Here is a 57,671-nt window from a genome sequence, read left to right on the forward strand (position 1 = left end):
TTCCACAAAGGATTTCATAGACCAGTCGCCTTTCAGGCCGCAGATTGCAAACAAAAAATTACTGATCATTTTTTTGCCGAAAGGCGTGTGCTCTACTTCCGGATGGAACTGCACCCCATAGAATTTTTTCTCCGCATTGCCCACCGCGGCCGCGGGGCAATCACCGGTGACCGCCAGCACTTCAAAGCCTGCCGGTGGCTCCGACACAAAATCATTGTGGCTCATCCAGCAGATGTTCTGATCAATCAGATTGCGGAACAAGGGTGAATCAGTGTCCAGTTCAACAGCCGTCTTCCCAAACTCCCTGGTATTAGCTGAAGAGACCTTCCCGCCCAATGCCTGGCACATAAACTGATGGCCATAGCAAAGGCCCAGTACCGGAATCCCCAATTCAAAAATACCTGCGTCAGCTTTGGGCGCGTTCTCCACATATACGCTGGCAGGACCCCCTGACAGAATTATAGCCGCCGGGTTCATTTCTTTAATCTTTTCCAGCGGACAATTGTAGGGAACAATCTCACAGTACACGCTGCACTCCCGCACGCGCCGGGCAATCAGCTGGGCATATTGGGCGCCGAAGTCGATGACCAGCACCAGTTCATGGTTTTCTTTCATATTAAGTTTCCTCCCCATCCAAAACAATACAGAACAAATCAACATAAAAAATATATCATATCTCAGTCGATTTTACAAAATATTTTCCAAACAGATTTGACTTTTAATATGGTATCCGATAATATTATTATACCAGAGTATATTTAATTGTATTTTAAGCTTCGTTGTTATGTTTTTATTATTGAGGGGCAATTAATGATGAGAAGTACCGCAGAAAACCAGATTAAAATCATTTCCCGGAAAATCATGCATACGGTTTTTGTTGAAAACCGCCTGGACTATGTTTTTTCCCTGCTGGCCCCGGACGTTTATTATCTGGGTTCCGGGAAAAACATGCAGGCGGAAGGAAAGAAAAAGTTTGAGTTCTTTCTTAGCAAAGCGTACGCCAATCCTTTTTCCTGTACCATATTACAGGAAAAATACCTGACCAAGCGCATAGGCTGGGATCATTGGCTGTGTGAAGTAATCGTTGACATGGTCGTGGGGTCCTCAGGAGCAGAACCCTTCCCGGAATGCAGGCATGAAACTTTCCTGTTCCGCCGCTGCAAAGACGCAAAACAAGGTGAATGGGAGCTGGTGCACATACATACCTCTGTCGCCAACAACAGAGTTTCTCCGGAAGAAATGCTGGCAATCCAACAGGCAAACCGGACCCGCCGGAACACGCATCTGTATGACGGCCTGACTGAACGGGAGAAAAAACTGGTGCAGATGCTCCGCAGCGGAATGCAGATAAGAGATATCGCTGCCGGGTTCGGACTGGCAGAAATAACCATAAAGAAAGCTCTGGCCAAGCTGTATCACAGATATAACGTGAAAAACCGCTCACGCCTGTGCGCTTACTTTGACGCACAGGAAAACAATTTCTGATAAAAAAGTCTTAATCAAATTCCTGATAACGTTAATACGGCTCACAAAAAAACAGACTGCAAAATTCTTGCAGTCTGTTTTTTATGGTTTTTTTGAGTTTTAATGCCTGAATCAGTTATGCTTCATCCACAAAGAAAAGCTTTCATTAAAAATGCCTTTTCCCCAACGGCATATTACATCATGCCGGGCATTCCTCCGGGAGGCATGGGGGGCATAGCCGGTTTCGGTTCCGGTTTATCCGCAACCAGGGTCTCGGTGGTCAGTACCATGGACGCGATGGAAGCCGCGTTCTGCAGCGCGCTGCGGGTAACCTTGGTAGGATCCACAATACCGGCTTCGATCATGTCAACATATTTTTCATTCAGCGCGTCAAAGCCAACACCTTTCTTGGAATGACGGATTTTGTCAACGATAACGGCGCCTTCCAGGCCGGCGTTGTGGGCAATCTGGCGAACCGGTTCTTCAATAGCACGACGGACGATCATCACGCCGGTCTTTTCATCGCCGACTGCTTTCACTTTGTCCAGCACAGTCTGCGCTTCCAGCAATGCGGTTCCGCCGCCGGGTACGATACCTTCCGCAACGGCTGCGCGAGTCGCGTTCAGGGCGTCTTCAATACGCAGTTTCTTTTCTTTCAGTTCAACTTCGGTAGCCGCGCCGACTTTGATTACAGCAACACCGCCGGCCAGTTTTGCCAGGCGTTCCTGCAGTTTTTCCTTATCAAACTGGGACGTGGTTTCCGGAATCTGGGCTTTAATCTGTTCTACACGGGCTTTGATTTCCGCTTTCTTGCCGCCGCCGTCCACGATGGTGGTCAGTTCTTTGCTTACGCGAACCTGGCCTGCGCTGCCCAGGTCTTCCATGGAAGCGCTGTCCAGTTTACGGCCCATTTCTTCACTGATAACGGTAGCGCCGGTGAGGATAGCAATATCCTGCAGCATAGCTTTGCGGCGGTCCCCAAAGCCGGGAGCCTTAACAGCCACAGCCTTGAAAGTGCCACGCAGTTTGTTTACAACTAACGTTGCCAGTGCTTCGCCTTCCACGTCTTCTGCAATGATCAGCAGTTCGCGGCCGGCCTGTACTACTTTTTCCAATACGGGCATGATGTCCTGGATCACATTGATCTTGCGGTCGGTAATGAATACCAGCGGATTGGTCATAACGGCTTCCATCTTCTCCGCGTCGGTAGCCATGTAAGGAGAAATGTAACCGCGGTCGAACTGCATGCCTTCCACCGTTTCCAGATGGGTGTCCATGGTCTTGGATTCTTCCACGGTGATAACGCCGTCGTCACCAACTTTTTCCATGGCATCGGCAATCAGTCCGCCGATTTCTTCATCTCCTGCGGAGATGGAAGCCACCTGAGCTTTGGCCGCTTTGGTCACAACCTTCTTGGAGGATTTCTTCAGCGCTTCTACGACTGCGTCAACAGCAGTTTTAATACCTTTTTTCAGAATCATGGGGTTCGCACCGGCCACTACGTTCTTCATGCCTTCCCGAATCATAGCCTGAGCCAGAAGGGTTGCGGTGGTGGTACCGTCGCCGGCCACGTCGTTGGTCTTGGTGGCAACTTCTTTTACCAGCTGAGCGCCCATGTTTTCAAAGGGGTCTTCCAGTTCAATATCACGGGCGATGGTCACGCCGTCATTGATGATGGAGGGAGAACCGAATTTCTTTTCCAATACCACATTGCGGCCTTTCGGTCCCAGAGTAACTTTTACTGCATCTGCTAATGCGTCGACGCCGCGTTCCAGGCTGCGGCGGGCTTCTTCGTTAAACAGAATCTGTTTTGCCATATTGATTATCTCCTTTGTTAATTGATTTCATTTACATCTGTCTCGCGAACCGTTCAATAAAAATTCCGGCCAAAAGTCATTTTTTCTTTTTGGTGTCCGGTTCCACAACAGCCAGAATATCCCGTTCTGCCAGGATCAGCAGCTCCTCGCCTTCATACTTCACTGTGGTTCCGCAATACTTTGCGAACACGATGGAGTCGCCGACTTTTAAATCAATAGGAACCCGTTTGCCGTCAACAATGGCACCGTTACCTACTGCCAGAACCGTACCCTGCATGGGTTTTTCCTTGGAAGCAGTATCCGGAATAAAAATACCGCTTTTGGTCTTTTCTTCCACTGCGTCTGCCTTAACAACTACATTTGCGCCTAACGGTCTTAACATTACTATGTCCCCTTTCTTATTGCGGGACCGCCGAATTCGTTATTACGGGGCCCCAAATCTCTGTGAGAGTTTTAAAACAACATAATTTTGCATCTGTTAGCACTCAAAAATCCGGAGTGCCAACTTCCAAATATCATTATAGTCATATAAATAAAAATTGCAATAGTCAAAATGACAAATTTCACTGATTTTACATTTTTTTCATAGTTTTTTGGAAAATCATGCCTTTTTTTCAAAAAATCACCATGAAAATGAAAAAATCACAGGTAATTTTCCCATTTTTACCTGTGATTTTGCAAAAATCGCATTTTTTCATTTTTGTATTTTGACTTTTTGACTTTATTTTATTCCCCGCTGCTTTTATACCCCAGTTTCAGCGCCGGCACCGCATTCAGGTCCCAGGGACTGATTACGCCGGCCTGATACATATAATACCCCCGGCAGGCAATCATCACCGCGTTGTCGGTACACAGAATTTTAGTAGGATGTACCAGGCGTGCTCCTGCCTTTTTAGCAGCTGCCGCCAGCTTATTCTGCAGGGTTTTATTGGCTGAGACCCCGCCGGCCAGCACGATTTCTTTCAAACCCGTAGCCTTAACGGCCAGCACACTTTTCTGCACCAGCACATCCGTCACCGCTTCCTGGAACGAGGCGGCCACATCGGCCCGGTTCACCGGGCGCCGGGCCTGCTCTTCATTGTGCAGGTAGTTAATGACGGAGGATTTCATGCCGCTAAAACTGAACTGGAAAGGATCGTCCAGCATGGCACGGGGAAAATCAATAGCTTTGGGATTTCCTTCCAACGCCAGCTTTTCGATTTCCGGACCACCTGGATAGGGCAATCCCATAACCCGCGCGATTTTATCAAAGGCTTCTCCCGCCGCGTCGTCCCGGGTCTGCCCCAGCATTTCAAAACTGTTGTAGCCCGTCACCTTCAGCAGGGCCGTGTGCCCGCCGGATACCACCAGCGCCAGGAACGGCGGCTCCAGATTTTTGTCATTGATAAAGTTGGCAAACACATGACCTTCCAGATGGTTGACCCCCAGCAGCGGCTTGCCCGTAGCCCAGGCCAGGGCCTTTGCAGCAGACAGCCCCACCAGCAGCGCGCCTACCAGACCGGGACCGTACGTAACAGCCACCCCGTCAATCCGGTTCAGCGTCACCTTAGCATCTTCCAGGGCCGCGTCAATGACCGGCATGATGTGTTCAATATGTTTGCGGGACGCAATCTCCGGCACCACACCTCCATATTTCCGATGAATGGAAATCTGGGAGGAAATAATGTTACTCAGCACGTCCCGTCCGTTTTTAACTACAGAAGCAGCCGTTTCGTCACAGCTGCTTTCAATTCCCAGAATGTAAATATCTTTTTGTTCCATAATAATCCTTTTACCGGTACAGCCACATGATGACCGCGCCCTCATGGGTATCCTCATAATAATCCGGCCGCACGCCTTTGGATACGAAACCGCAGCGTTCATACACAGTTTGTGCCGCTATATTACTTTCCCGCACTTCCAGCGTCACCGCTTCCGCCCCCGACTCCCAGGCTTTATTGATCAGTTCCTTTGTCAGTAAAAGACCCAGACCCTGATTACGCAATGTCTTTTTTACTGCCACCCGCATGACCTGGGCTTCTCCTGCCACATTCCAGATACCGGCATACCCTGCAATTTGGTTGTCCAGTTCCGCTACGATCCAGACCGCAATCCTGTTCTGCAATTCCCTCTGCCAGGTATCCCGGCTCCAGGGATCGAAGAACGCTTCCCCATCCAGTTCCATCACAGCCGGCAGGTCCTTCTCTTCACATAACCGGAATACAGGCCATAACTTTTTTCCTATATTACTACTACTCTTGCTGACCATTTTGAAAATCACATTATCCCTGCGGATGCCTTTTCTCCCACAGCTCTTCCGCTTCCGATTTCCGGATGTAGTACGGTCGCAGCGTAAATACGTCTTCCCCCGTCAGCGGTTCCGTGTCTTCCGCTGCCAGTGCCACAGACGACGCTTTTGGCAGCCGTACCTGCTCCGGCGCAACAGAAATGCCATCAGGCAATTCCTTTTTCATCAGTTTTTCACATTCCCCCATGAGCAGCACCGGTTTGCCACAGGCCTGCAGCTGCTGCAGCAAGGTTTCCCTGTCCGCCATTTCCACCGGCCTTACTTTCCGTAGTTCCCCATCGGTCCACTCATAGAAAGCAGCATAAAAATTCCCCTTCTGGGCATCCAGCACCGGTACCAGCACAACGCCCTCCACCGGAATATTATAGGCCATAGCCTCCAGTGTATTGACTCCGCAGATCCCGCACTGCCAGGCATAGGCCATCGCTTCCGCCGCCGCCAATCCGATGCGAAGCCCCGTAAAGGAACCCGGCCCGATACTGACAGCTATCCGGTCTGTATTTTCTTTTTTTATCCCTGTACGGGCAAACATCTGGTCCAGCTGGGGCATCAGCCCTTCCGAATGGGTCAGGCCGACGGAAATATCATATTCCGCCAGCACATGTCCGTCCTGCACCAGTCCCACCGTACATACACGCGTCGCCGTATCAAGCGCCAGCGTTAACATACCGCAACACTTCCTTGCTTATGGCTTCGTACCGGAGACCGATGGGGAGCAGCTCCACGATGCGACCCTCCGGCACGATTGTCAGATTCACCTGTAAATATTCCGGGGGCAGTTCCGACTGGAACAAATCACCCCATTCAATCAACGAGACCCCTTCGCCGCCAACATACTCATAGAAACCGATATCAGCCAGTTCTTCCGGGGAATCCAGCCGGTACAGGTCAAAGTGGCGCACTTCCATAGTCTTTCCATTATAAATGTTCATCAGGGCAAAGGTAGGACTCACCACATCCTCTTCCTCCACGCCCACTGCCTGACATACCCCTTTGCTCATCAGGGTCTTGCCGGCACCCAGGTCACCGCTGAGACAATATACATCCCCGTCAGCCGCCAGCGCTCCCAGGAGCCTGCCAAAATTTTCTGTCGCGTTTTCATCAGCCAGAAAGAAACGGCTTGTACGTTTCCCTGACTCCTTCTGCCAGATTATGCCGGTCAGATCCGGCCGGGTTTCGGGAACAGGCCCTGCATTGTCAGAAGCCGCTTCAGCCTGATGCTTTTTATTACGCGAGTGAGTATCCATAAATCTTTTTTCTCCTTACTTTTTCTCGTCCTTCTTCTTTTCCGGTTTTTTCAGTACGTCCGGATTTCTCGTCAACGGATCCAGCAGATCCATATGACCGCTGATGGTATCTATTTCTTTGCCATCTACCAGAAATTTAACTTTTTTGATTTCCGGAAATTCAGTCAGGGTACAGACAACAGTGTTTACCATCATTCGCTCATTATAGGAGCCCTGCCCCCTGGAGGCAAAGTTCTGGTTGAAATCCACCGTAGCCGTATCTCCGCTGACCTTGACACTGTGCACATCCGTTCCCGGAGGGAACAGGTTCATCAGCTGTTTGGAAACCGGATCCGTATGGATCAAGGCCTCCAGCGCCGCTTCTTCCCGGGTTTTCTTTCCGGGCGCGTAACGCACCTTCTCCGGGATCAGAATCTCCTCTCCGTTTTTCTGAACACGGTACACCACATATTCTTTGGTCAGGGGATTCGGATCTTTCACAACGGTAGTAATGGGATCCTTCTGCCCCGTAACATCTTTAACCTCACCTTTATTCCCGGTCAGTTTCTCCGTCGGTTCACATCCCGTCACTGTCAACAACAGGACTAGCATCAGCAACAAGCTTATTTTTTTCAACATTGTTACGCGCCTCCTGTCCTCAACCGCCAAAATACTCTTTTAAACCGTCAAACACAGCTTTGGCAATGGTCTTTTGGAACCATGCGCTGCTGATCAGCTGTTCTTCCCTGTAATTGCTGAGAAAGCCAACTTCCAGCAGAACCGCTGGCATATAAGATCGTTTTACAACATAGAAGTTTGCCTGCTGGGTTCCTAAATTCCGGAGTTTGGAAGCCGCCGCCATCTTCTTCTGGATAGCGTTGCCAAGCTTGTAATCATAACCGGATTTGGGGAAATAATAAGTAGCAATTCCGCCAATGCTGCGGTTATTGTTAGCATTGTGGTGAATGCTGACAAAAGCGTCTGCCCGATTGCGGGTACTCACATCCACCCTGGCCTGCAGTTCGTTTTTTGCCGAAGCATAGGGGCCGTAAACATCTTTGTCCGAGGTCCGGGTCATGGACACCAGGGCGCCGGCCGATGTGAGATAGGATTTCAGGTAATTGGCAATCAGCAGGGAGGATGTTTTTTCCTTGTTGCCTTTAGGGCCAATAGCTCCGGGGTCTGAACCGCCGTGGCCCGGGTCGATTGTGATACGCTTCCCTTTCAGTCCGCCGGTGGTAGCAAAGTTGACGCGGTTGCCTACCGGAGTGGAAGGTCCCTGGGAGGGGCGGATCACCGGACGGCGCACGGAAGTTGCCCCATATTTCATGGAAGCGTTTTTCACCTTATTAGTTGAAACATCCACCACGATACGGGGTGGCCTGCCGGTTGAACCATCCTTTTTCAGGATAAAGCTCTTTACATCCGGGCGCTCTACTTTTTTTGTCATGGGAACCCGGACAACGACACCAGCCTGGTCCCGATCCACGCTGAAGCTTTTTGCAAGATCGCTTTTAATCGTCCCTCTCCGGATCACCTTGGGACCCAGTCCGCCGCTGACTTTGATCTGCAGTTCTCTGTCGTTGGCAATATCAACAGTATAGCGTGCGTTTTCCGACAGGTCCACTACCATACGGAGTACATTAAATTTATCAACGCCCCAGTTCACATCGGTAACCATAGCTGCCGCAGAAGCAGTACAGGTTACCAAAAGGCAGACAGCCCAAACCAGAAACGCAAAAAATCGTCTACGCAAACCGGTACCTCCTTGCGTTAATTACCAAAGTTAAATTAAAAGCTGTATCTGTCATTACTATAACGATTTATTTTAGCATGCGGCAAAAGGAATTGCAAATAACTTCCTGTGCCAAAACTGTGTATTTTAAAAATCCGCTGAGACTTTATCCGTATTTTTACTGTCGCCTGCAACACATGAAAAATACTCTTTAAATCTGTTTCCTTGCTTCCGGCAGCATCATCAGCAGCTCTGACGCAGCCATTCCTATACGGTCTTTTGCCGCCAGTTCCCCTGCCAGCCCGTGGATATACACGCCCGCCACCGCCGCATCTGCTACGGGAAGCCCCTGACCAATCAGCGCGGCTATCAAGCCTGTCAGCACATCCCCGCTGCCGCCGGTGGCCATGGCCGGCGTACCGGTGTTATTCAGATATACAGTTCCGTCCGGCAACGCGATGACCGTAGGCATGCCTTTCAGCACAATGACCGCCTGCCACTTTTCCGCATAGAGACGGGCCACTTCCACCCTGTTTTTCTCTATTTCCGCAATGCGTACGCCTGTAATGCGGGACATTTCCCCGGGATGGGGCGTCAGCACTTTTTCCGCCAGCATATGGGAAAGCAGTTCCGTATGATCTTTCAGAGCCGTTATGGCATCCGCGTCAATGACACAGGGAACCGCTGTTGTGACCAGGATTTCCCGGATCAGGTTACCGGTTTCCTCCGACACGCCAAAACCCGGTCCGATAGCCAGCACATCAGCCTTATCCAATGATTCGGACACAATTTCCAGGGCTTCTTCTGTCACCAGCCGGTTATCTGACACCGGCAAACCTTTTACCATAACTTCAGTCAGCTTGATGGCCAGTATTTCCCTTGCATCCTCCGGTGTCAGCAATGTGACCAGGCCGGCCCCGCCTTTGACTGCCGCAAAGCTGCTCAGAGCGGCAGCTCCAATGTAACCATAAGAACCGGCAACCACCGCCACCCGTCCCACACTGCCCTTATGGGCATTTTTGGGACGGTCCGGCAACAACGCTTTAACTATTTCCCCCGTAATCAGGGTACGGTTTCCGTCTGTTTCTTTCAACAGACATGCTGGCATGCCGATATCTGCCACCTGGATCGTTCCTGCATGCTCTGCCCCGGGATATAAATACAGACCCAGCTTCGGCAACGCCATGGTTACCGTTGTGTCGGCCCGCACAGAGCTGACATCTGCCTCGCCCGTGTCCGCATTGACGCCGGTGGGAATATCCACTGCCAATACACCGCAGGCAGGGTTCGTTTCTTTTACCCTGTTAATGCAGCCGCACAAACGGATGAACAGGGAGCGCATCTTACCGGAAAAGCCGGTGCCCAGCAGGGCGTCGATGAGCAGGTCGGCCTGCATCGCCAGGTTTTCAATTTCCGCAAAGCGCGGACCGTCCTCTGCATCCGTAACCTCCAGCACCGTGGCACCACAGGCAATATAATACTGCAGTTCATCCGCGGCGCTTCCGGAAAGGTCCTCCGCCACACAGGCCAGAACCAGCGTCACTTCTGCCCCCCGGTTGTGGAGCCAGCGTCCGGCGCCGCTGCCGTCGCCGCCGTTGTTTCCCTTGCCGGCAAAGATAACGATTTTTTTATGACAGCAGGTGCCCAGCACTTTCTCTGCCGCATCTGCTACGGCGCGGCCTGCATTTTCCATCAGCACAAGACCGGGAATCCCGATTTCTTCTTCCGCAGCCCGATCCAGCGCCCGCATTTCTTCCGCCAGTAAAATCTGCATGGGGAGGCCTCCTTCTGTCAATGTTGATCACCCGGGCTCCATATCAATTCATATTATTCCAACAATACCACTGCCATTGCCGTTGTAGCGGTATGACTTAATGTAAGGTGTATCTTTTTCACGCCAAGTTTCTCTACGTAGGATGCGTAATAGCCTGTCACTTTCAGTTCCGGTTTGCCCAGTTCATCGTTGGCGACAGAGATTTCTGTAAGCTGTCCTCCGCCACGGAGCCCTGTGCCGATAGCTTTCAGAAACGCTTCTTTGGCAGCGAACCGGGCTGCATAACTCTGGGCTTTATCACCGTGTGAGCCTGTACACCAGGCCATCTCTTCCGGTGTAAAAACTCTTTCTTTGAAGCCTTTACGCGCTATGGCTTTTTCAATTCGTTCTACATCTGCCAGATCGCAGCCAATGCCATGCATTTGTATCTCCGTTTCTATCAGGAAAAGACTTAGCAAACACGGAACGATTGCTTTTGTCTTTCCTGACCGCATATGATTACTCTTTTACTTTTTCAACTATTTCTTCTGCCGTAGCTTCAATTGTTTCCGCAACGTCTTCCACTTTGGATTTTGCTTCTTCCGCCATTTCTCCGGCTTTGTCCGCAGCAGCCTGAACATTTTCTGCAGCCTCTTTTGCCGTGGCTTCTGCTTTTGCAGCCGCTGCCTGTGCTGCCAGTTCCGCTTCTTTGGCTTTGGCTTCCGCCTGCTCCGCCGCTACTTTTTCCGCTTCGGCCTCTGCGGCCATACCCTGGGCATCAAATTTCTGACCGGAGCCGTAATTGTACACAGCGATTTCTTCCGCGTCATACTGTTTGCCCAGTGCAATGGCGATGGCTTCTGTCTGTGATTTATCCTTCACATACACGTTCATGAAGAACGGCTCGTCAGAAATTACATAATCCGCCGCGTCACTGTAAACATACAGCTTGCCTCCGTCTTCACTGTAAGTCTTCACCTGCTTTTCAATGGGGTAATTCTTTTTATTGTCATAAAGACCGGTGACACCGTCTGCCAGGTGCACCATCTCAATACGTTTTTCCTTTCCGAAGGTGTAAATCTTCTTGCCCGCCGGTTCTCCGTCCTTTGTTGTGGGAACTACGCCTGCAGCCTGTCTGGCAAACTCTTCCGCTTTCTTTTTGGCGGAATCAAATACATCTTCAGCCGTCAGATTGTTTTCTTTTAAATATTTCTTTCCTAATTTATAGGCCACATAGCAAACCACTCCTGCAGCCAGAATTTTTTTCATCTTTCCCATAATAAAAAACCTCCTCATATTCAATAATACCCAATTGCGTATATGAATTCATTTTATTTTATCATAAAGAAGAAACGCAATAAACCTTTAAGGCCAACATTTTAAAAATATTTTATAAAATGAACATAAAAAAGACACATTGTGCCGTAATTTTCTGCTACAAGATTGTTACGGCATGAATTCACCGGAGCACAAAACAAAAAACTGCGCGAAATAAAACGGTTGGATTTCATTTCGCAGCAGTTTTCATACCAGATTAAAACCAGTTATATAGTTGGAGCAACGCTTACTTCACGTCTATTTCCCCGTTGTTCACATAAATTTCCACACTGTCCCCGGCTTTGATTTCCCCGTTAACGATTTTCTTGGACAGTACGTTTTCCACGCTATGGACAATCAGACGTTTCAGCGGACGGGCGCCGAACTGGGGATCGAAACCTTCTTTGGCTAACAAAGCCGCGGCTTCGTCAGTGCAGGTCAGCTTGATTTCAAGCTGCTTGTTCACCCTGTCGCCCAGTTCTTTCAGGATCAGTTTCACAATGTCCTTAATCTGGTCGGGTTGCAGGGCTTTGAAGGTGACGATGTCGTCCACGCGGTTCAGGAATTCCGGACGGAACCGGGTCAGCAGCAACTGCCGCACCGCTTCGCTGTCCATGGTTTCTTTTGCTTCCATGATCCGCTGGCTGCCGATGTTGCTGGTCATGATAATCAGCGTGTTCTTGAAGTCCACGCTGCGGCCCTGTCCGTCGGTGAGACGACCGTCGTCCAGCACCTGCAGCAGTGCATTGAACACATCGGGGTGCGCCTTTTCAATTTCATCAAAGAGGATGACAGAGTACGGATGACGACGCACCGCTTCGGTCAGCTGGCCACCCTCATCATAACCTACATAGCCGGGAGGGGCGCCGATCAGGCGGGACACCGTGTGTTTCTCCATGTATTCGCTCATATCGATGCGGATCATGTTCTTCACATCGTCAAACAAAACTTCTGCCAGCGTTTTCGCCAGCTCGGTCTTGCCCACGCCGGTGGGTCCCAGGAAAATGAAGGAACCGATAGGACGATTGGGGTCCTTGATGCCCGCACGGGCCCGGATCACCGCATCCGCCACAGCCTTCACCGCTTCGTCCTGACCGATAACATGCTCATGGAGGGTTTCTTCCAGATGTACCAGCTTCTCCCGCTCCCCGGTACCCAGCCGCTGTACGGGAATGCCGGTCCAGGTGCTCACAACCCTGGCGATGTCGTCTTCGTCCACTTCTTCTTTCAGAAGAGCATTTTCCCCAACCGTCTGATTCTCCAGTTCCTGCAGTTGCTTCTGCAGTTCCGGCAGGCGGCCGTATTTCAGTTCCGCCAGCTTGTTCAGATCATAGTCCCGTTCCGCCTTTTCCATTTCCTGCTTCACGGCGCCGATTTCCTTCTTCACTTCCCGCACCTTGACAATGCCGGCCTTTTCATCATCCCAGCGTTTGATCAGGGCCGCGTTTTCTTCCCGCAGTTTGGCCAGCTGTTCCTGCAGTTTGGCCAGACGGTCTGCGGAAGCGGGGTCTTCCTCTTTTTTCAGGGCCTGCTCCTCGATTTCCAGCTGTAAAATCTTACGTTTGCTTTCATCAATCTCCGTCGGGGACGAATCGATTTCCGTCCGGAGCCGGGCTGCTGCCTCATCCACCAGGTCAATAGCCTTATCCGGCAGGAAGCGGTCGTTGATGTACCGGTGGCTCATCACGGCCGCGGCTACCAGGGACGCATCCTTAATCCGCACTCCGTGATGGTTTTCATAGCTTTCTTTCAAGCCGCGCAGAATGGAAATGGTATCCTCCACGCTGGGCTCGTTGACCATGACAGGCTGGAAGCGGCGCTCCAGGGCGCTGTCCTTTTCAATATATTTGTGATATTCATTCAGCGTCGTAGCCCCGATACACCGCAGCTCGCCCCGGGCCAGCATGGGTTTCAGGATATTGCCGGCATCCATGGAACCTTCCGCTGCGCCGGCGCCTACCACAGTGTGCAGCTCGTCAATAAACATGACAATCTGACCGGCGCTGTCTGCTACGGCCTTCAACACTTTCTTCAGGCGCTCTTCAAATTCACCCCGGTACTTGGCCCCGGCCACCAAAGCAGCCAAGTCCAAAGCATACAAGGTTTTGTTCTTCAGACTTTCCGGCACGTCCCCGGCCACGATACGGCGGGCCAGCCCTTCTACAATAGCGGTCTTGCCCACACCCGGTTCCCCGATGAGCACCGGATTGTTCTTCTTCCGGCGGCTCAGGATCTCAATGGTGCGGCGGATCTCATCGTCACGGCCGATGACCGGATCCAGTTTGCCCTGCCGCGCCCTTGCCGTCAAATCCTGGCCGAACTTTTCCAAAGTCTTTTTGCTTTCGTCATTGGCGGTGCTGTTCAGGTAGTGTTCATACAGCTTTTCAATCTTGTTGCTGTCGATGCCGTACTTCTTAAACAGCGCTGTAACCTCGCTGCTTCCATCGCTGGCCAACGCAGATACCAGGTGGCCTACCGTCACATTGCCCTGCCCCGCTTTGCGGAGCACGATGCCGTTGACCCTGGCAAAATCCGAGCTCATGAGCAGCTGCCGGTCCTGTCCTTTTACGGACGGAATACGGCTGACAATTGCACGGGCCTCGCCGGCAAATGTATTTTCATCTACTTTAAATGTCTGCAGCAAAAACTTAAAGAAGTCATCGCTGCACAGTGCCAGCAAGAGATGCGCGCTGGTCACTTCCTGGTTGTAATTCATCAAAGCCTGCTGCTGTGCCGCTTCAATGATGGCTTTTACTTCATCGCTATAGTTTTCGTTCATTGTGATCACTCCTGTCTGTCAATAGTTATATGTAGAATTGTTTTCTAACCTGATTTAATATGTTTTGCCAAAAACTTTTGCTTTAACACAGTTTTTACTTTACAAAATCGGAGAAAAGCTATATGTTAATGATAGGTATGCGGTGATACCGCCTTAAAAGCGCGTTGTATATGCAGGCTGTATCAACCGTGCAACAAACATATATTTTATATTACTCAAATTTCACTGTGAGGGAAAAACATGAGAACTAATGTCATCGCCTACCGTCTCTTCGACGTGGCAGACGAGATCAACCTTGACCAGGTTCAGGCTATCTGGCACAGCCGTAATAAAATGTCATCCCGCCTGCGTCTGGACCGCATTTCCACCAAGTCCATCACCTTCCATGACCCCCCTGTACTCGTAGAGTTAGGTTATCATGAAATGATCATCGGCGGTGTTGAGTACCTGGTAGAAGTTAAAGCCCGCATCCAGGATCTGGGTGTTATCTGCATTCTCTTTAACATCCCGCCGGAAGAAGATATTTCCTATAAAGAGTATCTGAATCTGGTTCTTGCGGTAGAAGAATTACCCGATGAAGATTTCCGCAAATTTGTTGACGCCACCATGGAGACCATCGGTCCGGCCTGCACCAATCAGAACATTTCCGGTTTCGATGAAGACTTTGTGGTGTATTATTTTCAGGATCCCATTCCCCCGGACTGGGATATTGTGCCTTTCCTGTTGAAAGACCCGACTCCTGTCAATGAAGAGACACGTGAAACCGCACTGGCCAACCGTTTTTCCTATGCAGACGATATAGCCTGGCTTGCCTGGGACAGCGCCGTGGTATACGATCCTTCCGGCAGTATGGATATCCCTGATCTGCTGGAATTCGCCAATGCCCAGTATCTGGAACTGCGGTATTATGACAACCTCCTGAACCACGCCATCGACAAGGCCTATGATGTCATTGAAGATAAAGCTAATCTCAAAAACATTGATATGCTGAGCAACAACCGGGATGAACTGCTGGAAACCATGGCCGATGTGAGCAGTCTCACCAGCAATATCACCAACGCTTTGCAGGTAACGGAAGATATTTTCTATGCCAGAGTCTACACCCGTTACATGAAGCTGCTGAAGGCATCTGTGTGGCAGGAAAATATCGAGTTGAAGATGCAGGTACTGCAACGCTGCTACAACATGCTGAACGAAACCGTAACCAGCCATCATATGGAGCAGATGCGCAAGTACAACATCACGTTGCTCGCCATCATTGCCGTCATTTTGCTGGGAATTGCAATCTTTAAGTAATAGCTGTATTTTGTTAGCAGTCTCATTACAGGAGTGCTAACGCATTGCCAAAATAAAAGGCATGGACAAGAACTCCCAATACCGGGGCTCTTTTCATTTGCCTATCATCATTATAATACGCAAGGTCAAAAAGTCAAATAGTATTTTGCGTTTTTGATCACTTTTTTCAATTATTTCACAAATACTACATGCGTACAAGGATTCATTGAACCTTGTACGCATATATCTTTAGCCACTTACATTTTAACTGTTTTAAGCCACTTCGCAAACGCTTTGTTCACGATTTTGCGGGCCATTAACTGCTCTGCGGCCAAATCGCCTAAGAGGTAACCGCCCTGCCGTGCTGCCAGCACCGTATTTGCCTTCAGCAGTTCTGCCGGAACGGACTGACCCAGGCTGTTGACAGCAAAGAGTTCCTCTATGGCTTCCCCCAGCTTCTCCAGTTTCTTTCTGCTTTCTTTGCTCAGGTCAGAAAGTTTGCTGATTTCATTGGCTGCCGCCAGATAATGAAATTCCTTGCCCAAACGGGTTACGGTTACATAGCCGGGCTCTTTCAGCGGAATCTTTCTGCCCTTTTTCTCCAGTTCATGATTACCAACTGCCATAGCGACGACCTTTTCTGCTTCTGTTTCTCTTTCCCGGTTCATTGCGTCTTCAATTTTTTCCAGAATGTCTTTCACACGCACCTGCAACAACTGCCCTGCCTGCAGATATTCTTCCGCCTTCCAGCCGGCGCTTTCCATAGCTGACCACAGGGAAAAGACAATGCCTGAATAGGTTCCCCGTTCCACCTGCAACAGAATCTCATCGCCAATGTCTTCCACGCGGTTTTCCAGAAGGCGCGTAACCTTATCGGCGCCGAGACGTCCGTCAGCCAGCTTGAACAAAGATTTCCATTGCCGCAGCAGAGCCTTGGTATCCCGAAGCCGGTACAAAGGACGCAACGCCCCCTGCAGGTTGGCCAGCATCCCTGCGCTGCCGTCCATCACCGGCTGCAGCCAGTATAAAGCTTCCTGCATCCGTTCAAAATAAGGCAGGAAGATACGGTCTGCTTCGGTCTGAAGCTTACCACAGTCCGCAAACACGTTCTGTTCTTCCATGACAGCCGTTCCATACTGGTAAAACTGTTGTTTATATTCTTCGCAATAATCCTTATCCCAGTCAATATTCTTCAACGGAGAGGTTCCCTCCGGCTCCAGCTTATCCAAAAGAGCCAGCCCCCTTGCATATTTGCTCCGGGACTCTGTAAACACCGGTACTTCCGCAGCAATCTTTGCAGTATAGGCCAAAAGGTCAGCCAGAGAACCTTCCTTTAGCTCCAGCTCAACTTCGTCAATGGTTTCCTTCTTTCCTCCGGCCGAGATGAAACCCTGGTCGATGGCCATCTCTGCCAGGGTTTCCCTGGTTATCTGCAGAAGACGGATTTCCCGTTTCACCCGCACAGTAAACAGTTTTTCAATCTGAGCTGTTCCCAGAAGAGCGTCAAAATCTACCTGCAGGCCGCTGTCATTAAACACAGAGAGGTCCGGTTTGGCATTTTTCACAGCCACGTTGTATTCCTGGCGGGCGGAAAGGCCCCCTGCCTCAGACCGGCCCAGTTTGACGGTCGCTTCATATTTCTTTCCGTTCTGCCGCACGCGGTACGCAATGCCCGCCTGTTGCAACAACAGGTCACGGGTATCAAAATAAATATTAACCAGCTTTACCGTTTTGTGACTTCCTTTTTTTGTCTTTTTGGCAACCAGAGAAGAAGCCGTCAGCGTCTTTACATGTTTTTTGGCAATTAATAATTTGATTTCCGTTTCTACATTGTTTTGCATGTTGCGCCCCCATAACACAAATCCCTTTATTTATGTATACCGATACAGCACCTCAGAAAACTACTTGTCTTTCTGTTCCGCTGATTTTAAGACTTTTCTTTCCCCGCCAAAATACCAAAAGGCCAACGGGATCCCAAACGCAATAGTCAGAAGGCACACGGAAAATGCGAGACCGGAATTCCCCCCCAGGGCATCCCCTAATACATTGTAAGCCACCGCCCCCGGCAGTATGCCCAGCAGCGTGGTAACGGTAAAAGTTATAAAACGCATCTCTGTACAGCCCGCCACCAGACTGATTACATCGTAGGGGAACAATGGCACCGTACGCAGCCACAGCATGCGCCGGAAATTTTTCGTACTGTCCGAAAGATAATGATGGATACGGCTGCCCCATTTACCGCCGTGCAAATCCAGAAATTCACTGCCTATACCCGAACGGGCCATGTAAAACAGCAGGATTGCGCTGCCTAACCCGCCTGCAGTCAGACAGGGGATTCCGGTTACCGGCGGAAACAGGATTCCCGCCGCCACATTCAGTATAAGGCTGGGAAACAGCAGCAATGGCCGCACGGTATACAACAGAATATATGCCGCCGGCCCCCACACACCGAACCCCGTCACCCATTGACGGACATCATCCACGGATTTGGGATGGAACACGCCCGGCAGGTACCAGAGCACAGCAATTAAACACACATATATAACTAACAGTATTGCACGACGATAGACGCTAAAAAACCGAAATAAATGATTCATAAACTCTTTCAATCTTTAATAACTGTATATTTCTCTCAACAAATATACTTCTACGATTTACATTTTATCAGATTTTTATGTAAAAAACTATAATTTAAGGAACTCAGCAATTTAAAAAAGCGCAGCTGCATTTTCTGTTTGCAAGCTGCGCGTTTTTACTTCAGCCACACAATAATTTATTTCTTCTTTTTCCCCAGGTACGCCTCTTTGATCTCTTCGTTTTCCAGCAGTTCCCTGCCGCTTCCTTCGGTCTTGATGTGCCCCGTTTCCAGCACATAGGCATGGTGGGCAACCTTAAGGGCCATGTTTGCGTTCTGTTCTACCAGCAGCACCGTGGTACCGCTTTCGTTGATGCGCCGGATGATATTGAAGATATCTTTGATGACCAGGGGCGCAAGGCCTAAGGATGGCTCATCCATCATGATCAGTTTGGGGCGGCTCATGAGGGCACGTCCCAAAGCCAGCATCTGCTGCTCGCCGCCGGACAGGGTACCGGCCATCTGCCAGTTCCGTTCTTCCAATCGGGGGAACAGTTCATAGATACGTTTGATATCCTTGGCGATGCCCTCTTCATCCTTGCGCAGGTAGGCACCGATGCGCAGGTTTTCCAGCACGGTGAGGTTGGGGAACACCCGCCGCCCTTCCGGCACCAGGGTAATACCGCGGGACACGATGTGCTGGCTGTTCAGGCCTTTTATGTTTTCTTCATTATACTCCACACTGCCGCTCCGGGGTTTCACCAGCCCCATGATGGTACGCAGCAGAGTACTCTTTCCTGCCCCGTTGGCGCCAATGAGGGTAACGATCTGCCCGTCGGGAACGTCTACGGAGATGCCTTTCAGGGCTTCAATGCCGCCGTAGGCCACAACCAGGTCTCTGACTTTAAGCATCTTCATCCTCCCCTAAGTACGCCTTGATGACCCGCTCGTTGTTCTGGATGGCAGCCGGATCGCCGGTAGCGATGGTGGTGCCGAAGTCCAGTACATAGATGCGGTCGGAAATCTCCATGACCAGGTCCATATGGTGTTCTATCATGAAGATGGTCAGGTTAAAATGGTCACGGATCTGACGGATAAATTCTGTCAGTTCTGCTGTTTCTTTCGGGTTCATGCCAGCTGCCGGTTCGTCCAGTAACAGAAGTTTCGGCTCCGTGGCCAGAGCCCTTACAATTTCCAGGTAACGCTGCTTGCCGTAAGGCAGACTGCTGGCTTTTTCATTCCGCACGTCCCACAGGTTTACTTCTTTTAATAAACGTTCCACATCGGCCCGCATGGCTTTTTCTTCTTTTTTGTAGCCGGGCAGGCGGAACGTGGCTGCCAGGAAATTGGATTCCAGATGCAAATGCTTGGCAATAAGCACATTCTCATACACGCTCAGGTCTTTAAACAGGCGGATATTCTGGAAGGTGCGGGCAATGCCCAGCTGTGCGATCTCGCTGGGTTTCCTGCCGGTGATGTCAATCTCTTTTCCTTCTGCCGGGGAATAGATGACGCGCCCTTTGGTAGGCGTGTACACACCGGTGATATCGTTAAAGGCCGTGGTCTTGCCGGCGCCGTTAGGACCTATAAGGGCAATGATCTCGTGCTCTTTGACTACAATGTTTAAATCATTGACGGCAATGACGCCGCCAAACTGCATGGTTACATGCTCGGTACGCAATACAGTCCGGATCATTTACCCTGCACCCCCTTTTTACGGAAGCCTGCCAGCGGGTGCTTTACAAAGCTGATGATTTTTTCCCAGGTCAGTTCGTTAGTGCCCATGATGCCGCGACGCCAGAACAATACACAGACCATCAGCAGGATAGAGAACACCACCATGCGCAGGCCCGGACGGAACAGGGGGATAGCTATGCCCATAAGCTCCATCGGTTCGTCAAAGAGGCGCAGGTATTCCAGACCCGCAGTGACAATGATGGCGCCGAACATACTGCCGGTGACGGAACCCATGCCGCCCAGCACTATAATCAGAAGGAAATTGTAAGTTAATGTAAACAAGAAATTTTTGGGGTCTACGGTACCCAGCAGAGCGCCGTACAGACCACCGCCGATACCGGCAAAGAAAGCACTGACCATAAAGGCCAGATTCTTGTGGTAGAACAGGCTGATTCCCATGGCTTCCGCCGCAATCTCATCTTCCCGGATGGCCTTGAAAGCCCGGCCGTAGGAAGAGTTCAGCAACAATGTTATAAGCACGTAGGAGATGGCTGCGGCCATAAAAATGTACCGTACATCGTTCAGGGGCGGAATGTTCTTGATGCCCAGCGCCCCGTTGGTGATGCTGGTGGCGTTGGTGATGATGATGCGGATAATCTCCGAGAAGCCTAAGGTAGCAATGGCCAGATAGTCGCCCCGGAGCCGCAGTACCGGCGTGCCGATGAGACCGGCTATGCCGGCGGCCAGCACACCGCCCAAAATCAGTGCCATCCACAGAGGCATGTACACGTTGACAAGATGGGGGTTCATGGGGATAGCATAGAACACGTCCGCCCGCAGTTCCACCGGCACCGTGAAGATGCCAACCATATAGGCGCCGATGGCCATAAAACCGGCCTGGCCCAGAGAGAACTGACCGGCAAACCCGTTGGTCACGTTCATGGACAGCCCGATGATGGCGTAAACGAGGCACAGATTGATAATCCGCCGTACGTAGGAGTTAACTTCCGCCTGAACAAAGCATGCCACACCGAAGAGAATGACGAGGGCGGCAATGGTGAGCATGATATTTCGCTTTTTATTCATGATTACACCTTCTCCGTCATTTTCTCGCCTAATAAACCGGTGGGTTTATAGAATAAAATCAAAAGCAGCATGATGAAAGCAAAGGCGTCCCGATAGCCGGAGAACTGGGGGAAGAAAGCCACAATCAGAATTTCGCCCAAGCCCAGGATGAAGCCGCCGATAACTGCGCCTTTGATATTACCGATACCGCCCACCACCGCTGCAATGAAGCATTTCAGGCCCGGCATAACACCCAGATACGGAGTAATACCCGGGTAACGGATACCCCACATAATGGCGCCGATAGCAGCCAGGGCAGAGCCTATGGCAAAGGTGATGGAGATGATGTTGTCGATGTTGACACCCATGACCCGGGCAATTTCATAGTCCTTGGACACAGCACGCATGGCCATGCCGGTCTTGGTATGGTTGACGATGTGCAGCAACAGGAACAGGCAGGCCAATGTTACGACCGGAATGAACAGGCAGATAGCCTGGACCTGTATGCCATTGAGATCAATCATACTGGACAGAAAAGGAATATCCGGGAAATGCAGGGGACGTCCGCTGAAAAGATAGTTAGCCAGATTCTCCAGCAGGAAAGAGGCGCCGATGGCCGAGATCAGCACGGAGTTTTTCGGCGCGTCCCGCAGGGGACGGTAGGCTGAACGTTCTATAATCACCCCAAGCAGGGCTGTAGCAGCAATTGTTAAGATAAAGGTAAGATACCAGGGAATATGGAATGTCGTAATGCCGAACAAGGCAAAATAACAGGCCATCATGACGATATCCGCATGGGCGAAATTAATCATCAGCAGTATGCCGTACACCATGGTATAACCGATGGCGATAAGGGCATACAGGCTGCCCAGGGAAATACCGTTCACCATATGCTGGGCAAAACTTACCGCAGTCATGTTGGTTATAGCTTGAAAAAGCTCCATATATGTTGCACCTCAAACAGAACGGTACGCCGGTTCATACAAATGACTGCCTGACGCCGAAACGCAGGCACGCGGAACCGGTGTACTCAAAAATACCTGCTTCCCCCGCGGGGAGGGAAGCAGGGCAAAAACCGGAATTAAACTGATGAATTTGTAAGCGAACTGATTATTTTGCTTTCAGATCTTCGGGGTTAACCATGTCAATGAAGCTGAATTTACCATCTTTTACAGTCTTGATAACCGCGGACTTGATGGGATCACCGTCAGCGTTCAGCGTGGTCTTGCCGGTTGTGGTTTCCAGGTCTTTGGTAGCCGCAATGGCTTCACGGATCTTCACGCTGTCATCTACACCGGCTTTCTGCATAGCATTCAGAGCGATCAGGTAAGAGTCGTATGCCAGGGCTGTCAGACCACCAGGCTGTTCACCCTTGTATTCTTTGGCATAGGCTTCCAGGAATTTCTTGGCCTCCGGGGTCGCAGCCTTGGTACTGTCAAATGCGCTGGAGAAAGCTACGCCGTCAACTTCCTTACTACCAACATTAACAAAGTCCTGGGTTTCCCAGGTGTCGCCGCCCAGGAAGGGGGCTTTGATACCCAGCTGGCGGGCTTGTTTAATCAGCAGGGCGGATTCGGTGAAATTGCCGGGCGCGAAGATAGCGTCCGGGTTCTTGGCTTTCAGGTTGGTGAGCTGTGCGCTGAAGTCTTTGTCGCCGGTCTGATAGTTAGCAATTTCAACTACACTGCCTGCACCGGCCAGTTTTTCAAAAGCTTCTTTGAAGAATTTTGCCAGACCTACAGAGTAGTCATTAGACACTTCCTGTACGATGGCAACTTTTTTTGCGCCTTTCTTGAAGGCATAGTTAGCCATAACGGTACCCTGGAACGGATCGATAAAGCAGGCGCGGAAGTAATAGTCGTTACCTTTGGTAACCTGGGGGTTGGTGCAGCTGGTGCCGATAGCCGGAACCTTGCTGTCTTTTACGATGTTACCGGCTGCCATAGCCAGGGAAGAACCGTAGGTACCCAGGATTACTTTAACTTTGTCTTTTTCAATTAAGCGCGCCGCTACGTTTGCAGCTTCCGCTTTGTCGGATTTGTTATCGGCAATAACCAGTTCAATCTTTTTGCCGTTGATTTCAGGATGCAGCTTGTTAGCCAGTTTGATACCGCGGAGTTCCAGTTCACCGCCGGCAGCGTTATCGCCGGTCAGGGGCAGGAACACGCCGACTTTTACTGCGCCGGCAGCTTCCGGTTTTTTCTCTTCAGCTTTCTTTTTATCTCCGCCGCCGCAACCTGCAACCAGGCTCAGGGCTACTGCGGACGCTAACAATGCAGATACAAATTTTTTCGTTTTCATAACTAATTCGCTCCTTCTTCTTTGTTGTTTTTTAAGGAGACGCTGATTACTCAGCGTTTCCTTACCTTTTGCGGAGTGCTGCGTTTTGGAAAAGGCAATGCTGTAAACTGTGAGGACATCACAAGATACACTGACATCGTCTGTTGCCGTAACGTAAATAAAAAAATGCACTCTCATTTGACATATGTGCATTATAGCATTTTTGGACGCACAAGGCAACACCGCAGAAAATGTAACAAAATCATTTTTATTATTTAAATTTAGCAAACAATTGTGAAAGAAAGATACAAGTCGTGTGTTTTACAGAAAGATTTTTCTTGTTTTAGTTCATTCATAAAATACATTTCAGGGAACTCATTGTGGACATGTGCGCCCCAGAAAAACAAATCTTTTTTATTTTTCATGTTAAAATTTATCTTTTTACGATAATAAAAGAAAAAACAACAGCAGGATATGTTTTTCCTGCTGTTGTTTTACATGGATCAATAATGAAATTATTGGTAAAAACGATTGACCGGTGGAAACCTGTTTTAAAAATAAAGCTCTTTTCTATTCGCCCTTTCCTTTAAACAGTTGGTTCGCATAATCCACAGCCGCTACGGCGTCCGGGGCGTAACCGTCCGCACCGATGGTGTCCGCGTATTCCTGTGTCATGACAGCGCCGCCCACCAGGATTTTTGTACGGGTCTTTCTGCGCAACGCCTGGATAGTGTCTTCCATGGCGGCTACGGTAGTGGTCATGAGAGCGGTGAGGCCCACCAGTTTTGCGTGATGCTTTTCTACGGCTTCCACCACGGATTCGGCAGGCACATCTTTGCCCAGGTCCACCACATGGTACCCGTAGTTTTCCCACAGCACTTTGACAATATTTTTGCCGATATCATGAATGTCGCCTTTGACTACAGCCAGTACGATGGTGTCGCCCGAAGAGGCGTCGGCGCCGGAACCATTTCCTTCTGCGGATGCTGCTGTGTTGTTCTGCGCAGCAGTTCCCTGCATCTGCTTTTTGATTTCGTCAAAGGCTGCTTTGGCCGCGTCCGCCGCCATCAACAGCTGGGGCAGGAACAGTGTCTTTTTGCCAAACCCTTCCCCTACCGTATTCAGCGCCGGAATAATAAACTGATTGATGACTTCCAGCGGCGCTTTCTGTTCTTCCAGCAGTTTTTTCGTGGCAATGCCGCTCTGCTCCACCAGGCCTTTTACGATGGCGTCGTACAGGGTGTACTCCGACACCTTCACGGCCGTTTTATGCTGGGGCGCGTCCGCATACCGGGCCACAAATTCCTTGCAGCCTTCGTCGGCCCCGCTTAAGGCACAATACGCGTGATAGGCTTCCAGCATACGCCCGCTCTGGGGGTTCATAATGGCGGAGGACAGCCCCGCCGCCAGGGACATGGCAAAAAACGCACTGTTCACCGCGTCCCGGTTGGGCAGGCCAAACGAAATATTGGACACGCCCATCACCGTATGGATACCTTTTGCTTTCAGGGCTTGAATCACTGCCAGGTCAATGGCAGGATTGCGGCTGTCGGTGCTCACGGTCAGGGCCAGGGGATCGATAATAATATTTTTTGCTTTGATGCCGTACTGTGCTGCTGTTTTGATAATTTTTTCCGCAATGGCCAGACGTCCTTCTGCTGTATCCGGGATGCCTTTTTCATCCAGGCACAGACCTACCACGGCTGCACCGTACTTCTTCGCCAGCGGGAACACGTTGTCCATGGATTCCTGTTTGCCGTTGACAGAGTTCAGCAACGGTTTACCGTTGTACAGGCGCAGGGCTTTCTCCATGGCTTCATAATGGGAAGTGTCAATTTCCAGCGGAACGGAAGTAACGGCCTGCAAGGCAGTCACTGCATTGCATAATGTTTCTGTTTCATTCAGGCCCGGCAGTCCGGTGTTCACATCCAGAATGTGGGCTCCATTGTCCAATTGTTCCAGTCCCAGGCGGCAGACATAGTCCATGTCCCCGTTGCGCAATGCTTCTTTTAATAAGGGCTTGCCTGTAGGATTGATCCGTTCCCCGATAAGGACAGGCTTTTTACCGAAATACACCGGCGCGCCGTAACCGGCAACAGCGGTAATGGAACTGCATTTTTCTTTCTTATTATTCTTATATGCCGGTGAAACGGTACTTTCGTTTGAAGCCGCTGCAACATCATCTGCAATGATTATTTTTGCTTCTTCACCATCTGTAATTTTTATTTCTGAAACAGCATGCAGGGGCATTGGCTTCAGACCCTTGGTCCGCTCTGCAACCAGACGGATATAATCCGGATTCGTACCACAGCACCCGCCTAATACGGCGCCGCCTTCCCGGTACACGTCCAGCATGTAATCCGCAAACTCTTCCGGGCCGGTAGTGAATACTGTTCTTCCATCCTTTTCCACCGGCAGCCCCGCATTGGGGTTGGCAATGAGAGGCAGATCCGTAACTCGGCGGGCACGGGGCAGCAGTCTGGCTACCAGGTCCGGTCCCAACCCGCAGTTGAAACCCACGGCGTCCACGCCTAACCCTTCCGCCATCAGCACCGCCGTTTCCACATCCGCCCCGTTCAGCAGCTTGCCGTCCCTGTCAAAGGTAAATGTCACGAAGACAGGCAGGTCACTGTTCTCTTTTGCCGCAAGTATGGCGGGTTTGGCTTCGTAACTGTCGCTCATGGTTTCTACCAGAACCAGGTCGGCATTGGCCTTCACCCCGGCACGGACCTGTTCCGCATACAGGGCTACAGCCTCTTCGAACTGCAGATCTCCGTAAGGCGCCAGCAGTTTACCCGTGGGCCCCAGGTCCAGCGCCACAAACTGTTTTTTCAAATCCAGAGCCACGAACTGTTTGTCTTGCGGTTTTGAAACAGCGAATTCTTCACCTGAGTCAGAGCAGACAGCACCTGCTTGTTCCCTGGCTACAACAGTCTGATTCCTTCTCCTGTCGTTGCACTCTTCGGACACCCTGGTAAAGGCAGCTCTTGCATTTTTAAAAGCCGCCAGCACCACGTCCTCTACAGAATACCCGGAGCCCTGCATTTTTAACGCGTTGGCGCCAAAGGTGTTGGATTTTAAAATGTTGGCTCCGGCCCTTACGTAACTGGCATGAATCTCTGCCACCACATCACCGTGAGTGATGTTCCACACCTCCGGCAGTTCCCCGGGTTTCAGCCCGGCCGCCTGCAGGCGCGTTCCCATGGCCCCGTCAAAATATAAAATTTCTTTTCCTAAAAAATCAAGGATAGACATTTTTCATTCCTTCTGTCTGAATTCACAGTCTGTTTTATTACAATACTGGCATTTATGATTTTCCCGTATTGCATCTTCCGTAATTGCCATCACCGCCGTCACAGATTTCACCGGCGCCATCATGCAGCTTTCCGTCAATGTGAGACCGATAGTGTGGGCACAGTCCAGTACCGGGAACAAAATTTTCTGTTCCTCCAACGCCCAGTCCCCATAACCGGGAGAGAAACGCCACTTTAGTTTCTTTCCTTCCGGCAACTGCTTCTGCAGTTCCGCGCAGCAATCATCACAGTAGGTTTCAATCAGCGCCGCCGCCACAGCCTGACCGGCCCCGGCCTCCGCCACACTGGTCAGCGCCATCCGCCGCAGCGCAATATCTACACGGCTCCCTAACGTCGCCCCAAACAGAAACAGTTCCGTTGCCTCCCCCACATACCGGGCCAGCGCCTTACTGCGGAACACCGTGCTGTTGTCCAACCACACAGACTCTGCGTCTGCCCTGCAGCCAAAACGCTTTACAGTGTATCTAGGCTGCAATTCATTGCGCAGTTTTTCATACGCAACATCAATAGCAGCCCCAGCCTGCGCATCACCCGACTGTGCACGGAAATAACGAAGCGCTTCTTTTTTATTAAAAATAATAGTATCGTTTGACATAGTATTAATAGTGTACTGCAATTCATGGTATGCCCCAGCGGGGGCTTTTGAATAAGCGAAGCGTGCACCCGCAGGGCGCGAGGATCTGTTCACTAAGGAAGGTCAAACAGGACACGCAACAATACTATACACATAACAACGCGACGCGGGTTAAGCCCGAAGCGTTAGCGGAGCGCTATGAAGAAACCACCGCTGGGGCCCTGTCATAAAATAGCAATCGTTGACGTGTTTGCGATGTCTTTTCCTAACAAAACAATTATAGATTATTTTACGATACAGGAAAGATTCTGCAATATCCCGCCAATAATCTCCGGCCGGTTCATCGTATAAATGTGCACATCCATGAATCCGTTAGCCAGCAGGTCCAGCACCTGAGCTGTGGCGTAATTGATCCCCGCCTGCTTCATGGCCTCCGGATCGTCCCCGTACTTTTCCACAATGGCCCGGAAACGCAACGGCAGCTTGGTACCGCTCAGCTTACAGATATGCTGAATCTGCTTCGCATTGGTAACAGGCATCACCCCGGGCACCACCGGCACCGTAATTCCGTGTGCCAGCAGCCGGTACATATAATTGTACATCACATCATTGTCGAAGAACATCTGGGTCACCAGAAACTCCACACCGCTGTCCACTTTTATTTTCAGTTTTTCTATATCATCATTGAGACCGGCGCTTTCCGGATGACCTTCCGGGTAGCAGGCGCCGCCCACACAAAAATCACCAAAAGATTTGATTTTCTTTGCCAGATCACTGGCATGCTGATACTCCGCATGCTCCAGCGATGTCCCTTCCGGCAGGTCTCCCCGCAGCGCCAGGACGTTATCAATCCCCTTTGCCTGCAACTGCTTCAGCATCGCTTCGATTCCCTGATCATCCGCATTGATGCAGGTAAAATGCGCCATGGAAGGAATGCCGCATTTGTGCACCTCTGCCGCTACAGCCACTGCTTCCCCGGCATTGGACCCGCCGGCCCCGTAGGTCACGCTGATAAAAGAAGGCTTCTGTTCCGCAATGGTATCTACAATTTCCAGCGCATTCGCCAGCTGACTCCCCTGTTTGGGCGGAAACAGTTCGCAGGACACGCCCGGTTTGCTTCCTTTTAAAAGATTGATGATTTTCATAGAAACGCCCCTCTCCTTAAAGAACTGCTCAAAAGATTTCTTCACAGTTCCTGCTCATAGTTTACCAATGATATTATCACAATTTTAGCAGAAACCTTTCAATTTTTCGAACAACTTAGAAAGATATTTTTCTAAAAGTTAAATTTACAATTGAACTGTATCAAATATAACACCTTTCAGAAATAATAAAAGCGCCGGACTTATCGTTTTCAAAATTTCTTTGTAATGAAAACGGTTCAGTCCGGCACTCACATTCGGTACACGCAAACTGTTAAATCTGTCCAATCGCTTTCAGGATCAGCTGGGCGATGATAGCGGAACCGATATAGGTACCTACGAATACCACGCAACTTACCACAACGATACGCCAGCTGCTTTCCGCAAATACGTCAAGATCTTTGCAAATCGCCACACCGGCATAGGCCAGAATGGGGGTACAGAGCTGCATAAAACCAACCTTGGATACCGCTGCCGAGATGGCGGCCGCGCAAGGCACTCCGGGAACGGTCAGGATACAGCCGATGGTTACCACGTAAGCAACGCCGGGGATGCCGCCGGGAATCACTTTGCCCAGCCAGATGCCCACAAAAGCCAGGGCAATCAGGAACAGCATGCCGGGAATGGCTTCCACAAAACCGTTTTTCGTTCCCACTACGTTAGCAATTAATGAAAGGAAGCCGCAAATCAATAAAACACCTAAGGTTTCACTCATCTTCATTTTGCTTCACCTTCCTTTCCTTCTTCCAGATTCTTAATCACAGGGGGTTCCGGATCCACGCCGTATTTCATGCGGTAGGATTTTCTGTACAGCCATTCCGCGAAAGGCAGGGCCATCCAGATACTCATGTACAGGCCGTCCAGACCGGACAGCATGTTGGAGGCGGCGCCGAACGCCGCAATCTGGTCTGCCATCTGGGGGAACATGGCGGACAGGGAACCTACGGCTGCAGTCATCATACTGGCAGAGCCTACGCCGGCAGCCATAGCCAGGGCATAGGGATGGAACGGCAGGTACGCCGCCGCCAGGCTGGCCATCAGACCGAAGAAGATGGTACCGATAACCGTGCCGCAGATGTAAACGCCCATAACGCCGCGGCCTTCCGGGCCGTCCAGACCGAACCGTTCGCCGATAAGGGCTACGTTCGGTTCACGGGCTACGGAGTGGGCAGCGCCGATGGCTTCCCGCTTCAGCCCTACAAACACTGCCAGGGGAACACCGATGATGATGGTGCCCAGGTTACCGAATTCCTGCAGGATCAGTGCAGGAGAAGCCGCCAGGATCTTCGGCAGGCTCGGACCTACCAAGGTACCGTACCGGGCCATCAGCAGCATCAGGGTAACGCCTAACAGCGAGCTGGCTGTTTTGACATTCTTTTCAGAGGAGATTTTCGTAAACCGGGGCGCTGTCGCTACGCCCATCAGCAACGCATACATCATGGGCAGCAGCACGATTTTGCCGACGCCCACCGTGATGGAAATGTTGCCGATTTTTTCCGCCACAACGATCAGGATGAGAACGATGAGATGGAGACGGAAATCTTTCATTTCACTCACTTCCTTAAAAATAATATTTATAATTGCAGAGAAACTGAAAATTAAATGATAATAACACAATGAATTTTGCTTCTCTGAAATTATTTTGGAAAAACTTTTTACGTATTGTACTTTATAAAATATTTGTTGCCGTGCAATGCGCTTTCAACTATGCTTAACAAATGTTTCAGGCGTGTCGCATCCGCAACCTTATTTAGAAAAATAAGAATCGCACTTGGCAATGTATTCTTCTTTGGTCAGCAGCGGTTTGTTATCCGCAAGGATCTTTTTCGCGCAAGCCGCGTCATCGTACAACAGGTCCACGATCATGCGGGCAAAGGCTTTGGCCGGAGTGATCACCGCCGCGTCAAAATCCGTCACGGTAAAGTCTTTGGTATGGAGCGCTCCGTCCGTACCGCCGATGAACGGATGGATGGCCGGCATGAGATGGGACACATCCCCCATGTCAGTTGACGCACTGAAGTGACCGGAGTCCACGATCTCCGTTTCCGGAGAGAACTCTTTCACGTTTGCCACGAACAGGTCATTCATCTCTTTGCAGCAGTGCAGGGGCAGCATGCCCGGCAGAGTTTCCACAATAGTTTGGGCGCCTACGGCGTCGCCGCCGGCTTTCAGGGCCGCGTCCACCCGTTTATGGGTATTGTCAATGGCTTCCATGGTAGCGGCACGCACATACAGTTCCATGCGCACATCCGCGGGCACGTTGTTCACCAGGTCGCCGCCTTTGGTGATGATGGGGTGCACCCGGATGATGTCCTGCTCGCGGAAAGTTTCCCGCAGGGCGTTGATACCCATGAGACCCAGGCAGGCCGCGTTCAGAGCATTGATGCCTTCGTGGGGGGCATTAGCTGCGTGGGCAGACTTGCCGATATACTGCACGGTCTTGCCTACAAACCCGTTGCTGGAACTGCCGATGGCCACCGCCTTCTGGGGCATATTGGCCTGGGAGTGCATCATCATGGCCATGTCAATGTCGTCGAAGTGGCCTTCGTAAATAAGCTGGCCCTTGCCGCAGATATAATGCAGTTTCCCCTGCTCCCGCAGGCTCTTCCGGTAGGTAATCTCCACATATTCTTCTGCCGGAACGGAGAAGAACACGGCATCACCTGCCAGTTCCTTCATGACACCGGATTTGATGATACCGGTGCAGGCCGCCAGCATGACAGAAGTCTGGAGGAAATGGCCGCAGGTGTGGGCCGCTCCGGTAAGGGGATCCGCTTTGGGACTGTCCGGGGTGCCGATGGCATCCAGTTCCGCCAGTACCGCCACGGAAGGTCCGGGCTTACCGCCTTTGACCCGGCTTTTGACACCGGTGAGGGCCAGACCGGTCTGAGGATCCAGACCTAAGGAACGCATATAGTCTTCTACTTTTTTTGCCGTTTTGGTTTCCTTAAAGCCAAGCTCCGGTTCGCTTTCAATGCACAGGGCCAGTTTTTCTATGTCAGCCTTTGCCGCATCGATAGCACTGCAGACCGCAGCTTTCAACGCTTCTTTATCCATGGGAATCAGCTCCTTTGAATTATGATTCAATCCGTGTTAACCCGTACAGCCGTTCTCTTTGTACAGCGGTTTTCTTCGGAATCGTTTCTCCGTACAACATTACAGCCTGATCAGATCCGCAAAATCATTCAGAGAAATGTCAAACACTTCCATTTGTCTGGTCTCGGATTGCCGGTTTACATCAGACTGATTTGAGCCATCAGTAACGTTTGTCTCCGGACTCTCTTCAGTTTTTGCCGAATCTCCGCCAACAGGTGCCGGTTTCGCTCCGGACGTTTCTGAATATAGAATGATACCCAGATTATAATGATTGTCCACATAGAAATTTTCCTGACCGGTGATGGAAACCGGAGCAGGTTCCGGAACATTCTTTCCCTTAATATGTCTGATGAGGCGGGCCCTGCCCTTCTGCTGATACCCGATAAGTGTCTGTAAGCGGGCAGCGTAATCTGCTTCAGCATCAAACAACTCTTTCAGTTCCATTAAATGCCCGTCTTTCAAATCAAAATTCATCGCTTTCCAGACTATCACATTCGCAGAACCGCCCGTATACGTTTTCGTTTTAAGAATCACAGAATAAAATGTATCTTTTGCAGTCTTGACTTCATATTCATTTTGTACATACCAGGAAGCTGTCACTCTTCCCTCTGTATTCTTATCAACAATCTTCTTGTCCGTATATTTTACCAGATCCGCATTATAATGCAGCATGTCGTTTAATTCACGGGGTTCCGGGTGGGTACTTTCAAAGGCTTCTGTTTCCTGCCGGGACAACACCTGCTTCATCTGTGAATTCACATACGACAACACGGCCCGGTTCACCATGTTATCGATTTGCTTTCCCCCAGTAGAACCGGAAATATACGGCACCGCTACATTGACAATTCCCGACCTTGTCCGGTTCTCTTTCACCGAAAGTTCCGCTGCAAAAGCAGGAAATGCCATAAAAACAAATATTGCAACCATGGATAACAACGCAGTAATTCTTTTTGCCGGTAACATTTCAACACCCTTTCACAAATCCGTATGGCAAACCCGTATGAACCATTAAGTATAATCACGAACCCTATTCAACTTTATCACTATATGACCTGTTTTGTTTTAAATTATAACATAAAGCGGGCGCAAAATAAATTCTCAATGCAATGTATACATTCTTCTGCAAAAACAAAAAAGACAGGTTGCCACCTGTCCCGCGTTTTTGTCTTAAATTGGTGGGCGCTAACGGGATCGAACCGCTGACATTCTGCTTGTAAGGCAGACGCTCTCCCAGCTGAGCTAAGCGCCCAAAAAAAAATATGGTGACCGGTAGCGGATTCGAACCGCTGATACCGCCGTGAAAGGGCGGTGTCTTAACCGCTTGACCAACCGGCCACGTTGGCTCCACCAGTAGGGCTCGAACCTACAACCCTTCGGTTAACAGCCGAATGCTCTACCATTGAGCTATGGTGGAATTAGCTTGCAGTCTCAACGACTACGTGAGTTATATTACCACAATCACAAGACCTTGTCAATAACTTTTTTATTAATTTTCTGCCAGCACTTTCACCACTATTTTCTGCACGTTGCAACCCCCGTGTACTGCATGGCATCCGGGACGGTGCAGCTCCCAGGGAAAGAAGATGGCAAAGACGCCGTCGCCCAGAGTGACGCTGTCCCTTTCTCCCGCATCCGCGTAAAAGAGAAGATCGCGTTCTGCAGCGTAATCCTCTATGACTTTGTGTGTATCTGCTTTGGCAGTGTAATATATTTTTTCCGTACCTTCCCCCAGATACTGTACATCAATGTAAGCAACGTGGCTTTCCGGTTTTTTGCTGTCTTTTGCCTCTGTGGTATAACGGTTTATTTGGACAAAAACCTTATCCCCATCCAGATCATATTTCCCGTTTTCAACATTTGTAAAGTCTGTTTCCACAATATACCGCAGCGCCTTTCCCAACCGTTCGGATACATAAGGCAAAAGTTTCGCAATGTCCTTTTTGTTACCAGCAATCATGGTGATTCCTCCTGTCTTTGTTTTTTCTATTTTACCACAAAATTTTTCTGTACAAAAGCTATCTATATAGGATAGAATAAGCATATATTTTTTAGAGCAACTACAGGAGACGCAAATGAGCTTTTTAACCGTTAGTCACGTAAGCCATTCTTTCGGCGGGAGGCAGATTCTGGAAGATGTTTCCTTCAAACTGGAAAAAGGGGAACACATCGGCCTGGTAGGCGCCAATGGGGAAGGCAAATCTACTTTCTTTAATCTGATCACCAACAACCTGCTTCCTGACGACGGCCAGATCACCTGGCCCGGCAAGATCAAGGTAGGCTATCTGGATCAGATGAGCAGCCTGGAAAACGGCAAGACCATCCGGGACGTGCTCCGCACGGCTTTCAACGAAGATTTTGCCGCCGAGCAGGAAATGTTGGAGCTGTACGACAAAATGGCAGAGGCAGATGAAGATACCATGAACAAAATGCTGGTCCGGGTAGGTGAGATTCAGAGCCGCCTGGAGCACAGCGGTTTTTACTCCCTGGACAGCCAGATCGAAGACTTTGCCAACGGTCTGGGCCTGGGAGATATCGGTCTGGACAGGGATGTAGCGGATCTTTCCGGCGGACAGCGCAACAAGGTACTGCTGGCCAAGCTGCTGTTGCAGGATTCAGATATTCTGCTGCTGGACGAACCCACCAATTATCTGGATGTGGAGCACATCCGCTGGCTGACCCGCTTCCTGCAGAATTACGAAAACGCTTTCATCCTCATCTCCCATGACGTAACCTTTTTAAATGATGTAGCCAACGTAATTTATCATCTGGAAGGTTGTCAGCTGACCCGTTACACCGGTAACTACGACAAATTCCAGGAACTGTACCAGATCCACAAGGCCCAGCTTGAGGCCGCCTACGTGCGGCAGCAGCAGGAAGTGGCGAAACTGGAAGATTTCATTGCCCGGAACAAGGCAAGAGTAGCTACCACCGGCATGGCCCGCAGCCGCCAGCGCCAGCTGGACAAGATGGAGATGATTGAGAAGCCCACAGAACGGCCTAAGCCTCACTTCCGTTTCCAGTCTGGCCGGACTCCCGGGCGCTTTCTGGCAGAAGCGGAAAATCTGGTGCTGGGTTACGACAGCGCCCTGACCCGTCCGGTTTCCTTTAAGCTGGAACGCAACAAAAAAGTCGCGGTGCGGGGCGTCAACGGATTGGGCAAGACCACTCTGCTGAAAACCATCCTGGGCATGATTCCTCCCTATGCCGGAACGATACGCCAGGGAGATTTTCTGCAGCCCGGTTACTTTGAGCAGGAAGAACGTGTCAAAAACGAAAAGACCGCTTTGGAAGACGTGTGGGATGCCTATCCCGGCCTGACCAATGCGGAAGTCCGCGCCGCTCTGGCAGGCTGTGGCCTGACCAACGAACACATCACCACCAAGGTCTTCGTGCTCAGCGGCGGTGAAGCAGCCAAAGTGCGGCTCTGCAAACTGATGTTACAGGAAGTCAACTGGCTGGTGCTGGACGAACCCACCAATCATCTGGATGTAGAAGCCAAAGAGGAACTGAAAAAAGCTATTATCGAATTCAAAGGTTCCGTACTGCTTGTTTCCCACGAACCGGAATTCTATGAAGACTGGGTCGACGAGGTCTGGAACATAGAAGACTGGACAACAAAGATTATATAATGATATTATTTGTATTCCTAAAAGAAAAAAGCGCCGAAACGGCGCTTTTTATTTTATTTTCTTACAGTTCCGTCACCCACAGACCGTGAAGATTGCAGTACGCAAACACGGCCACCGGTTTGTCCCCGTCTACAAGGGCAAACTGTGCTTCGGGTTTGTCATCAATAGTGAGAGCCCGGCGCTGCCCGCCCTTCTGGGTCTGCAGATATATCCAGCTGATATGATGGGCCGCCGTCATGGGATGCTCCGCGCTGCCGATCTTAACCGAAACAATCGATTCCGCTACGCTTACTACCGGCACATGTTTTTCCCGGGATGCGTCTACACTGTTGGCGCGCATCATTTCCAAAGGCTCGCCGTCGCAGGTTACCCCTGCCAGGGATCCTTCCACAAGTCCTACGATCACACCACACTTGCGGCAACTGTAAAATCTCGAATCCATAGCAATCCCTCCTCAACAAAAATTGTTAACATATCAAGAACTATTCTTATTTAATGATTAAAAGTATTATACACCATAGTCCGTATATATGTCTAATAAATTTGTGGAGACGTTGCTTCCAAACCTTTTCTCCCCGTCTCTGATCAAATGCAGACAGTATTATTATTCCGCTTCGTTCCTTAGCCAGGGCATCTGCCGCAGCAACTCCGTCTTCTGTACGCCGATCACTTCCATGGCCGCCAGGATATTGCCCGCCAGGGGTGAAGTCCTTCTTGATGCAGTATCGGCAAGCAATACATTGCCATTTTTATCCGATACGGTCTGCTCCACCGTCAGAAACCAGTTATTATTATTCTGATTGGTCACAGCATCAAATTTTACCTGCAGCAGATAGTCTGCTGCCTGCGTATGCATGGCCTCATACGGATCCTGCGGAGATCTCACCACAACATAATTGGGGAACAGGGCTTTATACTCATTCAGGATAAACCGTTCCAGCAGTTCCATGGCAGTTTTTACATCCTTATGGCTGCCCTTTTTTCCCGGTTTGTCGCCTTCCACAAACAGCAACACCGTGGGCTTGTCCGCTGCATTGCGCTCCATATCCGGTTCTTTCTGTATGATTCCCTGTTTTACCGATGCGTCAAAAACAGTGTAATAATTTTTCAGGCCTGCATCCAGATAAAGATGCAGGAAATGGTTCATATTGTTGAAAGTTCTGGGAATCCGGAAACGGACCTCCTTCCCAAACTGCTTATAGTTACGCAGCACTGCCTGCAGCGTAAGAGGCACGGGATCCTCCGAATTTGTAACACGGGTCAGGTCAAGACGTACCCCATACATTTGGGCAAATGGTGTGTTGCCTACCGCCGGTGCACCGAAGGTAATGACCTGCAGTCTGTTCGGATCGAAACCGAAATCAATGAGCCGCTGCCCTACAAGGGTGGCTACCGCACCGCCCAGGCTGTGCCCGGTCAGCAGCAGACGCGCATCCTTTTCTTTACGGTACCGTTCCAGAAACTCATAGGAATCGGAAGTCAGCAGCATACGCAAAGTCAGGTCTGAATAGCTGTTAAACCCTTTGTGCACTCTGGGGGGCCTGGCAAAACCGGCACTTTTCGCTGCAGCCCGGATCGCATCCCGTTCCTCGCTTCCGCCAACCCGGGAACCTGATATCTTTTCCGACTCCTCCAGCGTTTTACCGCCATAGACCACCTGCCCTGTTACGAAATCGGCAGCCCAGTCTTTTTTATCCGCGCTGCCCCGGAAGGATATCACATACAACGGTTTTCCGTCAGCCATGATACCCTTGCCTGTAATAAAATGTACCGTTGTCTTGCCGTCCGTAATCCGGTTAGGTTCAAACTCCCAGCCGTGGCTTTTCAGATACACGGCCTCGATCCCGTCATCCGGCGCATAAGCTGCCGAAGAAGCAATCAGAGAAAAAAGAGTCCAGTAGGCTCTGTTATATTCTGTTTTCTGCTGCAGTACCGATTTCCTGTCTTCCGGTGAATACCCGAGGCTGCCCCGCGGTATTTCCGCCGACACGGAGAGGCCGGCAGAGAACGCCGTCAGAAAGACCATCACTGTCAGGATAATTATTTTCATACAATCCCCTCTTAACAAACTTCAAATAAGACTGCCGTTTCCCTGTTGCTGTAAAACAGACGCGAAAGCGGTACGCCGGGTCTGCTCACAAGGTTGCCGGCAGGAACCGGCTGATATCCCCTATAATACCTATGGCAATTAATTAACAAAAAAGGACACTCCCTTTTCAGGAATGCCCTTTGGTTCAAGCGCATGGATCTGTAGAACAGATTTTGGAAAAACAGATTATTTTACAGGACGAACGTTAGCTGCCTGTTCGCCGCGGCTGCCTTCAACCACATCGAACTCAACAGTCTGGCCGTCTTCCAGAGTTTTGTAGCCTTCAACCTGAATGGCAGAGAAATGTACGAATACATCGCCGCCGTCTTCACGTTCAATAAAACCATAACCTTTTTCTGCATTAAACCATTTAACTTTGCCTGTCATCTTGCGGGCCTCCTAAAATAATACTTTGTCGGCAATATAGCACTTTCACCAACGTTCATATTATATGACAAAGCTGACAAATATGCAAGCAAATATTTGCAGAAAATTATAGTTTTTTAATATTATTCTGTCAATACTTCCACCTTTTCCATTACGACCGGATCCAGAGGCCTGTCCTGAAAGTTAGTAGCTACAGAACCGATTTCCCGCACCACATCCATGCCTTTCACAATCTTGCCGAAAATAGCATGATGCCCGTTGAGCCAGGGAGTCGGAGCCAGCGTAATGAAAAACTGGCTTCCGCCGGTATTGGGTCCTGCATTCGCCATAGAAAGGATGCCTTCACTGTCGTGTGCCAACCCTTCGCCGAATTCGTCTTTAATCCGGTATCCGGGACCGCCGCGGCCGGTACCGGTAGGGTCGCCGCCCTGAATCATAAAACCGTCGATGACCCGATGGAAGATAATGCCGTCATAAAAACCTTTTTCTGTTAGTTCAATAAAATTTTTAGTGGTCTGGGGCGCTTTTTCCTCAAACATCTGAGCCACAAACACGCCTTTGTTGGTGGTAAACTGGATTTTTCTTTCTGCCATGTGAATATCTCCTTGTGTTTTATTGCTTTCCTTCTTCTTCCTGCTTTTTCTTCAGCAGGTACAACAACAAATAAAGTCCCGTGCCTATAGCTGTTCCGATGCAGGGCAGGAAAATAATTCCGGCCGCGTTGCCACCAAAATAAATCAGAAGTCCTGTAGCCAACAGGAACACAGCCTGGGCACATTGGAGCCGGGTTTTAACCAGGTAGCGGTTATGCCGGTCATCCCGGGCCTTACTGAATCCGGCCGCAGTAAGCTGGGGCAGGAACAGGATGAAGGCAACGCCCATCAAATACAAATAGGTGGCTGACAACACCGGGATTTCCGGGTTGCGGCCTGTAATCGCGCAAATGGCAAAGGCGATACCGGCCAGGTACAGACTGCGGAAATAGCCTTCTTTAATCTGGCTTTCCAGAACATAACATATACCCGTAATGACCGGGAACAACCAGTAACCGATATGTGCCATCCAGAACGCTGCGCCTATAATGATGGCGTTATCCCCGATGCGATGCCGTGAACCGGAGGTACGGTTAAACATACGGCAGATGAACAGCATCCACAACAGAGCCACAACGCCATTGATGTCCACGCCAAAATACGCTTCCAGCCCCAGAGTAATCAAGGCCCCCAGCAGGGCACCAAACTCCCGTCCCGGTTCCGGGTCAGCTTCCCTGCCGATAAGGTAGGCAAAGAAAAAGCCTGCAGCATAGCTGACACCGTCCAGCAGGACGCTGCCTGTCCCACTCCCTGTAACCTGGCGGAAGATCAGCAGGACGATTGTGGCGACCAGAGAGCCCATTATCGTAATCCGGTTAAACCTGTCATCAAAATCAAAAGGCCTTCCCAAACCGAAATTTTCATTGGAAGCGTCTTCCGTCCGTACCGTCTTTGCAAATTTATTTTCCCTTTTAGCCATAATAACTTAACAACAATCTCCTTAAACTCTGCAAAATGCAACCGGGGGCCCTGCAGAGGCAGCATTACCCGTGCTTTTATTCGCTCAGGCAATCTCATCCCCATTCCGGACCACGGGGCAGATCAGTCCATAATCTTTTCGCCGTGATAGGACTCCCCGTCCGCATCCGGCAGGATGCCGTAACCTTCCGTCCACAGGGTTTTATACTTGATAGCCTGGCTGTGAATGGTCTTCATATTAGTTTCCGGCAGCTTCTTGATGCATTTTGCGGGGATGCCCGCCATCAGGGAATAGGGTTCAACAATAGTACCTTTGGTTACCACGGCGCCTGCCGCGATGACACTGCCGGTACCGACTACGCAACCGTCCAGTACCACCGACCCCATACCGATGAGCACATGGTCTTCAATGGTGCAGGCGTGCAGAGTAGCACAATGGCCAACCGTCACATAATCCCCGACGATGCAGGCATAGCGGTCTGCCACATGGAGGCAGCTGTTATCCTGGATGTTGGAATAACGGCCGATTTCAATGCGGTTTACGTCACCGCGCACCGTGCAGTTGGGCCATACGCTGGCAAACTCTTTCATCTTGACCATGCCGATGACATCCGCGCTTTCAAACACATGGGCCTTCGGATCTACATCCGGGCTGATTCCTTTAAATTTTCTTAACATGAGAAAGACCTCCTGACTTTAATTAGCAAATTTATTTAACACACATATAAATCACATGGTTTTCCGCAGCCGGGTTCTCACCGTATAGAGGGCGGCCGACAGAAGGATTACGCCCGTAGTAAACAATACGAATTTCGTTGGCATGTGATCACCCAGAAAACCGCCCAGCAAGGGGCCCACCACACCGCCGAACTGCTGGGCCGAAGTGGTAAGGCCGAAGGCTTTGCCCCGCATTTCCGGAGGTGTCACCTCCACCAGCGTGGAATTAATGTTAGGCACCGCACCGGACAGGAACAGTCCATAGATAAACTGAATGACCGCAAACTCCCAGATGTTACCTACAAAAACCTGGCAGAGATTCACACTGCCTGCACAGAACAGGACAAGACACAGAGTTCTTACAAAGCCCTTGCGCTGCCCGCGCTTTCCCCAATAGGGAGCGGCAATTATTCCGGCAATACCGGCCAGGGAAAATATCCAGCCGCTCATGGTGACAGAAGCGTCTCCCGCGCCGCCCATCAGCTTTTCCACATAGAGAGTAATCAACGGCTGGATTGTCATGATACAGGTCTGCACAAGGAAAAACATGAACATGACATACAGGAGACCGCGATTTTGCAGGGCCAGCCTAAGATCCCGGACGACATGCATATCCTGATGACTTGTTTCTTTACTGATGGGGATATCCCTGACAAAGAAGATGACCATCATTGTAACAAGAAACAGACAACCGGAACCTACGAAGAAGGACGTCCGCATACCGAACCAGACGGACAGATAGCCGCCCAGCAGCGGCCCCAGGATGTTTCCGCTGGCAAGGGCCGCCTGCATCCAGCCCATGCCCCAGCCCAGTTTTTCTCTGGGAAGAGTGGAAGACACCAAAGACATGGATGCCGGCACAAAGCCACTGATCAGCCCGGTCAGGATACGCACAGCCAGCATCTGGGGAGCCGTCTGGACAATTGCGCCCAGCATATAGGTCACAGCCAGACCGAATCCCGCCCGGATTGCCATTTTACGCTGGCCTACCCGGTCCGCCAAGGCACCCCAGTACGGCGCCATGAACGTCGCTCCCAGAAACGTGACCGCATACACCAGACCGGCCCAAAGATTCAACTGGTCCGACGGTACATGCAGTTCTTTCTGTAAATAAACAGGCAAAAACGGAATACAGGCAGTAAAACTTGCACAGGCGAGAAACACACCTGCCCACAGCACGACCAGGTTCTTTTTCCAATTCACCGAGCCGCTTCCGTGCTCATCCAGCAAAAACATTCAAATCACCGCCGTATTCGTCTTAACATTATAACATAAGAATTTTTGAATTTAAACACCTGCACACGGAATTCGTTTTTTTGATATAATATATTTGATACAGTATAATTGATTAGTTAAAAAGGAAATACTTCGCAGGGCCGTACATGGCTGCCCTTGTCTTTCCTTTACTGCATCATTTCATATTGATAATAATGGAGAAACTGTTATGAATAAAATATTTACTCACGCTCTCATTACACTTCTGGCGCTTGGATGCCTGACTTCTTCTGGTTGCACCAAAAGCAAAGAGGAGCCAAAACCTGTGCCCAAACCCCCACTACCCTATAAGATTAACCTGGTATGGCAGCACGAACACAAACCGGAAGTGGATTTGTCTGTTTTAGACAAAGTGCCCGGCGTCAACGTGGTTTCCCCCTGCTGGTACGAAATAGAAAATGATTTCGGAAAAATCAAAGACAAAAGCGTGGAGGGCTACGTGGAACGGGCTCACGCCAAAGGCTACCAGGTGTGGCCGTTAATCACCAACGGATTCAAACCGGACCGCACCAAAAAACTGTTAGATGACGAAAACGCTAAAAAGTATGTCATCGAACAGCTGCGCCAGCAGTATCAGAAGCATAAGTTCGACGGCATCAATCTGGACTTTGAGCATATTTACGAAGCGGATAAGGACCGCATCACGGAATTTGTGAAACAGATACGCAAAGCTACCCGGCAGGACAATCTGATCCTAAGCATGGACGTGACCGTGCCCAAAGGCAGCCCCAACTGGTCTTTATGCTTTGACAGAAAAGCGCTGGCGGAGCATCTGGATTACATGATGGTCATGGCTTATGACCAGTATTCAGGCAGCAGCCCCGAAGCAGGTCCTACCGCCGGTTACGACTGGGTGGAGCGGGGTATTAAAAACACGCTGGAGGAAGTGCCTTCCCAGAAAGTAGTGCTGGGCATGCCCCTGTACATGAGGCTGTGGCACTACGATAAAGACAAAAAACGTTTCTATGCCAAGACTCTTACCATGGAAGGAGCAGAAAAAATCATAAAAGAAAAAAACAGCGACGAGACCTTCCGCTGCCGCTGGCTGGATAAAGAAAAAGTGACCTACTATTCTTACATGGAAGACGACGTGCCCTACTCCTTCTGGCAGGAAAACAAGACCAGCCTGGAGCACAAGGCAGGGTTGCTAAAACAGTATGAACTGGCAGGCCTGGCTACATGGCGCTACGGCTTCGAAAAGCCGGAAGTCTGGCCCATGCTGGAAGAGAAACTGAAAGAAGCAGAGTCGGTTAAAGAAAACGCAAACCGTCAGGAAGAGAAAAAATGATTGACGAACCGCGTCAAGTGTGCTAATATGATTTTATTGCAAATCATTGTTTCATGCGGTTGTGGTGGAACGGCAGACACGCCACTTTGAGGGGGTGGTGAGGGAAACCTCGTATGGGTTCAAATCCCATCAACCGCACCATAATATTTGATTGCAAAAAAAGTTCTTGACAAAAAACAGAATCCGTTGTATATTATACAAGCGTTCTGAAATATGTCAGAAATATGCGGTAGTGGCGGAACGGCAGACGCGCTAGCCTCAGGAGCTAGTGGGGGTTGACCCCGTGGAGGTTCAAATCCTCTCTACCGCACCAACTTAAAAATACAGGCGGGTGTCCTTAAAAAAGGGCATCCGTTTTTTCATTGCCGTTAATACTTCAAGGATAAAAAAAGAGATGCTTTTTTATAAAAGCATCTCTTTCGAATCGGTATTATATTGTTTTACGATTATCTCTTCGCAATCTCTTTCGGATGTGCAATGGTCTGGTAGCCTTCAATCGCCAGTACAAAGGCCAGCAGCACCAGCAGGGTACCGATACCCGCCTGTGCGTAAGGACCCCAGTGGGCAGCGCCTTTGGCAATGATGCCCAGCTGGTTTTTGATGGTCAGGATCAAAGAGCAGATAGTTACGATCAGCATAAAGGTCATGGGGAACAGGAACATCTTGTTGTTCTTGCCCGCATTGCCCAGCCAGGTAGCAACCGCCAGCAGACCAATACCGGCCAGCAGCTGGTTGGCAGCGCCGAACAGACCCCAGATCTTGGCAAAGCCGTTGAGGCCTAACAGAACGCCAAGCACAACGGTAAGGATCGTAGCAAAATAAGGATTTACCATAAACTTACGGAAACCGTCTTTCACGTCATGTACAGTCTCGCCGGGTTCCAGCCAGAATTCCTGGAACATGAAGCGGGCCAGACGGGTAGCCGTATCCAGAGAAGTCAGACAGAAAGCGGAATAAGTCAGCACCAGCAGGGTGTAGAAGGATGTTTCCATGCCTTCCAGACCAGGGATGGCAGCAACCATGGCAGCAATGCCGCCGGCAAAAATATCCGTAGCGCCTTTAGTATGACCGGTGGTCCGGGCATAAGCGATAGCGCAGACGGTGATGATGGCCAGTACGCATTCCAGCAGCATGCCGCCGTAAGCGATTGGCTTCGCGTCGCTTTCCTTATCCAGCTGTTTGGAGGTGGTGCCGGAGGAAACCAGGGAATGGAAACCGGAAATGGCGCCGCAGGCTACGGTGGTAAACAGAATCGGGAACAGCAACTGTACGCCGTTGCCGTTGTCAACCGCGAAACCGGTTACAGCCGGGAACAGTTTCGGATCGATATTGGGATGAGCGCCTACAATGCCGACGATGGCTACGATCAGCATCGCGTACAGCAGGAAGGAGCTCAGGTAGTCACGGGGCTGCAACAGGATCCAGACCGGGGTTACAGAAGCAATGGTGATATAAACACCGATAATCCACATCCAGGTGCCGGTAGTGAAGTAGAACGGATGGAAGTTCATGCCGATGGCCATGCAGAGCACGATGGCAATGACACCCAGAATGGAAGAAGTCACCATGGACGCATGACGGCGGTATACGGCAACACCGAAAACAATGGCAATCAGGATGAACATGATAGATACCATGGCCACGGATGCGTTGGTCGCGCTGGCCTTGTAGTCAATAGCGCCATTCACGACTTTGGCGCCAAAGGTGGAAGCCACGATGGCCGCAAAGGCCGCTACAACCAGGATCAGTGTCAGGTACGAGAAAATAATGAAAAGACGTTTTGCCCGACGGGACATATTGGCGGAAATAACTTCGCCGATGGACTGGCCTTTATGCCGTACGGACGCGAACAGGGCGCCGAAGTCATGGACGCCGCCGAAGAAGACACCGCCGACCAGAATCCACAGGGTCACGGGCAGCCAGCCGAACATAGCCGCGCCGATAGGGCCTGTAATAGGACCTGCGCCGGCAATGGACGAAAAATGATGCCCCATCAGTACGGGTGCTTTAGCGGGAACATAGTCGACGCCGTCTTCCAACGCATGGGCCGGTGTCGGGATGTCCCCTTCCCCTACGCCCCACTGTTTGACCAGCCAGCCGCCATACATGACGTAGCCGCAGAACAGCACAGCAACGGAGATGAGAAGTAATACCAGTGTGTTCAAAATAATTCCTCCCTTACTTTGTTTGCGGGAACGCCTGGTACGATGCGTTCCCGGGGACATGCTGCTGCATGGTTTTCCCATTAAAGAAAGACATCAGCGCAATCCCAATACTTTTTCCAGGTTCTTTTTCATGCAAAGACCACTATGATTAAAATACAGTTTCTGCTTTGACGCCTCAAAGCAAGCTGTATGAAAATCCATCCATCCGTGGAAAGAAAACTTGAAACTCTTATAAATCTTACATTTTTCCAGAGCCTTCACAGCTTCCTGCTCCGCCGTTTCACATACAATGACCGGTGTAATGTAAGTATACATGTGACCGGGGCCGATGTGGGCCAGCTTCATGCCCTCTTCATAAGCATATTCCCGGCAGGCCTCAAAGACCTGCAACGTCAGAACCGGAACGGAAAACATAAAGATAAACTCTTCCTGATGGGTTGCCCAAAGCTCGTTGTGGCGAAAGAGAAAATACTGCTCTGCTTTCTCGTAATATTCGCAGAGGGCGTTAAAACAAATATCCCCCGGCAGCACCGGAGGAGTCAGTTTTTCTGCTTCACAAATCCCTTTAAACTCTTCCGGCGGCGGATTGTACCCGCCGTCAAACCGTGTCACATTATAATAACGCCGGTAACCGGACAGAAGACGTTCGATTACTGTTTCTCTATTTGTATCCATATATGTTCCTGCAAAGTATCAACAAAAACGATTTTGAAATTGTGAAAATTATATCACATTTGTCTGTAAGCGTCTACAATATCTTTAAAAAATATAGCTGAAATTTTTATTTGTGTTAAAATTCCGTGAAATCCGGCGTTTTTCACTTTCTCTTTTCTACCTTATCCTTGTACAACCTGTAGTACTCATCTCTGTCGTAAAGCACGGATGCCACATAGTTCCGGGATTCCGGATAAGGAATCTTTTTTACATCCCCAAACGTGTAGTCCCAACCATTAGCGTTCATCCAGCCATGGGTATTGCCCCGACCGGCATTGTAAGCCATCATCATCAGGAGCAGATTATCTTTAAACTCATATTTCAGTTCGGAAAGATACCAGCAGCCCATGCGGATATTAACGCCGGGATTATATAAAGAATCTACATCATAGCTGTCAAGGCCCATTTGCTTCGCAATCCATTCCCCGGTTTCCGGCATAATCTGCATCATGCCTATGGCCCCTACCGGCGAAACAGCCCCAGGTTTAAACTCGCTTTCGTTTTTTATGACGGCCGCCACCAAAAACGGGTCAATGTCATTGCGACGGGCGTAGGTAACAATTTCATTCTGGTATGGCCACATATAGACGAAGCGCATCTGTACCGCATCGCTGCGCCATAACCGCCAACCTGCGAAAAACAAAATAACAAGCAGCAGCAGTACATAAATCCACATGCGTCTGCTGCTTGCTCTTTTCCATGCTGAATATTTCTTTTTATGTGTTACAGGACGGTGTACCCGCTTTACCCGGCGGCTTTTTACAGATTCGTTATCGATTTCCCGGACCGTTTTTTTCTGTCTGGCCGTCCGTTCCTGTTTTACCTTTTTTCCCGTCAAAATCCGGACTCCCATCTGTTTTCCGTACAATGTCAAGTGCCATTATAAACCCTTGTCCGGTTTTTGTACAGAGTCTTATATGGCGCCCAGAATTTTATGCATCTGTGCCGTTACCTGGGCTTTTGTGTTTTCTATGTTCCCGCTGTTGTCAATGACCACGTCAGCGAACTTTTCTTTGTCAGCCAATGACATCTGGGTGTTGATCCGCGCCAGCACCGCTTCTTCCGTGGCCCCGTCCCGCAGCATGGCGCGCTGTATCTGAATCTCTTTCGGTACCTTTACCAGCCATACGCTGTCCACCTTTGTATGCCAGCCGCACTCAATGAGCAGCGGGACATCCAGCAACACCGCCGCTGTGTTTTTTTCACGTTCTTCTGTCAGGAACCGCTGCGCTTCTGCCCAGACCTGGTCCTGTACGATTTTTTCGTACTGCTTCAGGACCGCTCTATCGTGAAATACTTTATCTGCTACCCAGGGACGGTTCAGTTCCCCGTCGGGCAGGAGACAGTCCGGTCCGAAAAAGGTTACTATCTTTTGCAGGCAGAGGCTGCCTTTTTTCACTGCGGCCCGGCTGGAGGCATCTGCGTCAAAGACGGGGATGCCTAATTTTTTCATATAAGAGGATACGGTGCTTTTGCCGCTGCCGATGCCACCGGTTAAGCCGATAACTATCATAGTTCCTCACTTTCTGTACCGCAATTCTTTTGAAGTTTGCAAAATAAAACTGTATGAAAAGACATCGCAGAACTATTTCGCAGACGCCCAGTCTTTCCCGTAATTGACTTCTGCCAACAGCGGCACGTCCAGTTTGAAGGCGTTCTGCATCTCAGTCTGCAGCAAAGCCGCAGTGGCTTCCCGTTCCGCCTCCTTCACTTCCAGCACCAGTTCATCATGCACCTGCAGTAATACCCGGGAAGAAAGGCCGGACTTCCGCAATGCAGCATCCACCCGCAGCATGGCCAGCTTCATGATATCGGCGGCAGTACCCTGAATTGGCGTATTGATAGCCGTCCGTTCCGCAAAACTGCGCAGGTTGAAGTTACGGTTGTTGATGTCCGGCAGGTAACGGCGGCGCCCCAACAGTGTCATTACATATCCCTGACTGCGGGCCAGGGTCTTCATCCGTTCCATATACTCTTTCACGCCTTTGTATCGGGACAGATAATTATCAATAAACTCACCGGCTTCTTTGCGGCTGCAACCCAGCTGCACTGCCAGTCCGAAATCGCTGATGCCGTATACGATGCCGAAGTTGACCGCTTTGGCCCGGCCTCGCATTTCATGGGATACCAGATCCAGCGGCACCCCAAACACTTCACTGGCCGTACGGGCATGGACATCCTGGTTTTCCCGGAAGGATTCCAGCATCAGAGAATCCTGAGACACATGGGCCAGAATCCGCAGTTCAATCTGGGAATAATCGCAGGACAGGAGCCAGTCATAGCCTTTCCCGGGGATAAACAGTGCGCGGATTTCGCGGCCGGTTTCCGTGCGGGTGGGAATGTTCTGAAGGTTGGGATCCGTGCTGGACAGACGGCCCGTTACCGTGACGGTCTGCTGGAAGTGAGTATGAATTCTTCCTGTCGTCCTGTTGATCAGCGGCTTCAGTCCTTCCAAATAGGTAGACTGAAGCTTTGCAAGCACCCTGTACTGCAGGATGGTATCCACCAGAGGATGTTTGCCCCGCAGTTCTTCTAACACCTTTACGTCTGTGGAGTAGCCGGTCTTCGTCTTTTTTACCACAGGCAGTCCCAGCTTCTCAAACAGGACCACGCCCAGCTGTTTCGGGGAGTTAGGGTTAAAGCCCGGATCCCCCGCCTGCTCTTTGGCAAGATCCTCCAGGCGGGCCAGTTTCCCTGCCATATCCCTGCTCAGAGCGTCCAGTTTCTTTTCATCCGCCACGACCCCGGCCAGTTCCATCCGGGCAAGCACGGGAATAAGCGGCAGTTCAATCTCCTTATATAACTGAGTCAGTTCTTTATCCAACAGCGCCTGTTTAACCGCCTCCGCCACGCAGGCCAGGGTATGACAGTCCGGTTCCCTGTCCTGACCCAGATAGTGCCAGGCAATATCTGCCAGCGCGTAACTGCTGCGGCCCGGATCATCCAGATAGGCTCCCAGGACAATATCTTCTATTATATTCTGCGGTTCCACACCCTGACAGAAACAGGTCCGGAACACTTCCTTACTGTCTGCCGTGCCCTTGGGATTGGGAGCCTCTGCCAGCCATCCGGTAAAAGAAGCAAGGGCTTCCGAACCACTCACAAGATATTCCCGGTCCCCGCACAGCACCCGGGCAGCTTCAAACCGCAGATGCGGAATCTCCCCGGCCGTCTCTGCCATGAACCAGACCATAGCGGAAGGATCCGCATCTATTTCCGCAGCCACCTCCTGCCACTGGGAAGCAAAACCGATTTCTTTCGCTCGTACGGCAGGCACCGGCGCACCGAACAGACTGCCCATGCCGTCATCCGGAACAGGAGCTGTTTCCGGACCGGCATTCCGCGTATTTCTGTTATCTGCAGTCGCAACAAACAAATCTTCCATATTGCCGGCAGCATTGCCCGATACAGCACTCTTTATAGCAGGTTCCGCGCTCTCTGCCGATGTACCGCCTGCCACACTGCTTTCAACGTCGGAAGCAAGGCCCATGATCTGGCCGAATTGGTTAAAGAAACCGCGGAACTCCAGGTCCGCCATCATTTGCCGGGTTTTTCCTTCCAGCGGTTTCAGGGCATATGTATCCAGTGTCAGGTCCAGTCCCGGTACTTCCGTATAAATCGTGGCCAGCTCTTTGGAAAGCAACGCCTGTTCCTTATTGTTGACCAGTTTCTCCTTAAGGCTCTTCCCTTTGACTTCTTCGACATGCGCAATCACGTTTTCCACACTGCCGTATTCTGCAATCAACTTCAGCGCGGTCTTGGGGCCTACCCCCGGCACGCCGGGAATATTGTCGGATGTATCTCCCATAAGGCCCTTCAGGTCAATGAGCTGCAGAGGAGCAAGACCTTCATAGTCTGCCGCAAACGATTCTTTATCATATAACTTTATATCGGAGATGCCCTTCTTTGTGTACATGACCCGGGTGCGGTCATCGATAAGTTGCAATTCATCCCGGTCACCGGTAACAATAAACACTTCCAGGCCAGGGTCAAGTTTTTTCGCAAAGGTACCGATAATGTCGTCCGCTTCGTAATCATCCAGTTCCAGAGCAGGGACGCCCATGGACCGGAGCACCTCCATGCACAGGGGGAACTGTTCCTTCAGTTCCGGCGGCGTAGGTTTGCGCTGGCCTTTGTAATCCGCATACAATTTTGTGCGGAAGGTTATTCTTGACTTATCAAAAGCCGCAGCCACCCAACGTGGTTTAACATCCTGCAGCAGCTTGTGGAACATGCGCAGGAAACCGTACACAGCGCCGGTGTGCTGCCCTTTCCGGGTAGTCAGGGGAGGCAGGGCAAAAAATGCGCGGTGGATGAGGCTGCTTCCGTCAATAATCAAAAATTTATCTGCCATAGTTTATTCTCCTGACGTGCATATAATCTGTTAATTAATTATACCATACTATTATATCTGATATAAAGTGAAATGTTTCACAGCGGTGTTCCGCCTTTTCCAACCGACAAAAAAACAGACGGCAACCGGCTGCCGCCTGTTCAGATAATCTTTGCATCTCTGTATTAAGTTGAGACTATCAAAATAGGGACTCTTTTATCTTTTCATAAAGGCATTGAGCGGACCTGCCGCAGATGCCGGCTTCACTGTGGCCTCTGCCGTGGGGGTGGTTGTAGTATCAGCCGGATCCATTACGCCGCCCTGGGCCTTCATCAGCTGCTCCACCTTATCACGTAAAATGCGTTTGTCGTCTTCCAGCAGGGCAATCTGTTCGTTCAGCTTGCGGGTCTGCCACATGCTGCGCGTTTTGACGGTAATACCCCAGACGATCCCCAGCAACAGGCCGCAGATGACGGAGAGCAGCACCACCAGCACCAGGTTCAGCTGAAAACTCCACATAAAGAGTGTCAGATCCACCATCATGGAGTTCTGGACAGCCAGAATGGCAACCAATACAGCAACAATAGCACTTACGATCATAAAAGGCATAACGTCAACCTCTTTCTCTTCTGTACATGTACCTGTTTCATTTCATTACAGGAAAGCAGTATACCCGGTAAAAACTGCAGAATCAGACAGAACCGTTCCTGTCCGTTCAGCTTACATACACTCTTTAATGGCTCTGGCCATACGTTTTACGCCTTCCACGATCTTATCGTCAGGCATGCAGGAGTAATTGACACGCAAGCTGCGGTCAGTCTTGTCGTTGGGATAGAAGGCATCACCGATTACGGCCGCAACTTTCTGCTCGATGCATTTGTCAAATACCTTGCGGGCGCTGACCCCTTCCGGAACCGTCACCCACAGGAACAGGCCGCCGTCAGGACGGGTGAATTCCACGCCTTCCGGGAATTCTTCTTCCATGGTTTTCAGAATCAGGTCGCGGCGATGACCGTACAGTTCCACGATTTCCTTCACATGGGCATCCAGATCATAAGTATCCATGTAGGCATCGGCCACGCCCTGGTCAAAGTTGGAAGTGTGCAGGTCGGCGCTCTGTTTGATCATGACAAATTTTTCAACGATCGTATGAGGACCGGCGATCCAGCCTAAACGCAGGCCCGGGCAGAAGATCTTGGAGAAGGTGCCCAGGAAAGAAACCAGGCCTTTCGTGTCCATGGACTTCAGGGTGGGGAAGCTTTCGCCTCTGTAACGCAGTTCACCGTAGGGATTGTCTTCGAATACCGGCAGGTCATACTTGTTGATGACTTCAATGAATTTTTTGCGGCGTTCCAGGCTCCAACAGATGCCGGTAGGATTCTGGAAGTCGGGAATTACATAGATGAACTTGCATTTCGGGGTGGTAGCCAGAATCTTATCCAGCTCTTCCGGAATGATGCCTTCCCCGTCAGTGGGAACTTCCTTAAATACGGGCTGGTAAGCATTGAACGCATTCAGCGCGCCCAGGTAGGACGGACTTTCGCACAGCACCACGTCGCCGGGGTCCAGGAACAGCTTGCCGGCAAAATCCAGACACTGCTGGGAACCGGTAGTGATAAGAATGTCGTTCATATCGACCGGGGTACCGTATTTTTCCGTCATGCGTTTCGCGATTTTTTCCCGCAGAGTGGGACGGCCTTCCGTGGTAGCGTACTGCAGCAGCTTCTGGCCTTCTTTTAATACCAGGTCATGGGAAACCTGGGCAATTTCTTTTACCGGGAACAGTTCCGGGGCAGGCAGACCGCCGGCAAAGGAAATAATCTCCGGCCTGGCAGTCAGTTTCAGTAATTCACGGATTTCAGACGCCTTCATCCGGTCCATGCGTGATGCAAATTTGTATTCCATAGTAAATACCCCTCTTTCATATTCATATATTAAAAATTTTATCACTTGGGGAAAACAGTGTCAAATAAAAAACCTGCGCAAAGCGCAGGTTTTTTGGGAGATATTTTATAACTCTTAGTACATTCCTCTGAACTTCATGGCCACGGCCAGACGTTTTAATGCCGCAATATATGCGGCTACGCGCATGGACACCTTGTACTCCAGGGTCAGGTCATGCACTTCTTTGAAGGCTTTCACCATCATGTCAATCTGACGGTTCTTCACTTCTTCTTCCGACCAGTAGAAGCGGTACAGGTTCTGTACCCATTCAAAGTAGGAAACTGTTACGCCGCCGCCGTTGGCCAGGATATCGGGAACCACAAAGATACCCTTCTTGTCCAGAATCTCATCTGCTTCCGGAGTGGTAGGTCCGTTGGCACCTTCGCAGATGATGGTTGCTTTGATTTTTTTGGCATTGGCTTTGGTAATCTGATTCTCCATAGCGCAGGGGAACAGCACGTCAACTTTCTGTTCCAGCACCAGTTCCTTGTCAATGGGATCCGCATCGGGATAGCCTACTACGCTGTGCCCTTTGCTGGTGGCAGTGTATTCCGCCAGTTTGTAAGGATCGATGCCTTTTTTATTAAAAACAGCGCCGAATACGTCGGAAATGGCCACGATCTTCATGCCTTCGTCAAAAGCCAGTTTGGCGGTCCAGCTGCCTACATTGCCGAATCCCTGTACTGCCGCGGTAGCGCCTTTTACTTTCATGCCTTTTACTTTCAGGGCTTCCAGCGCAGCCGTCACCACGCCGCGGCCAGTAGCTGCCGCACGTCCCAGGGAACCGCCTACGGAAATGTCCTTGCCGGTGATGAAACCGGGTTCGTACTGACCAGTAATCTTGCTGTATTCATCCATCATCCAGCCCATGATCTTGGCATTGGTGTTCATGTCCGGAGCCGGAATATCTTTCTTCTCGCCGATAACACCGGCAATCTTATCGATGTAGCCGCGGGTAAGGGCTTCCAGTTCCCGTTCCGACAGTTTGGTCACATCCACGATGATGCCGCCCTTGCCGCCGCCGTAGGGAAGTCCTGCTACTGCGCACTTGCAGGTCATCCAGAACGCCAGGGTCTTCACTTCGTCCATATTGACTGCCGTATGGTACCGCACGCCGCCCTTGGCCGGTCCCATAATGGTGCTGTGCTGGCAGCGGTAACCCGTAAACACCTGGACTTTGCCATTATCCATCTTCACCGGGATATGGACTTCCGTGGTTTTTTCCGGTACCGCAATGATAGCAGCCGCGCCCGGATCCAGCTTCATCGCCTCAATGGCCTTGTTCAGCGGAATCATAGATTGTTCAATCAGTCCCATGATAATCTTCCTCCTTGCATAATTTCATTTTTCCTTTGATATATTACAATGCAGTCCCAAAAGCTGCACTGACAGAGTCATGAAATGTTTTTTACTAAATACCGCAAACCATTTAAATATTGCAACACTTTTTTCAAAAATATTATAGCATAATACATGGTAAATGTAAAACAAAACTGTATAAAAAGGGCTTTGGGAAAAGTTTCGTTTTTTCAAAATCCGACCCCTTGCCGACCCTATCAGACATGCGGGTTGGCAACAATTTTAAAAAAATATTTTTTTTGCAAAAAAAACATTGTAATCTCAGACTTTTGCATGTATAATGCAAGTACAATAAATTAAAAGAATTAAATTGGGTCAGCCTGCCCGAAATTTCAATTTCCAAATGGCTTTCCTGCCCGGGGAATGCGGAACAGATGACGAAACATTTCCGCAAAGCCCTGACTATTACTTAGCAGAAACCGCCCTACAGCGGTTTCTCAGGAAAGGTTGTGATCGCAATGAATGAATTAATCCGTTTGGAAGGGATTACCAAAAAGTTTGGCGAGCATCTTATCATCCCTACGTTAGACCTTACCATCAACGACGGCGAGTTTGTAACTCTGCTGGGGCCCTCCGGATGCGGCAAAACCACACTGCTGCGCATGATCGCGGGTCTGGAAACGCCTACTACCGGCAAGGTGATCCTGGACGGTAAAGATATTACCAAACTGCCGCCTTATAAACGCAATGTCAACATGGTTTTCCAGAACTATGCCTTATTTCCCCATATGACCGTAACGGAGAACATCCATTTCGGACTGAAGATGCAGGGTGTGCCTAACGATGAAGCGCAGGAACGCATCAACCAGGTTCTGTATCTGACACAGCTGGAACAATTCCGGGACCGTTACCCCTCCCAGATGTCCGGCGGACAGCAGCAGCGCGTAGCCATCGCCCGGGCTCTGGTGAACAGCCCCAAAGTATTGTTGCTGGACGAACCCCTGGGTGCCCTGGACTACCAGCTGCGGAAAAAACTCCAGCTGGAACTGAAGAACCTGCAGCGGGGCCTGGGTCTCACCTTTGTATTCGTAACCCACGACCAGGAAGAAGCCCTTACCATGAGCGACCGCATCGTCATCATGCACGACGGCGTCATCCAGCAGGACGGGGATCCCAACGGCATCTACCATCATCCCAAAAATACATTTGTAGCACGCTTCATCGGTGAAAGCAACTTCTTCGACATCGGCAGCGACACCTATGCCCTGCGTCCGGAAAAGCTGAACCTCTGTCCGGAAGACGAAGAGGGCGCGGACCATCCTGAGCCGAAATTCTTCGGTACCGTGGTGGATATCGTCTTCTACGGCACCATCGACAAAGTCTTTATCCGTCTTGACAACACGAACCAGACCGTCATCGCCTACCAGTATTTTGATGACGTGCACCGCTGGCAGGCCGATGACCGGGTGGGCATCTGGTGGTACGACCGCGACGGCGTAAAAGTGGAAAAAGAATAGAAAGGCGGAGCCATGAAGAACGGTAAATTACTGATTGCTCCTTCAATGCTGTGGCTGGGGATTTTCTTCATCGTTCCCATGCTCATCGTAGTCGCTGTGTCCTTTGCCGCCCGTACCCCTTACGGTCAGGTGGTTTTTAACTGGAACATCAACAACTACCTGCGTTTTCTGGAGCCCTTATATCTTTCCATCTTTGCACAGACACTGCTGGTAGCCCTGGTCACTACGGTGGTGACTATCCTGATGGGTTACCCGTTGGCCTACTATATCGCCCAGTTGCCCAAACGCTGGCAGCAGCCGGGACTAATTCTCTGCATGATCCCCTTCTGGATCAATTTCCTGATCCGCTCTTACGCATGGGTCATCATCCTGCGGGCCCAGGGCGTATTGAACACATTTTTAATGAAGGCAGGTTTTATCGAACAGCCCCTGCAGCTGTTATATAATGAAGGCGCCGTAATGCTGGGCATGATTTATTCCCTGCTGCCCTTCATGATCCTGCCCATCTACGTTTCCATCGAACAGCTGGACCGCCGGCTGCTGGAAGCCGCTTCCGATCTGGGAGCCGCTCCCTTCACCGCCTTCCGGAAGATTACCCTGCCCCTGACCATGCCCGGCGTGGCCGCAGGCACCATCCTGGTCTTCATCTCCTCCCTGGGCATGTTCGTCGTCCCCGATGTGATGGGGGGCGCCAAATCCGCCCTGGTAGGCAACCTGATCCAGAACCAGTTCCTCTCCGCCCGCGACTGGCCCTTCGGTTCGGCCCTGTCCATCGTGCTGGCGGCATTGTCGCTGCTTCTGATCATCCTCTATTACCGTGCCATCCAGGCGCAGAACGGAGGTGCCGAAAATGCAAAAAACATGGCGTAGTCATGTGCTGCTGGCCTACTCCCTGGCCATTCTGGCATTTCTGTACGTACCCCTGGTCATCCTGGCCATGTACTCCTTCAACGATTCCCGCATCAACGCGGTGTGGACCGGGTTCACCTTCCGGTGGTATGAGCAGCTCTTCAATAACCGCCGGGTGCTGGAAGCCCTGATCAACACCCTGATCATCGGTTTTTCCTCCACCATCGTGTCCACTACCTTAGGCACCATCGCCGCCATCGCCCTGCACCGGTACAAATTCAAGCTGCAGAGCGTCATCAACGGCCTGGTCTATCTTCCCATACTCATTCCGGAAATCGTCATGGGCCTGTCCCTGTTAGTATTATTCTCTCAGGTGCATATGCCCCTGGGCAAAGGCTCCCTGATCCTGGCTCATATCACTTTCTGTCTCTCTTTCGTAGTCATCACGGTAGGCGCCCGTCTGGACGGCATGCGCAGCGACTACGAACAGGCGGCCAGCGATCTGTATGCCACTCCCTGGCAGTGCTTCCGCTACGTAACATTGCCCCTTATCATGCCTGGCATCGTAGCCGGGGCCCTCATTGCCTTTACCCTCTCCATCGACGATTTCGTCATCAGCTTCTTCGTGGCGGGGCCCAACTCCACTACGCTGCCGCTGTACATCTACGCCATGGTCAAGCGCGGTATTTCCCCGGAAATCAACGCCCTGTCCACGTTAATGATGGTGGTAGAGATCATCCTGGTGCTGCTGGCGGAATTCCTGCAGCCCAGCCACAAGGCGAAAGCGGAAGATTGAAACTGTTCATTTTCAAACTGAAGGAGGGATGCTGTGAAATGAGTTTTACCTGTACAGACGACACGATCCCCGGAAGTATGTTTTACTGAAGTGAACCCAAAACTGTAATTCGTTGCATTGAAATTTTTTAAAACCATATTCATAAATGTGAAAGAAAAGAGGTTGATACGATTTGAAAAAACTGACTCTGATGCTCTTACTGGTTGTATGCTTCACCTTTGCCCTGGCAGGCTGCGGCGGTGGCGGCGAAAAGAAAGCCGAAGCGCCGAAAGACGCGCCCAAAAAAGAACAGCAGGTACTGAATATTTACAGCTGGGCCGACTATTTCGATCCCCAGGTACTGGCAGAATTTGAAAAGGCCAACAACTGCCGCGTCAATTACGACGTATACTCCAACAACGAAGAACTGCTGGCCAAGATGCAGGCCGGCGGCGCCCAGTTTGATATCATCCAGCCTTCCGACTACATGGTCACCACCATGATCCAGCTGAACATGCTGGAGAAACTGGACCACAGCAAACTGCCCAACGTACAGCCCAACCTGATCGAAAGCCTGAAACATCCCGCCTATGACCAGAAACTGGAATTCGCCATTCCCTATGTTTGGGGCATCACCGGCATTGCTTATAATAAGAAATACGTGAAAGACCCCATCACCAGCTGGGCTGACCTGTGGAAACCCGAATACAAAGGGCACATCATCCTGTTGAACGACAACCGGGAAGTATTCAGCCTGGCCCTGAAGAAGATGGGCAAATCCAACAACAGCACAGACCCGAAGGACGTGGAAGCGGCCTTCAACGATCTGAAGAAACTGAATGCCAACGTACTGGCTTATGATACCGAAAACAACAAACAGAAGATGATCGCGGAAGAAGCCTGGATCGCCCATATGTGGAGCGGCGATGCCTCTTTCTGCAATTTCGACAACTCCAACATCGCCTTCTGCGTACCCAAGGAAGGCACCCTGATCTGGGCTGACAACATGGCCATCCCCAAAGGCGCCAAAAACAAAGAACTGGCTATGAAGTTCCTGAACTACATTTATGATCCGAAAGTCAGCGCCCGCAACTTTGATTACATGAAACTGCCCAACGCCAACGCAGCGGCCATCCCCATGCAGAAAAAAGAAATCGTGGAAAACCCGATTCTGAAAGATGCCGCCGCCAAGGCCGACAAAGGCGAATGGCTGCATGATATCGGAAACGCCATCACCATGTATGATAAGTTCTGGACTGAACTGAAGACAGGCAAGTAATAGCTCCGAGTATATAATTACATAATTACGCTCCGGTTATTTTCTTCTCTCCCCCGAATTGCATCGCTGACGCGCCCGCAAGCAAGCTTGCGGCTTGTCCCGACACAATTCGACGGGGACCCCTCAGAAGAAAACAACCGGAGCTGTTCTTTTTTGTTGAAATAATGCAGACCGGAACTTCCATTCCTTCCAAATGGACAGCGAATAAGTTTTCAGTTGTTACTTTTTAAGTTACAACGTTGCTCCTAAAAGGACAATTCCGGAGCTGTTTTTTCTCCCTGTAAGAAAAATATGCACAGAATCAATAAATATGGTATAATATGTCTGCGACAGTATTGCAAACTGGCTTACTGGTGGTGCAGTTCCGGCTGCCAGTATGGAGAAAAGGAGGAGTTTTTATAAAATGAAAAAAATTCTTGTTCTGTTGTTCTGTTTTTTGGTACTTTTGCTGACAGCCTGCGGCGGACCGGAAAAGAAGGCGGAGAAACCCGCGGAACCTGCGAAAAAAGAAGAACCCGCAAAGC

Annotated in this window: 52 protein-coding genes and 5 tRNA genes (2 of these 57 cut by a window edge); 11 read left to right on the top strand and 46 right to left on the bottom strand. The window is 50.4% G+C overall.

Annotated elements, in window-relative coordinates:
• Window positions 1-615, bottom strand: the start of a protein-coding gene (gene guaA, locus BM159_RS06400; protein WP_093913428.1) for a glutamine-hydrolyzing GMP synthase. It extends 927 nt beyond the left edge of the window; 615 of the gene's 1,542 nt are visible here — the first part of the coding sequence; the start codon lies at window positions 613-615; its stop codon lies off the left edge, out of view.
• Window positions 616-810: 195 nt separating this feature from the next.
• On the opposite strand from guaA, the gene BM159_RS06405 reads away from it, so the two are divergent.
• Window positions 811-1,485, top strand: a complete 675-nt coding sequence (locus BM159_RS06405; protein ID WP_093913429.1) for a LuxR C-terminal-related transcriptional regulator — start codon at window positions 811-813, stop codon at window positions 1,483-1,485.
• A gap of 173 nt (window positions 1,486-1,658) precedes the next feature.
• On the opposite strand, the gene groL is transcribed toward BM159_RS06405, so the two are convergent.
• The 12 genes from groL to BM159_RS06465 all read right to left on the bottom strand — a co-directional run bounded on the left by groL (window position 1,659) and on the right by BM159_RS06465 (window position 14,378).
• A complete protein-coding gene (gene groL / locus BM159_RS06410) occupies window positions 1,659-3,281 on the bottom strand; it encodes a chaperonin GroEL (protein WP_093730215.1) in 1,623 nt (540 codons plus the stop codon).
• 76 nt (window positions 3,282-3,357) lie between these two features.
• Window positions 3,358-3,663, bottom strand: a complete 306-nt coding sequence (locus BM159_RS06415; RefSeq protein WP_093913430.1) for a co-chaperone GroES — start codon at window positions 3,661-3,663, stop codon at window positions 3,358-3,360.
• 344 nt (window positions 3,664-4,007) lie between these two features.
• Window positions 4,008-5,042, bottom strand: coding sequence for a tRNA (adenosine(37)-N6)-threonylcarbamoyltransferase complex transferase subunit TsaD (gene tsaD, locus BM159_RS06420; RefSeq protein WP_093913431.1), 1,035 nt, complete (start codon window positions 5,040-5,042; stop codon window positions 4,008-4,010).
• Window positions 5,043-5,052: 10 nt separating this feature from the next.
• Complete coding sequence (rimI, locus tag BM159_RS06425; protein ID WP_093913432.1) at window positions 5,053-5,541, bottom strand: ribosomal protein S18-alanine N-acetyltransferase; 489 nt, start codon at window positions 5,539-5,541, stop codon at window positions 5,053-5,055.
• Window position 5,542: 1 nt separating this feature from the next.
• Window positions 5,543-6,235, bottom strand: a complete 693-nt coding sequence (gene tsaB, locus BM159_RS06430) for a tRNA (adenosine(37)-N6)-threonylcarbamoyltransferase complex dimerization subunit type 1 TsaB (RefSeq protein ID WP_093913433.1) — start codon at window positions 6,233-6,235, stop codon at window positions 5,543-5,545.
• Window positions 6,216-6,815, bottom strand: a complete 600-nt coding sequence (tsaE, locus tag BM159_RS06435) for a tRNA (adenosine(37)-N6)-threonylcarbamoyltransferase complex ATPase subunit type 1 TsaE (protein ID WP_093913434.1) — start codon at window positions 6,813-6,815, stop codon at window positions 6,216-6,218. Before tsaE ends, tsaB begins: the two co-directional genes overlap by 20 nt.
• A 15-nt stretch (window positions 6,816-6,830) precedes the next feature.
• A complete protein-coding gene (locus BM159_RS06440) occupies window positions 6,831-7,433 on the bottom strand; it encodes a GerMN domain-containing protein (protein WP_093913435.1) in 603 nt (200 codons plus the stop codon).
• 19 nt (window positions 7,434-7,452) lie between these two features.
• A complete protein-coding gene (locus tag BM159_RS06445) occupies window positions 7,453-8,550 on the bottom strand; it encodes an N-acetylmuramoyl-L-alanine amidase family protein (protein ID WP_093913436.1) in 1,098 nt (365 codons plus the stop codon).
• A gap of 190 nt (window positions 8,551-8,740) precedes the next feature.
• Window positions 8,741-10,303: an NAD(P)H-hydrate dehydratase gene (locus BM159_RS06450; RefSeq protein WP_093913437.1), complete on the bottom strand. Its 1,563-nt coding sequence runs from the start codon at window positions 10,301-10,303 to the stop codon at window positions 8,741-8,743.
• A gap of 53 nt (window positions 10,304-10,356) precedes the next feature.
• Entirely contained in the window at window positions 10,357-10,725 is a 369-nt protein-coding gene (gene acpS, locus BM159_RS06455; RefSeq protein WP_093913438.1) for a holo-ACP synthase, read from the bottom strand.
• 76 nt (window positions 10,726-10,801) lie between these two features.
• Complete coding sequence (locus tag BM159_RS06460) at window positions 10,802-11,560, bottom strand: YtxH domain-containing protein (RefSeq protein ID WP_093913439.1); 759 nt, start codon at window positions 11,558-11,560, stop codon at window positions 10,802-10,804.
• Between the two features lie 286 nt (window positions 11,561-11,846).
• A complete protein-coding gene (locus BM159_RS06465; protein ID WP_093913440.1) occupies window positions 11,847-14,378 on the bottom strand; it encodes an ATP-dependent Clp protease ATP-binding subunit in 2,532 nt (843 codons plus the stop codon).
• 240 nt (window positions 14,379-14,618) lie between these two features.
• On the opposite strand from BM159_RS06465, the gene BM159_RS06470 reads away from it, so the two are divergent.
• The gene (locus tag BM159_RS06470; protein WP_093913441.1) at window positions 14,619-15,674 is read left to right on the top strand and encodes a hypothetical protein; all 1,056 of its coding nucleotides are present in this window, start codon (window positions 14,619-14,621) and stop codon (window positions 15,672-15,674) included.
• A gap of 236 nt (window positions 15,675-15,910) precedes the next feature.
• Here BM159_RS06470 and BM159_RS06475 read toward each other — a convergent pair whose 3' ends face one another.
• From BM159_RS06475 to BM159_RS06560, 18 genes are all read right to left on the bottom strand, one after another.
• Entirely contained in the window at window positions 15,911-17,494 is a 1,584-nt protein-coding gene (locus BM159_RS06475) for a CYTH domain-containing protein (RefSeq protein WP_093913442.1), read from the bottom strand.
• A gap of 60 nt (window positions 17,495-17,554) precedes the next feature.
• Window positions 17,555-18,190 (bottom strand): TVP38/TMEM64 family protein, encoded by a 636-nt coding sequence (locus tag BM159_RS06480; protein ID WP_177205944.1) that lies wholly within the window; start codon window positions 18,188-18,190, stop codon window positions 17,555-17,557.
• A 236-nt stretch (window positions 18,191-18,426) separates the two neighbouring features.
• Window positions 18,427-19,140, bottom strand: coding sequence for an ABC transporter ATP-binding protein (locus BM159_RS06485; protein ID WP_093913444.1), 714 nt, complete (start codon window positions 19,138-19,140; stop codon window positions 18,427-18,429).
• On the bottom strand, window positions 19,133-19,924 hold the full coding sequence (locus BM159_RS06490) for an ABC transporter ATP-binding protein (protein WP_093913445.1): 792 nt from the start codon (window positions 19,922-19,924) through the stop codon (window positions 19,133-19,135). Before BM159_RS06490 ends, BM159_RS06485 begins: the two co-directional genes overlap by 8 nt.
• Window positions 19,921-20,991 (bottom strand): branched-chain amino acid ABC transporter permease, encoded by a 1,071-nt coding sequence (locus BM159_RS06495; RefSeq protein ID WP_093913446.1) that lies wholly within the window; start codon window positions 20,989-20,991, stop codon window positions 19,921-19,923. The genes BM159_RS06490 and BM159_RS06495 overlap by 4 nt, the downstream gene beginning before the upstream one ends.
• A 2-nt stretch (window positions 20,992-20,993) precedes the next feature.
• Complete coding sequence (locus tag BM159_RS06500; protein WP_093913477.1) at window positions 20,994-21,887, bottom strand: ABC transporter permease subunit; 894 nt, start codon at window positions 21,885-21,887, stop codon at window positions 20,994-20,996.
• Between the two features lie 193 nt (window positions 21,888-22,080).
• Window positions 22,081-23,271 (bottom strand): ABC transporter substrate-binding protein, encoded by a 1,191-nt coding sequence (locus BM159_RS06505; RefSeq protein WP_093913447.1) that lies wholly within the window; start codon window positions 23,269-23,271, stop codon window positions 22,081-22,083.
• Window positions 23,272-23,820: 549 nt separating this feature from the next.
• Complete coding sequence (locus tag BM159_RS06510) at window positions 23,821-26,505, bottom strand: homocysteine S-methyltransferase family protein (RefSeq protein WP_245763665.1); 2,685 nt, start codon at window positions 26,503-26,505, stop codon at window positions 23,821-23,823.
• Between the two features lie 3 nt (window positions 26,506-26,508).
• Window positions 26,509-27,159, bottom strand: a complete 651-nt coding sequence (locus BM159_RS06515; RefSeq protein WP_093913448.1) for a vitamin B12 dependent-methionine synthase activation domain-containing protein — start codon at window positions 27,157-27,159, stop codon at window positions 26,509-26,511.
• Between the two features lie 263 nt (window positions 27,160-27,422).
• Window positions 27,423-28,283, bottom strand: a complete 861-nt coding sequence (locus BM159_RS06520; protein WP_093913449.1) for a methylenetetrahydrofolate reductase — start codon at window positions 28,281-28,283, stop codon at window positions 27,423-27,425.
• Between the two features lie 271 nt (window positions 28,284-28,554).
• A complete protein-coding gene (locus tag BM159_RS06525; protein WP_093913450.1) occupies window positions 28,555-29,001 on the bottom strand; it encodes a DUF340 domain-containing protein in 447 nt (148 codons plus the stop codon).
• A complete protein-coding gene (locus BM159_RS06530; protein ID WP_093729117.1) occupies window positions 28,998-29,828 on the bottom strand; it encodes a DUF3100 domain-containing protein in 831 nt (276 codons plus the stop codon). Before BM159_RS06530 ends, BM159_RS06525 begins: the two co-directional genes overlap by 4 nt.
• Before the next feature lie 198 nt (window positions 29,829-30,026).
• Window positions 30,027-31,337: an amidohydrolase gene (locus BM159_RS06535; RefSeq protein ID WP_093913451.1), complete on the bottom strand. Its 1,311-nt coding sequence runs from the start codon at window positions 31,335-31,337 to the stop codon at window positions 30,027-30,029.
• A gap of 99 nt (window positions 31,338-31,436) precedes the next feature.
• Window positions 31,437-32,303 carry a hypothetical protein gene (locus BM159_RS06540; RefSeq protein WP_177205945.1) on the bottom strand — a complete coding sequence of 289 codons (867 nt, stop codon included), beginning with the start codon at window positions 32,301-32,303 and terminating at the stop codon, window positions 31,437-31,439.
• Between the two features lie 246 nt (window positions 32,304-32,549).
• Window positions 32,550-32,625, bottom strand: a tRNA-Val gene (locus BM159_RS06545).
• Between the two features lie 11 nt (window positions 32,626-32,636).
• Window positions 32,637-32,711 (bottom strand) — tRNA-Glu (locus BM159_RS06550).
• Between the two features lie 4 nt (window positions 32,712-32,715).
• A tRNA-Asn gene (locus tag BM159_RS06555) sits at window positions 32,716-32,790 on the bottom strand.
• Between the two features lie 72 nt (window positions 32,791-32,862).
• Window positions 32,863-33,333: a NanQ anomerase/TabA/YiaL family protein gene (locus BM159_RS06560; protein WP_177205946.1), complete on the bottom strand. Its 471-nt coding sequence runs from the start codon at window positions 33,331-33,333 to the stop codon at window positions 32,863-32,865.
• A gap of 115 nt (window positions 33,334-33,448) precedes the next feature.
• Here BM159_RS06560 and BM159_RS06565 point away from each other — a divergent pair, with 115 nt between their 5' ends.
• Window positions 33,449-35,005, top strand: coding sequence for an ABC-F family ATP-binding cassette domain-containing protein (locus tag BM159_RS06565; RefSeq protein ID WP_093913454.1), 1,557 nt, complete (start codon window positions 33,449-33,451; stop codon window positions 35,003-35,005).
• A gap of 61 nt (window positions 35,006-35,066) precedes the next feature.
• Here BM159_RS06565 and BM159_RS06570 read toward each other — a convergent pair whose 3' ends face one another.
• The 7 genes from BM159_RS06570 to BM159_RS06600 form a co-directional block, all read right to left on the bottom strand.
• On the bottom strand, window positions 35,067-35,447 hold the full coding sequence (locus BM159_RS06570; RefSeq protein WP_093913455.1) for a desulfoferrodoxin family protein: 381 nt from the start codon (window positions 35,445-35,447) through the stop codon (window positions 35,067-35,069).
• Window positions 35,448-35,609: 162 nt separating this feature from the next.
• The gene (locus BM159_RS06575) at window positions 35,610-37,055 is read right to left on the bottom strand and encodes a lipase family protein (protein WP_093913456.1); all 1,446 of its coding nucleotides are present in this window, start codon (window positions 37,053-37,055) and stop codon (window positions 35,610-35,612) included.
• Between the two features lie 225 nt (window positions 37,056-37,280).
• On the bottom strand, window positions 37,281-37,481 hold the full coding sequence (locus BM159_RS06580) for a cold shock domain-containing protein (protein WP_093729110.1): 201 nt from the start codon (window positions 37,479-37,481) through the stop codon (window positions 37,281-37,283).
• A gap of 122 nt (window positions 37,482-37,603) precedes the next feature.
• Window positions 37,604-38,074, bottom strand: coding sequence for a peptidylprolyl isomerase (locus BM159_RS06585; protein WP_093913457.1), 471 nt, complete (start codon window positions 38,072-38,074; stop codon window positions 37,604-37,606).
• A 19-nt stretch (window positions 38,075-38,093) separates the two neighbouring features.
• Window positions 38,094-38,993, bottom strand: coding sequence for a hypothetical protein (locus tag BM159_RS06590; RefSeq protein ID WP_093913458.1), 900 nt, complete (start codon window positions 38,991-38,993; stop codon window positions 38,094-38,096).
• A 122-nt stretch (window positions 38,994-39,115) separates the two neighbouring features.
• The gene (locus tag BM159_RS06595; RefSeq protein ID WP_093913459.1) at window positions 39,116-39,670 is read right to left on the bottom strand and encodes a gamma carbonic anhydrase family protein; all 555 of its coding nucleotides are present in this window, start codon (window positions 39,668-39,670) and stop codon (window positions 39,116-39,118) included.
• A 51-nt stretch (window positions 39,671-39,721) separates the two neighbouring features.
• Window positions 39,722-40,945, bottom strand: a complete 1,224-nt coding sequence (locus tag BM159_RS06600; protein ID WP_093913460.1) for an MFS transporter — start codon at window positions 40,943-40,945, stop codon at window positions 39,722-39,724.
• Window positions 40,946-41,153: 208 nt separating this feature from the next.
• Here BM159_RS06600 and BM159_RS06605 point away from each other — a divergent pair, with 208 nt between their 5' ends.
• The 3 genes from BM159_RS06605 (at window position 41,154) to BM159_RS06615 (ending at window position 42,585) form a co-directional block, all read left to right on the top strand.
• Window positions 41,154-42,272, top strand: a complete 1,119-nt coding sequence (locus BM159_RS06605) for a glycosyl hydrolase family 18 protein (RefSeq protein WP_093913461.1) — start codon at window positions 41,154-41,156, stop codon at window positions 42,270-42,272.
• Window positions 42,273-42,327: 55 nt separating this feature from the next.
• Window positions 42,328-42,413, top strand: a tRNA-Leu gene (locus BM159_RS06610).
• An 85-nt stretch (window positions 42,414-42,498) separates the two neighbouring features.
• A tRNA-Leu gene (locus tag BM159_RS06615) sits at window positions 42,499-42,585 on the top strand.
• A 133-nt stretch (window positions 42,586-42,718) separates the two neighbouring features.
• Here the strand turns inward: BM159_RS06615 and BM159_RS06620 are convergent.
• From BM159_RS06620 to BM159_RS06655, 8 genes are all read right to left on the bottom strand, one after another.
• The gene (locus BM159_RS06620; RefSeq protein WP_093913462.1) at window positions 42,719-44,437 is read right to left on the bottom strand and encodes a carbon starvation CstA family protein; all 1,719 of its coding nucleotides are present in this window, start codon (window positions 44,435-44,437) and stop codon (window positions 42,719-42,721) included.
• A 93-nt stretch (window positions 44,438-44,530) separates the two neighbouring features.
• Complete coding sequence (locus BM159_RS06625) at window positions 44,531-45,112, bottom strand: DUF8052 family protein (protein WP_093913463.1); 582 nt, start codon at window positions 45,110-45,112, stop codon at window positions 44,531-44,533.
• 142 nt (window positions 45,113-45,254) lie between these two features.
• Window positions 45,255-45,989, bottom strand: a complete 735-nt coding sequence (locus BM159_RS06630; protein ID WP_245763666.1) for a lytic transglycosylase domain-containing protein — start codon at window positions 45,987-45,989, stop codon at window positions 45,255-45,257.
• Window positions 45,990-46,064: 75 nt separating this feature from the next.
• Window positions 46,065-46,664 (bottom strand): dephospho-CoA kinase, encoded by a 600-nt coding sequence (gene coaE / locus BM159_RS06635; RefSeq protein WP_093913464.1) that lies wholly within the window; start codon window positions 46,662-46,664, stop codon window positions 46,065-46,067.
• A 72-nt stretch (window positions 46,665-46,736) separates the two neighbouring features.
• The gene (gene polA / locus BM159_RS06640; RefSeq protein ID WP_093913465.1) at window positions 46,737-49,505 is read right to left on the bottom strand and encodes a DNA polymerase I; all 2,769 of its coding nucleotides are present in this window, start codon (window positions 49,503-49,505) and stop codon (window positions 46,737-46,739) included.
• Between the two features lie 195 nt (window positions 49,506-49,700).
• A complete protein-coding gene (locus BM159_RS06645) occupies window positions 49,701-50,093 on the bottom strand; it encodes a lipopolysaccharide assembly protein LapA domain-containing protein (protein WP_093913466.1) in 393 nt (130 codons plus the stop codon).
• A 111-nt stretch (window positions 50,094-50,204) separates the two neighbouring features.
• Window positions 50,205-51,389, bottom strand: a complete 1,185-nt coding sequence (locus BM159_RS06650; RefSeq protein ID WP_093913467.1) for an aminotransferase-like domain-containing protein — start codon at window positions 51,387-51,389, stop codon at window positions 50,205-50,207.
• Window positions 51,390-51,503: 114 nt separating this feature from the next.
• Window positions 51,504-52,745, bottom strand: a complete 1,242-nt coding sequence (locus BM159_RS06655; RefSeq protein ID WP_093913468.1) for a Glu/Leu/Phe/Val family dehydrogenase — start codon at window positions 52,743-52,745, stop codon at window positions 51,504-51,506.
• A 500-nt stretch (window positions 52,746-53,245) separates the two neighbouring features.
• Here BM159_RS06655 and BM159_RS06660 point away from each other — a divergent pair, with 500 nt between their 5' ends.
• The 5 genes from BM159_RS06660 to BM159_RS06680 all read left to right on the top strand — a co-directional run.
• Window positions 53,246-54,244 carry an ABC transporter ATP-binding protein gene (locus tag BM159_RS06660; protein ID WP_093913469.1) on the top strand — a complete coding sequence of 333 codons (999 nt, stop codon included), beginning with the start codon at window positions 53,246-53,248 and terminating at the stop codon, window positions 54,242-54,244.
• Between the two features lie 12 nt (window positions 54,245-54,256).
• The gene (locus BM159_RS06665) at window positions 54,257-55,114 is read left to right on the top strand and encodes an ABC transporter permease (protein ID WP_093913470.1); all 858 of its coding nucleotides are present in this window, start codon (window positions 54,257-54,259) and stop codon (window positions 55,112-55,114) included.
• Window positions 55,095-55,889: an ABC transporter permease gene (locus BM159_RS06670; RefSeq protein ID WP_093913471.1), complete on the top strand. Its 795-nt coding sequence runs from the start codon at window positions 55,095-55,097 to the stop codon at window positions 55,887-55,889. The genes BM159_RS06665 and BM159_RS06670 overlap by 20 nt, the downstream gene beginning before the upstream one ends.
• 190 nt (window positions 55,890-56,079) lie before the next feature.
• The gene (locus BM159_RS06675; RefSeq protein WP_425443220.1) at window positions 56,080-57,147 is read left to right on the top strand and encodes a polyamine ABC transporter substrate-binding protein; all 1,068 of its coding nucleotides are present in this window, start codon (window positions 56,080-56,082) and stop codon (window positions 57,145-57,147) included.
• 403 nt (window positions 57,148-57,550) lie between these two features.
• On the top strand, window positions 57,551-57,671 hold the start of the coding sequence (locus BM159_RS06680; protein ID WP_093913473.1) for a polyamine ABC transporter substrate-binding protein. It continues 995 nt past the right edge of the window; 121 of the gene's 1,116 nt are visible here — the first part of the coding sequence; its start codon is at window positions 57,551-57,553; its stop codon lies off the right edge, out of view.

This window comes from Succiniclasticum ruminis DSM 9236 (genome assembly GCF_900112895.1).
Lineage (GTDB): Bacteria > Bacillota > Negativicutes > Acidaminococcales > Acidaminococcaceae > Succiniclasticum > Succiniclasticum ruminis.

Excerpts from the sequence above, each read along its gene's own strand:
- BM159_RS06405 (WP_093913429.1), top strand. The coding sequence starts at position 811 with ATGATGAGAAGTACCGCAGAAAACCAGATTAAAATCATTTCCCGGAAA.
- groL (WP_093730215.1), bottom strand. The coding sequence starts at position 3,281 with ATGGCAAAACAGATTCTGTTTAACGAAGAAGCCCGCCGCAGCCTGGAA.
- BM159_RS06415 (WP_093913430.1), bottom strand. The coding sequence starts at position 3,663 with ATGTTAAGACCGTTAGGCGCAAATGTAGTTGTTAAGGCAGACGCAGTG.
- tsaD (WP_093913431.1), bottom strand. The coding sequence starts at position 5,042 with ATGGAACAAAAAGATATTTACATTCTGGGAATTGAAAGCAGCTGTGAC.
- tsaB (WP_093913433.1), bottom strand. The coding sequence starts at position 6,235 with ATGTTAACGCTGGCGCTTGATACGGCGACGCGTGTATGTACGGTGGGA.
- tsaE (WP_093913434.1), bottom strand. The coding sequence starts at position 6,815 with ATGGATACTCACTCGCGTAATAAAAAGCATCAGGCTGAAGCGGCTTCT.
- BM159_RS06440 (WP_093913435.1), bottom strand. The coding sequence starts at position 7,433 with ATGTTGAAAAAAATAAGCTTGTTGCTGATGCTAGTCCTGTTGTTGACA.
- BM159_RS06450 (WP_093913437.1), bottom strand. The coding sequence starts at position 10,303 with ATGCAGATTTTACTGGCGGAAGAAATGCGGGCGCTGGATCGGGCTGCG.
- acpS (WP_093913438.1), bottom strand. The coding sequence starts at position 10,725 with ATGCATGGCATTGGCTGCGATCTGGCAGATGTAGAACGAATTGAAAAA.
- BM159_RS06460 (WP_093913439.1), bottom strand. The coding sequence starts at position 11,560 with ATGGGAAAGATGAAAAAAATTCTGGCTGCAGGAGTGGTTTGCTATGTG.
- BM159_RS06465 (WP_093913440.1), bottom strand. The coding sequence starts at position 14,378 with ATGAACGAAAACTATAGCGATGAAGTAAAAGCCATCATTGAAGCGGCA.
- BM159_RS06470 (WP_093913441.1), top strand. The coding sequence starts at position 14,619 with ATGAGAACTAATGTCATCGCCTACCGTCTCTTCGACGTGGCAGACGAG.
- BM159_RS06475 (WP_093913442.1), bottom strand. The coding sequence starts at position 17,494 with ATGCAAAACAATGTAGAAACGGAAATCAAATTATTAATTGCCAAAAAA.
- BM159_RS06485 (WP_093913444.1), bottom strand. The coding sequence starts at position 19,140 with ATGCTTAAAGTCAGAGACCTGGTTGTGGCCTACGGCGGCATTGAAGCC.
- BM159_RS06490 (WP_093913445.1), bottom strand. The coding sequence starts at position 19,924 with ATGATCCGGACTGTATTGCGTACCGAGCATGTAACCATGCAGTTTGGC.
- BM159_RS06495 (WP_093913446.1), bottom strand. The coding sequence starts at position 20,991 with ATGAATAAAAAGCGAAATATCATGCTCACCATTGCCGCCCTCGTCATT.
- BM159_RS06500 (WP_093913477.1), bottom strand. The coding sequence starts at position 21,887 with ATGACTGCGGTAAGTTTTGCCCAGCATATGGTGAACGGTATTTCCCTG.
- BM159_RS06505 (WP_093913447.1), bottom strand. The coding sequence starts at position 23,271 with ATGAAAACGAAAAAATTTGTATCTGCATTGTTAGCGTCCGCAGTAGCC.
- BM159_RS06510 (WP_245763665.1), bottom strand. The coding sequence starts at position 26,505 with ATGTCTATCCTTGATTTTTTAGGAAAAGAAATTTTATATTTTGACGGG.
- BM159_RS06515 (WP_093913448.1), bottom strand. The coding sequence starts at position 27,159 with ATGTCAAACGATACTATTATTTTTAATAAAAAAGAAGCGCTTCGTTAT.
- BM159_RS06520 (WP_093913449.1), bottom strand. The coding sequence starts at position 28,283 with ATGAAAATCATCAATCTTTTAAAAGGAAGCAAACCGGGCGTGTCCTGC.
- BM159_RS06525 (WP_093913450.1), bottom strand. The coding sequence starts at position 29,001 with ATGAAGATGAGTGAAACCTTAGGTGTTTTATTGATTTGCGGCTTCCTT.
- BM159_RS06530 (WP_093729117.1), bottom strand. The coding sequence starts at position 29,828 with ATGAAAGATTTCCGTCTCCATCTCATCGTTCTCATCCTGATCGTTGTG.
- BM159_RS06535 (WP_093913451.1), bottom strand. The coding sequence starts at position 31,337 with ATGGATAAAGAAGCGTTGAAAGCTGCGGTCTGCAGTGCTATCGATGCG.
- BM159_RS06540 (WP_177205945.1), bottom strand. The coding sequence starts at position 32,303 with ATGGTTGCAATATTTGTTTTTATGGCATTTCCTGCTTTTGCAGCGGAA.
- BM159_RS06560 (WP_177205946.1), bottom strand. The coding sequence starts at position 33,333 with ATGATTGCTGGTAACAAAAAGGACATTGCGAAACTTTTGCCTTATGTA.
- BM159_RS06565 (WP_093913454.1), top strand. The coding sequence starts at position 33,449 with ATGAGCTTTTTAACCGTTAGTCACGTAAGCCATTCTTTCGGCGGGAGG.
- BM159_RS06570 (WP_093913455.1), bottom strand. The coding sequence starts at position 35,447 with ATGGATTCGAGATTTTACAGTTGCCGCAAGTGTGGTGTGATCGTAGGA.
- BM159_RS06575 (WP_093913456.1), bottom strand. The coding sequence starts at position 37,055 with ATGAAAATAATTATCCTGACAGTGATGGTCTTTCTGACGGCGTTCTCT.
- BM159_RS06580 (WP_093729110.1), bottom strand. The coding sequence starts at position 37,481 with ATGACAGGCAAAGTTAAATGGTTTAATGCAGAAAAAGGTTATGGTTTT.
- BM159_RS06585 (WP_093913457.1), bottom strand. The coding sequence starts at position 38,074 with ATGGCAGAAAGAAAAATCCAGTTTACCACCAACAAAGGCGTGTTTGTG.
- BM159_RS06590 (WP_093913458.1), bottom strand. The coding sequence starts at position 38,993 with ATGGCTAAAAGGGAAAATAAATTTGCAAAGACGGTACGGACGGAAGAC.
- BM159_RS06595 (WP_093913459.1), bottom strand. The coding sequence starts at position 39,670 with ATGTTAAGAAAATTTAAAGGAATCAGCCCGGATGTAGATCCGAAGGCC.
- BM159_RS06600 (WP_093913460.1), bottom strand. The coding sequence starts at position 40,945 with ATGTTTTTGCTGGATGAGCACGGAAGCGGCTCGGTGAATTGGAAAAAG.
- BM159_RS06605 (WP_093913461.1), top strand. The coding sequence starts at position 41,154 with ATGAATAAAATATTTACTCACGCTCTCATTACACTTCTGGCGCTTGGA.
- BM159_RS06625 (WP_093913463.1), bottom strand. The coding sequence starts at position 45,112 with ATGGATACAAATAGAGAAACAGTAATCGAACGTCTTCTGTCCGGTTAC.
- coaE (WP_093913464.1), bottom strand. The coding sequence starts at position 46,664 with ATGATAGTTATCGGCTTAACCGGTGGCATCGGCAGCGGCAAAAGCACC.
- polA (WP_093913465.1), bottom strand. The coding sequence starts at position 49,505 with ATGGCAGATAAATTTTTGATTATTGACGGAAGCAGCCTCATCCACCGC.
- BM159_RS06645 (WP_093913466.1), bottom strand. The coding sequence starts at position 50,093 with ATGCCTTTTATGATCGTAAGTGCTATTGTTGCTGTATTGGTTGCCATT.
- BM159_RS06650 (WP_093913467.1), bottom strand. The coding sequence starts at position 51,389 with ATGGAATACAAATTTGCATCACGCATGGACCGGATGAAGGCGTCTGAA.
- BM159_RS06655 (WP_093913468.1), bottom strand. The coding sequence starts at position 52,745 with ATGGGACTGATTGAACAATCTATGATTCCGCTGAACAAGGCCATTGAG.
- BM159_RS06660 (WP_093913469.1), top strand. The coding sequence starts at position 53,246 with ATGAATGAATTAATCCGTTTGGAAGGGATTACCAAAAAGTTTGGCGAG.
- BM159_RS06665 (WP_093913470.1), top strand. The coding sequence starts at position 54,257 with ATGAAGAACGGTAAATTACTGATTGCTCCTTCAATGCTGTGGCTGGGG.
- BM159_RS06670 (WP_093913471.1), top strand. The coding sequence starts at position 55,095 with ATGCAAAAAACATGGCGTAGTCATGTGCTGCTGGCCTACTCCCTGGCC.
- BM159_RS06675 (WP_425443220.1), top strand. The coding sequence starts at position 56,080 with ATGCTCTTACTGGTTGTATGCTTCACCTTTGCCCTGGCAGGCTGCGGC.